At 76.8% G+C, this 51,192-nt stretch carries 48 protein-coding genes and 1 pseudogene (1 of these 49 only partly in view); 21 read left to right on the top strand and 28 right to left on the bottom strand.

Annotated elements, in window-relative coordinates; translation table 11 throughout:
* A partial coding sequence (locus WA616_RS22995; protein WP_336033519.1) for a nucleotide sugar dehydrogenase occupies positions 1-693 on the bottom strand: 693 nt, incomplete at its 3' end.
* A gap of 79 nt (positions 694-772) precedes the next feature.
* Complete coding sequence (locus WA616_RS22990) at positions 773-2,308, bottom strand: sugar transferase (RefSeq protein ID WP_336033517.1); 1,536 nt, start codon at positions 2,306-2,308, stop codon at positions 773-775.
* Positions 2,309-2,781: 473 nt separating this feature from the next.
* Between WA616_RS22990 and WA616_RS22985 the strand changes: the two genes are divergently transcribed.
* The 3 genes from WA616_RS22985 to WA616_RS22975 are packed head-to-tail and all read left to right on the top strand — an operon-like array spanning position 2,782 to position 5,867.
* Positions 2,782-3,675, top strand: a complete 894-nt coding sequence (locus WA616_RS22985; protein WP_336033515.1) for an alpha/beta hydrolase — start codon at positions 2,782-2,784, stop codon at positions 3,673-3,675.
* The gene (locus WA616_RS22980) at positions 3,672-4,415 is read left to right on the top strand and encodes a hypothetical protein (RefSeq protein WP_336033514.1); all 744 of its coding nucleotides are present in this window, start codon (positions 3,672-3,674) and stop codon (positions 4,413-4,415) included. The genes WA616_RS22985 and WA616_RS22980 overlap by 4 nt, the downstream gene beginning before the upstream one ends.
* Before the next feature lie 6 nt (positions 4,416-4,421).
* Positions 4,422-5,867, top strand: a complete 1,446-nt coding sequence (locus WA616_RS22975) for a hypothetical protein (protein ID WP_336033512.1) — start codon at positions 4,422-4,424, stop codon at positions 5,865-5,867.
* Between the two features lie 42 nt (positions 5,868-5,909).
* On the opposite strand, the gene WA616_RS22970 is transcribed toward WA616_RS22975, so the two are convergent.
* The 8 genes from WA616_RS22970 to WA616_RS22935 form a co-directional block, all read right to left on the bottom strand.
* Complete coding sequence (locus WA616_RS22970) at positions 5,910-6,854, bottom strand: nitroreductase family protein (RefSeq protein WP_336033510.1); 945 nt, start codon at positions 6,852-6,854, stop codon at positions 5,910-5,912.
* A 46-nt stretch (positions 6,855-6,900) separates the two neighbouring features.
* On the bottom strand, positions 6,901-7,863 hold the full coding sequence (locus WA616_RS22965) for a glycosyltransferase (RefSeq protein WP_336033509.1): 963 nt from the start codon (positions 7,861-7,863) through the stop codon (positions 6,901-6,903).
* Between the two features lie 25 nt (positions 7,864-7,888).
* Positions 7,889-9,079 carry an acyltransferase gene (locus WA616_RS22960; RefSeq protein ID WP_336033507.1) on the bottom strand — a complete coding sequence of 397 codons (1,191 nt, stop codon included), beginning with the start codon at positions 9,077-9,079 and terminating at the stop codon, positions 7,889-7,891.
* Positions 9,080-9,196: 117 nt separating this feature from the next.
* A complete protein-coding gene (locus WA616_RS22955) occupies positions 9,197-9,751 on the bottom strand; it encodes an acyltransferase (RefSeq protein WP_336033505.1) in 555 nt (184 codons plus the stop codon).
* Complete coding sequence (locus tag WA616_RS22950; RefSeq protein WP_336033503.1) at positions 9,751-11,004, bottom strand: polysaccharide pyruvyl transferase family protein; 1,254 nt, start codon at positions 11,002-11,004, stop codon at positions 9,751-9,753. Before WA616_RS22950 ends, WA616_RS22955 begins: the two co-directional genes overlap by 1 nt.
* Positions 11,001-12,563, bottom strand: a complete 1,563-nt coding sequence (locus WA616_RS22945) for a lipopolysaccharide biosynthesis protein (RefSeq protein ID WP_336033501.1) — start codon at positions 12,561-12,563, stop codon at positions 11,001-11,003. The genes WA616_RS22950 and WA616_RS22945 overlap by 4 nt, the downstream gene beginning before the upstream one ends.
* On the bottom strand, positions 12,560-13,606 hold the full coding sequence (locus WA616_RS22940; protein ID WP_336033500.1) for a glycosyltransferase: 1,047 nt from the start codon (positions 13,604-13,606) through the stop codon (positions 12,560-12,562). The genes WA616_RS22945 and WA616_RS22940 overlap by 4 nt, the downstream gene beginning before the upstream one ends.
* Positions 13,603-14,490: a hypothetical protein gene (locus WA616_RS22935; protein WP_336033498.1), complete on the bottom strand. Its 888-nt coding sequence runs from the start codon at positions 14,488-14,490 to the stop codon at positions 13,603-13,605. Before WA616_RS22935 ends, WA616_RS22940 begins: the two co-directional genes overlap by 4 nt.
* 297 nt (positions 14,491-14,787) lie before the next feature.
* On the opposite strand from WA616_RS22935, the gene WA616_RS22930 reads away from it, so the two are divergent.
* The 6 genes from WA616_RS22930 to WA616_RS22905 all read left to right on the top strand — a co-directional run bounded on the left by WA616_RS22930 (position 14,788) and on the right by WA616_RS22905 (position 19,952).
* Positions 14,788-15,942, top strand: a complete 1,155-nt coding sequence (locus WA616_RS22930; protein WP_336033496.1) for a hypothetical protein — start codon at positions 14,788-14,790, stop codon at positions 15,940-15,942.
* Positions 15,939-16,508, top strand: a complete 570-nt coding sequence (locus WA616_RS22925) for a CHAP domain-containing protein (protein WP_336033495.1) — start codon at positions 15,939-15,941, stop codon at positions 16,506-16,508. Before WA616_RS22930 ends, WA616_RS22925 begins: the two co-directional genes overlap by 4 nt.
* A complete protein-coding gene (locus WA616_RS22920) occupies positions 16,505-17,479 on the top strand; it encodes a glycosyltransferase family 2 protein (protein ID WP_336033493.1) in 975 nt (324 codons plus the stop codon). The genes WA616_RS22925 and WA616_RS22920 overlap by 4 nt, the downstream gene beginning before the upstream one ends.
* Before the next feature lie 122 nt (positions 17,480-17,601).
* The gene (locus WA616_RS22915; RefSeq protein WP_336033491.1) at positions 17,602-18,726 is read left to right on the top strand and encodes a polysaccharide pyruvyl transferase family protein; all 1,125 of its coding nucleotides are present in this window, start codon (positions 17,602-17,604) and stop codon (positions 18,724-18,726) included.
* Positions 18,723-19,760 carry a glycosyltransferase gene (locus WA616_RS22910; protein WP_336033489.1) on the top strand — a complete coding sequence of 346 codons (1,038 nt, stop codon included), beginning with the start codon at positions 18,723-18,725 and terminating at the stop codon, positions 19,758-19,760. Before WA616_RS22915 ends, WA616_RS22910 begins: the two co-directional genes overlap by 4 nt.
* A 57-nt stretch (positions 19,761-19,817) precedes the next feature.
* On the top strand, positions 19,818-19,952 hold the full coding sequence (locus WA616_RS22905) for a hypothetical protein (RefSeq protein ID WP_336033487.1): 135 nt from the start codon (positions 19,818-19,820) through the stop codon (positions 19,950-19,952).
* A gap of 196 nt (positions 19,953-20,148) precedes the next feature.
* Here WA616_RS22905 and WA616_RS22900 read toward each other — a convergent pair whose 3' ends face one another.
* Positions 20,149-20,799 (bottom strand): TVP38/TMEM64 family protein, encoded by a 651-nt coding sequence (locus WA616_RS22900; protein ID WP_336033486.1) that lies wholly within the window; start codon positions 20,797-20,799, stop codon positions 20,149-20,151.
* Between the two features lie 68 nt (positions 20,800-20,867).
* Between WA616_RS22900 and WA616_RS22895 the strand changes: the two genes are divergently transcribed.
* Positions 20,868-22,076: a glycoside hydrolase family 3 N-terminal domain-containing protein gene (locus WA616_RS22895; protein WP_336033484.1), complete on the top strand. Its 1,209-nt coding sequence runs from the start codon at positions 20,868-20,870 to the stop codon at positions 22,074-22,076.
* On the opposite strand, the gene WA616_RS22890 is transcribed toward WA616_RS22895, so the two are convergent.
* Positions 22,042-22,287, bottom strand: coding sequence for a hypothetical protein (locus WA616_RS22890; protein WP_336033482.1), 246 nt, complete (start codon positions 22,285-22,287; stop codon positions 22,042-22,044). The two genes, WA616_RS22895 and WA616_RS22890, sit on opposite strands and share 35 nt — an antisense overlap.
* Before the next feature lie 125 nt (positions 22,288-22,412).
* On the opposite strand from WA616_RS22890, the gene WA616_RS22885 reads away from it, so the two are divergent.
* Positions 22,413-23,216, top strand: coding sequence for a hypothetical protein (locus tag WA616_RS22885; RefSeq protein ID WP_336033480.1), 804 nt, complete (start codon positions 22,413-22,415; stop codon positions 23,214-23,216).
* A gap of 75 nt (positions 23,217-23,291) precedes the next feature.
* Positions 23,292-23,813 carry a hypothetical protein gene (locus WA616_RS22880; protein WP_336033478.1) on the top strand — a complete coding sequence of 174 codons (522 nt, stop codon included), beginning with the start codon at positions 23,292-23,294 and terminating at the stop codon, positions 23,811-23,813.
* A 47-nt stretch (positions 23,814-23,860) separates the two neighbouring features.
* Here the strand turns inward: WA616_RS22880 and WA616_RS22875 are convergent, their stop codons facing one another.
* A complete protein-coding gene (locus WA616_RS22875) occupies positions 23,861-23,998 on the bottom strand; it encodes a hypothetical protein (protein WP_336033476.1) in 138 nt (45 codons plus the stop codon).
* A gap of 136 nt (positions 23,999-24,134) precedes the next feature.
* Entirely contained in the window at positions 24,135-24,311 is a 177-nt protein-coding gene (locus WA616_RS22870; protein ID WP_336033474.1) for a hypothetical protein, read from the bottom strand.
* Between the two features lie 220 nt (positions 24,312-24,531).
* Here WA616_RS22870 and WA616_RS22865 point away from each other — a divergent pair, with 220 nt between their 5' ends.
* Both WA616_RS22865 and WA616_RS22860 read left to right on the top strand, forming a co-directional pair.
* Complete coding sequence (locus tag WA616_RS22865; protein WP_336033472.1) at positions 24,532-26,670, top strand: SpoIIE family protein phosphatase; 2,139 nt, start codon at positions 24,532-24,534, stop codon at positions 26,668-26,670.
* A gap of 31 nt (positions 26,671-26,701) precedes the next feature.
* On the top strand, positions 26,702-27,535 hold the full coding sequence (locus WA616_RS22860; RefSeq protein WP_336033471.1) for an SDR family oxidoreductase: 834 nt from the start codon (positions 26,702-26,704) through the stop codon (positions 27,533-27,535).
* Positions 27,536-27,550: 15 nt separating this feature from the next.
* Here the strand turns inward: WA616_RS22860 and nrfD are convergent, their stop codons facing one another.
* The 6 genes and pseudogenes from nrfD to WA616_RS22830 all read right to left on the bottom strand — a co-directional run bounded on the left by nrfD (position 27,551) and on the right by WA616_RS22830 (position 35,039).
* The gene (nrfD, locus tag WA616_RS22855; RefSeq protein WP_336033469.1) at positions 27,551-28,603 is read right to left on the bottom strand and encodes an NrfD/PsrC family molybdoenzyme membrane anchor subunit; all 1,053 of its coding nucleotides are present in this window, start codon (positions 28,601-28,603) and stop codon (positions 27,551-27,553) included.
* The gene (locus WA616_RS22850) at positions 28,600-29,664 is read right to left on the bottom strand and encodes a 4Fe-4S dicluster domain-containing protein (protein WP_336033468.1); all 1,065 of its coding nucleotides are present in this window, start codon (positions 29,662-29,664) and stop codon (positions 28,600-28,602) included. The genes nrfD and WA616_RS22850 overlap by 4 nt, the downstream gene beginning before the upstream one ends.
* Positions 29,661-32,951: pseudogene (fdh, locus tag WA616_RS22845) on the bottom strand (formate dehydrogenase). Before fdh ends, WA616_RS22850 begins: the two are co-directional and overlap by 4 nt.
* 169 nt (positions 32,952-33,120) lie before the next feature.
* Positions 33,121-33,510, bottom strand: coding sequence for an MmcQ/YjbR family DNA-binding protein (locus WA616_RS22840; protein ID WP_336033466.1), 390 nt, complete (start codon positions 33,508-33,510; stop codon positions 33,121-33,123).
* A 26-nt stretch (positions 33,511-33,536) separates the two neighbouring features.
* Entirely contained in the window at positions 33,537-34,697 is a 1,161-nt protein-coding gene (locus WA616_RS22835; protein ID WP_336033464.1) for a hypothetical protein, read from the bottom strand.
* 78 nt (positions 34,698-34,775) lie between these two features.
* A complete protein-coding gene (locus WA616_RS22830) occupies positions 34,776-35,039 on the bottom strand; it encodes a hypothetical protein (protein WP_336033463.1) in 264 nt (87 codons plus the stop codon).
* Positions 35,040-35,143: 104 nt separating this feature from the next.
* Between WA616_RS22830 and WA616_RS22825 the strand changes: the two genes are divergently transcribed.
* The 4 genes from WA616_RS22825 (at position 35,144) to WA616_RS22810 (ending at position 39,839) form a co-directional block, all read left to right on the top strand.
* Positions 35,144-35,953, top strand: a complete 810-nt coding sequence (locus tag WA616_RS22825; RefSeq protein WP_336033461.1) for an MBL fold metallo-hydrolase — start codon at positions 35,144-35,146, stop codon at positions 35,951-35,953.
* On the top strand, positions 35,950-36,624 hold the full coding sequence (locus tag WA616_RS22820; RefSeq protein WP_336033459.1) for a DedA family protein: 675 nt from the start codon (positions 35,950-35,952) through the stop codon (positions 36,622-36,624). Before WA616_RS22825 ends, WA616_RS22820 begins: the two co-directional genes overlap by 4 nt.
* Before the next feature lie 32 nt (positions 36,625-36,656).
* Positions 36,657-38,783, top strand: coding sequence for a phage holin family protein (locus tag WA616_RS22815; protein ID WP_336033457.1), 2,127 nt, complete (start codon positions 36,657-36,659; stop codon positions 38,781-38,783).
* An 87-nt stretch (positions 38,784-38,870) separates the two neighbouring features.
* A complete protein-coding gene (locus tag WA616_RS22810) occupies positions 38,871-39,839 on the top strand; it encodes a glucosyl-3-phosphoglycerate synthase (protein WP_336033456.1) in 969 nt (322 codons plus the stop codon).
* On the opposite strand, the gene WA616_RS22805 is transcribed toward WA616_RS22810, so the two are convergent.
* Together WA616_RS22805 and WA616_RS22800 are read right to left on the bottom strand one after the other, a co-directional pair.
* Positions 39,796-42,777 (bottom strand): acetoacetate--CoA ligase, encoded by a 2,982-nt coding sequence (locus WA616_RS22805; protein WP_336033455.1) that lies wholly within the window; start codon positions 42,775-42,777, stop codon positions 39,796-39,798. The genes WA616_RS22810 and WA616_RS22805 overlap by 44 nt on opposite strands.
* Positions 42,774-43,460 (bottom strand): 4'-phosphopantetheinyl transferase family protein, encoded by a 687-nt coding sequence (locus tag WA616_RS22800; RefSeq protein ID WP_336033454.1) that lies wholly within the window; start codon positions 43,458-43,460, stop codon positions 42,774-42,776. Before WA616_RS22800 ends, WA616_RS22805 begins: the two co-directional genes overlap by 4 nt.
* 263 nt (positions 43,461-43,723) lie before the next feature.
* Between WA616_RS22800 and WA616_RS22795 the strand changes: the two genes are divergently transcribed.
* Both WA616_RS22795 and WA616_RS22790 read left to right on the top strand, forming a co-directional pair.
* Positions 43,724-44,686, top strand: a complete 963-nt coding sequence (locus WA616_RS22795; RefSeq protein ID WP_336033452.1) for a glucosyl-3-phosphoglycerate synthase — start codon at positions 43,724-43,726, stop codon at positions 44,684-44,686.
* 8 nt (positions 44,687-44,694) lie between these two features.
* The gene (locus tag WA616_RS22790) at positions 44,695-45,867 is read left to right on the top strand and encodes a glycosyltransferase (RefSeq protein WP_336033450.1); all 1,173 of its coding nucleotides are present in this window, start codon (positions 44,695-44,697) and stop codon (positions 45,865-45,867) included.
* A 69-nt stretch (positions 45,868-45,936) separates the two neighbouring features.
* Here WA616_RS22790 and WA616_RS22785 read toward each other — a convergent pair whose 3' ends face one another.
* Complete coding sequence (locus WA616_RS22785; protein ID WP_336033448.1) at positions 45,937-46,884, bottom strand: Gfo/Idh/MocA family protein; 948 nt, start codon at positions 46,882-46,884, stop codon at positions 45,937-45,939.
* Between the two features lie 29 nt (positions 46,885-46,913).
* Positions 46,914-48,029, bottom strand: coding sequence for an NDMA-dependent alcohol dehydrogenase (locus tag WA616_RS22780; protein WP_336033447.1), 1,116 nt, complete (start codon positions 48,027-48,029; stop codon positions 46,914-46,916).
* A gap of 255 nt (positions 48,030-48,284) precedes the next feature.
* On the opposite strand from WA616_RS22780, the gene WA616_RS22775 reads away from it, so the two are divergent.
* The gene (locus WA616_RS22775; protein WP_336033446.1) at positions 48,285-48,986 is read left to right on the top strand and encodes a TetR/AcrR family transcriptional regulator; all 702 of its coding nucleotides are present in this window, start codon (positions 48,285-48,287) and stop codon (positions 48,984-48,986) included.
* A gap of 10 nt (positions 48,987-48,996) precedes the next feature.
* Here WA616_RS22775 and WA616_RS22770 read toward each other — a convergent pair whose 3' ends face one another.
* The 4 genes from WA616_RS22770 to WA616_RS22755 form a co-directional block, all read right to left on the bottom strand.
* Positions 48,997-49,611, bottom strand: a complete 615-nt coding sequence (locus tag WA616_RS22770) for a TetR-like C-terminal domain-containing protein (RefSeq protein WP_336033444.1) — start codon at positions 49,609-49,611, stop codon at positions 48,997-48,999.
* 133 nt (positions 49,612-49,744) lie between these two features.
* A complete protein-coding gene (locus WA616_RS22765; RefSeq protein ID WP_336033442.1) occupies positions 49,745-50,077 on the bottom strand; it encodes a hypothetical protein in 333 nt (110 codons plus the stop codon).
* Between the two features lie 28 nt (positions 50,078-50,105).
* Positions 50,106-50,996: a 1,4-dihydroxy-2-naphthoyl-CoA synthase gene (locus WA616_RS22760; RefSeq protein ID WP_336033441.1), complete on the bottom strand. Its 891-nt coding sequence runs from the start codon at positions 50,994-50,996 to the stop codon at positions 50,106-50,108.
* A gap of 53 nt (positions 50,997-51,049) precedes the next feature.
* On the bottom strand, positions 51,050-51,192 hold the end of the coding sequence (locus WA616_RS22755) for a hypothetical protein (RefSeq protein ID WP_336033440.1). 607 nt of this gene lie beyond the right edge of the window; the window shows 143 of its 750 coding nt (coding positions 608-750); its start codon lies off the right edge, out of view; the stop codon is at positions 51,050-51,052.

Genomic DNA, 51,192 nt, shown 5'->3' with positions numbered 1-51,192 from the left:
CGCCTCGCACAGCTCGGCCATCGCGTTGATGAACGAGATCTTCGTGGCCAGGAACGAGTTCGCCGCCGTCTTCACCATCTCCGCGGTCGCGTAGTCGGTGGTCACCTTCGGCGTGCCCCGGGCCACGATCGGCGCGTACACCTCGTCCAGCAGCCGCTCCGCGACCACGCCGTCGCCGTCGGCCGGCAGCCCGTACACCAGCCGGTCCGGGTGCAGCGTGTCGCGCACCGCGAAACCCTCCCGGAGGAACTCCGGGTTCCACGCCACGATCGACCCGGGCACCTTGCCCTCGAACAGCTCGGCCAGGCCGGCCGCGGTGCCCACGGGCACCGTCGACTTGCCCACCACCAGCTCGCCGGGCTCGACCACTTGCAGCAGCGACTCCGCCGCGGCCTGCACGTAGCGCAGGTCGGCCGCGTACTCACCGCGCCGCTGCGGGGTCCCGACGCAGACGAAGTGCACCTGCGCCCCGGCCGCCTCGCCCACGTCGGTGGTGAAGCGCAGCCGGCCCGACGCCAGGCCGTGCTCCAGCAGTGCCGGGAAGTCCGGCTCGTGGAAGGGCGCCCGCCCCTCCGACAGCGCGGCCACCTTGCGCTCGTCGACGTCGACCCCGACCACCTCGTGCCCGAGCTCCACCATCGCGGCGGCGTGCACCGCGCCCAGGTACCCGCAGCCGACCACCGAGATCCTCATGCCGCTCTCCTCTCGACGCGGGCGGCGGAGCCGCACCGCGGTGGGACCGGGCCGGCACGTCGCCAGGCCCGGGACGTGCTCAGTACGCGCCGGGCCCGCGCAGGACGGCGCCGAGGGTCTTCCAGAGGATCATCAGGTCGAAGGCGAGCGACCAGTTCTCCACGTAGCGGACGTCCATCCGGACCGAGTCGTCCCACGACAGGTCCGACCGGCCGCTCACCTGCCACAGCCCCGTCAGGCCCGGCTTGACGAGGAACCGGCGGTGCATGTCGACGCCGTAGCGCTCCACCTCGCCGGGCAGCGGGGGACGCGGGCCGACCAGCGACATGCTGCCGCCGAGGACGTTGAACAGCTGGGGCAGCTCGTCGAGCGAGTAGCGGCGCAGCAGCCGGCCGACCGGGGTGACGCGCGGGTCGTCCCGGCGCTTGAACAGCACGCCGTTGCCGTCGCTGGCGCCCTGCAGGACCGCCGTCTGCCGGTCGGCGCCGTCGACCATGCTGCGGAACTTCAGCATCGGGAAGGTCCGACCGTCACGGCCGACCCGCTCCTGCCGGAACAGCACCGGACCGGGGCTCGTCGTGCGCACGGCGACGGCGACGGCGAGCAGCACGGGCGCGGTGAGCAGGACCAGCAGGGCCGCGGCCGTCCGGTCGACGACGACCTTGGTGACCCGGCGGGCGCCGCGCAGCTCCGGGCGCTCGACGTGCATGAGCGGCAGCCCGCAGACCGGCCGGATCCGCACCCGCGGGCCTGCGACCTCGGTGATGGCCGGGGCGAGGAGCAGCTCGGCCCGGGTGCCCTCGAGCTCCCAGCCCAGCCGCCGCAGGCCCGGGCCGTCGATCTCGGGGCTGGGGAGGACGGCGACCGTGTCGATCTCGTAGCGCTCGACCACCGCGGCGACGTCGGCCAGGCCGCCGAGCACCGGCAGCCCGCCGAACGTGCCGTCGCCGGCGTCCGGGCCCCCGGGCAGGCAGCACCCGACGACGCGGTAGCCGTGGTACCCGTCGCGGGTCATCTGCTCGGTCAGCGCGGCCACGCCGCTGCGGTGCCCGACGACCAGGGTCGTGGACTGGTGGGCGCCGTGCTCGCGGCGGCGGTGCAGCCACTGCCGGTGCGCATGGCGGCTGACCAGCGTCAGCGCGGTGGCCAGCGGCAGCGCGACGACGACGAGGCCGCGCGCGAGCTCCAGGGCGAACGCCCAGGAGACGACGCCCACGCCGGCGAGGACCAGCGCCGCGGCGAAGAAGACCCGGCGGAACTCCTCGGGCCCCTCCCACAGGAAGCGCTTCTCGTAGGCCCGCGCGACGTACATGACGACGACCCAGGTGACCGGCAGCGTGAGCGCGAGCCACGCGGAGGCGGGCGCCACGGCGGGGGCGGTGGGGTCGGCGGGCGGGAAGCGCACCAGGTACCCGACGACGGCGGCCACCGACGCGCACGCCGCGTCGAGGACCACCGCCCGGCGGACGTAGGCGCGGCGCCAGGCCCGGCGGGCGGCCGTGCCCTCGCCGCGCAGGCGGGCCTCCTCGCCGGGGCGCCGGCCCGAGGGCAGCCGGCGCCAGGACCCGCGGGAGCGCAACCGCGGGCGCTGCTCCGGGATGTCGATCGACGTCACGAACACTGCTCCCGTTCCACGACCGGCCGGGGCGCGCCGCGACGCGGACGTGCCCGGGGATGCCGGTGGGGGTGCCCGAACTCCGGTGTCCGTGTCGGCGCCAGGAACGTAGCGAGCCGCCGTCCGCGGGCGCGGGACGATCGTGTGAACGCTGGTCGACAGCGATGTAGACCATGACACAGCGTCACCGATCGGGACGCCAGCGTGAGGACACGAGGCACATCCGCGCTGGTGGGACGGGTCTAAGCGCGGCGGCGGGCGAGGTGAGGTCTGCCACAGCTCACCGGCTGTAGCGCAGAGCACAGCCGTCGGGCCGCCACATTTCACGCGGCCGTCATCCACCGGACCCCGTGCTGCACCAGGGTGTGCCGAGCCGGACCGATGCTGCGCCGGCCTGCACACCCGGGGTCGGGGTGCCGCGCAGCTCCCGCCGCGCGGCCCCGGCCGGCGCGAGCGAGCGGACGGAGGCGGGGATGAGGCACACCGGACGGACGTGCGCCGCCGTCGTCGCCGTGCTCGTCGCGTCCCTGGCGGGCTGCTCGGACGCCGGGGCGCCGGCCGGGCGCCTCGAGCCGGCCGCGACCGGGACCACGGTGGAGGAGGGCATCCCCTACTCCACCGGCCCAGCCGGCGACCTGCTGCTCGACGCCTGCCTGCCGGCCGCCCCGGAGGGCCCGGTGCCGGTGGTCGTCGTCGTGCACGGGGGCGGGTTCACCAGCGGCGACCGGGAGACCGGCGGCAGCCGCGGCATCTGCGAGCTGGCGGCGTCGATGGGTGCGGCCGGCTTCTCGATCGACTACCGGCTCGCCCCGGCCGCCACCTGGCCCGCCCCGGTCGACGACGTCGGCGCGGCGGTGCGCTGGCTGCGCGAGCCGGCCCAGGTCGAGCGCTTCGGCCTCGACCCGGCGCGGGTGGCCCTCGTGGGCAGCTCGGCCGGGGCCGTGCTCGCGCAGAGCCTGGCCACCCGGGGCAGCGGCCCACCGGACACCGGTGAGCGGGTCGCCGCCGTCGTCTCCTTGTCGGGCGTCTCGGTGATGACGCCCGAGGCACTCGGGGCGGGGACGCCCAGCACGCAGGCCGTGCAGCTGGTCCTCACCTACCTGGGCTGCACCTCGGTGACCGCCTGCCCGCAGGGGCAGGCCGCCTCCCCGGTCACCGCCGTCGACCCCACCGACCCGCCCATGCTGCTCGTCAACGGCACCGACGAGCTGGTGCCCGACGAGCAGGCCCGGGCGATGGCCGGGGCCCTCGAGGCCGCCGACGTGCCCGTCGACCTGGTGCTGGTCGACGGCTCCGACCACGGCACCGCGCTGCTGGACGCCGACGTCCGCCGGCGGGTGCTCACCTTCCTGGAGGAACACCTGTGACCGCTGCGCCCGACGCCCCCGCGGCCCCCGTCGAGTCGCCCGTCCCGCGGATGCCCGCGGACGGCCTGCCGCCCGGCGCCCCGCTGCCGGTCCCCCCGCCGTACCGGCCGCGGCACGGCGCCACGGACACGCGGGCGACGACGCTGCGCGGCGTCGTGCGGGTCGTCCGGCGCAACCTGCTGGTCCTGCTCGCCTGCCTGGTCGCCGGCGCGGCCGCCGGCTGGGGGGTCGCCGCGGCCACCCCGGTCACCTACGAGACCGAGACCAAGGTGGTGTTCACCGCCCTCGTCGACCCGGCGGCCGCGGTGCCGGTGACCCAGGCCGCCACGCTGGTCGCCGACCAGGTGCCCACCTACGCGGCGCTGGCCACCACGCCGAGCGTGCTCGACCCCGCCATCGCGGCCTCCGGCGCTGACGTCGCCTCGACCGAGCTGGTCGAGGACGTCACCGCCGAGGTGGTGCCGCAGACGACCATCGTGGCGATCACCGTCACCGCCGACTCCGCGCGGGGCGCCGCCGAGCTCGCGAACGCGATCTCGGCCAGCCTCATCGAGCAGGTGCAGGGACAGTCGCCCGACGGCAGCCCGGTGTCGGCGACCGGCTCGGTCGTCCAGGCGCCGGAGATCCCCACCTCGCCGGCGTCGCCGCTCCTGCTGCTCGACCTCGTCGTGGGGCTGGCCGCCGGGCTGCTAGTCGGCTTCCTCGTCGTGGTCACCCGCCAGGCCTGGGCCGCGGGCTGAAGGGCCGTGCTCCTCGAGACCCCGCCCGCTCCGCCGCGCGGCGCACCCCCGCACCGCCGGCGCGGCCTCGGCTGGGCGCTGGGCGGGGCCGCGGCGACGACGGCCGTGGTGGCCACCGGGGTGCTGTCCCCGCTGCTGCCCCTGGCGCTGCTCGCCGCGGTCGCCCTGCTCCTGGTCGCGGCCTTCCGGCCGAAGACGCTCGTGGTCCTCGTGCTGGTGGCCGTGGTGCTGTCCACGCCGATCGAGAACGTGCTGGGCCTCGGCAGCGCCACGGACGAGGCGGGCATCGCGCTCGCCGCGGTCGCGCTGTGCACCCGGCGGCTGGTCACCGAGGGCAGGCTGGTGTGGCTCCCGGGAGCCGGCTGGTTCGCCGGGTACCTCGTCCTCGGGCTGGTGAGCGCCGCGGCCGCGGGCGTCCCGGCCGGCACCGCGGTCCCCGCGGCCTTCATCGCCGTCAAGGGCGTCGTCCTGGCCCTGGCCCTGGCCCAGGTGCGGTGGACCCGCGACGACCTCGTCGTGCTGGTGCGGCTGGGCCTGGTCGCCACGGTGCTGGTGGCGGTGTCCGGCCTGCTCAACGTGCTGGCCCCGTACGCGTGGGCGCAGCTGACCACCGGCCGGCCGCCGATCACCTTCGTCGGGCCGATCCCGGCGGTGAACGGCCTGTTCCAGCACCCGGCCGCCTTCAGCCGCTTCGCGGGCGTGCTGGCCGTGGGCGCGCTGGTGTACGGGCTGGTGGTGCGCCGCTCGACGGCGAACACCGTGGTGGTGCTCCTGACCGGCGGGCTGTCGTTCCTGACGCTGCAGGTGAAGTCGATCGTCGGCCTGCTGGCCACGCTGGCGGTCCTCGGCGTGCGCCACCTGCGCCCGGCCGGCGTCGCCGCCACCGTCTGCCTGGCGCCGCTGGCGCTGCTGTTCGTGGTGCCGCCGCTGGTGGCGCTGGTCGGCGGGGACCTCGCGCTCTACGCCGGGCAGGACTCGGCCCGGTCGCTGCTGCTGGCCGGCGGCGTCACGGTGGCCTGGCGGTACTTCCCCCTCGGCGCCGGGTTCGGCCGCTACGGCAGCGCGACGGCGGCCGAGGAGTACAGCCCGCTCTACCACGCCCTCGGCTTCGCCGACCGCTACGGCCTGGGCCCCGGCCCGGAGTCGGGGCAGTTCCTCAACGACACCCAGTGGCCGGCGATCTGGGGCGAGGCCGGGTGGTTCGGCGCCGCGTGCTTCGCGCTCGGGCTGGCCTGCATGGCGGCGTCCCTGCTGCGCCGCGTGTCGCCGGGTGAGGACCCACTGGTGCGCTGGCTGCGGATCGCCGGGCTGGGCTGGCTGGTGCTGCTGCTCGTCGAGTCGGTCGCGGCGCCGGTCTTCGTCTCCACGCCGTCGTTCCCGTTCGTCTTCGCCGCGGCCGGGGTGGCCGCGTCGTTCCGCAGCGCCGCCCGCGACCGGGCCCGCGCGGCCTGACGCCGTCCCCGCCGCCGGTGCGCACGGCGGGGACGGCGCCGGTCAACGGGCCGTCGTGCCCTGCTGCAGCACGTCGTCGACGCGGCGGCGCGGGGAGCGGGCCACCCGCAGGCCCGCGCGCGGGAGGCCCGCGGCGACCATGGTGACGACGTCGACGTGGTCGGGGATCCCGGTCAGCGCGCGGAGCTCGCGGGTGCGCCGGTGGCCGACCGACCAGTTGAGCATGCAGGTGGCCACGCCGAGGCCGTGCAGGGCCCAGACCAGGCTCATCGCGTACAGCCCGCCGTCGACCCAGCGCTGGTTGCGCTCGGCGGAGCCGGCGAACAGCCGCGTGTCGACGCCGATCACCAGCAGGCACGGGATCGACTCGCGGAACCCGGCGCTGCCGTTCTGGAGGGCCGCCACCCGCTCGACCGCGAGCCGGTCGTGGAAGGCCCACACCGCCCACGCCTGGCGGTTGCACACCGATGGCGAGTGCAGCGCCAGCTCGGCGGCCCGCCGCACGAGCGCCGGGTCGAGCGGGTCGGGGGCGAAGTCGCGCACGCTCGTCCGCGAGCGGAACAGGGCGCCCACCTCGTCCGGGTCGAGCCCGGCGGACGCGGGCGGCCGGCGGGTCGGGCCGTCGTCGGCGAGCTGCGCCTCGGCGTGCCACAGAGCGAGCGCGTCGAGGGCGGAGCGGCCGTGCGCCAGGACGGCCGGGTCGTGCCCGGGGAGCGCCGCGTAGCGCGGCAGGTCGCGCCGGAGCCGGGCCGCGACCGCGGCGCCGAACCCGGCCCGCGGCGTGCGCAGCGACAGTCCCTTCTCGATGCGGTGGTAGTCCTTGGTGATCTGCGCCTCGAGCTGGCGCGTCCCGGCCGGGAGGCCGCTGCGCCGGTCGACCGCCGCGGCGTAGGCGGCGTGCCGGCGTCCGTCCTCCCAGGTCTCGCGGGCGATCGACCACGTGTCCTTGAGCCGTCCCAGCCGCTGCCGGGCAGGCGTGAGCCCCATCCGTTCCCCCTCGGTGCGTCCCCCGTGCCCTCCCCCGCCGCGCGTGTCAGGCGGCGAGGCTGACCTCCGAGGTCACCGCCTGCACGACGGTGTCCCTCCGCAGCTCCTCGAGCTCGACCGGACAGCCGACGCCGGCCTGCCGCAGGAGCGCGACCAGCTGCCGCTGGTGGTCGTCGACGTGCTCGCCCCGGTGCCGCCGCCGGGGGACGACGACCGGCGAGATGCCGTGCTCGAGCAGGCCCAGCACCGTCCCGACGCCGGCATGGGTGACCACGCAGTCGGCGTCGAGGGCGGCCCGCTCGAACTGCTCGGCCGACATCTCGCGGTGCACCGTGCCGGGCAGGTCGCGGGAGACGCGGGTGTCGCCGAGCTGCCAGACGGTGTCCGGGCCGGCCAGGCCGAGGTCGACGATGCGGTCGACCAGCGCCGGGAAGCCGTAGCCGCGGATGGTGCCGAGGGTGACGAACAGCCGCGGCGCCCCGGGGCAGGGTGTGGCGCGGGCGGCACTGCGGTAGGTCGACAGGACACTCGGGTGCAGTCCCCACCGGCCGCGCGCCCAGGACGGGTGCTGGGTGCGGATCTCGCCCAGGCGCAGGCCGGCGATCACCCGGCCGCTCACCGACGGGCCCTCCATCCGGGACACGCTCTCGACGTAGAGCGTCGGGACGCCGGCGCTGCGGGCGGCCGGCAGCGCCGCGAGGGCGAGGGCCGCACCGGTGCTCACGGCCGCCGCGAAGCCCTGACCGGCCAGCCGCGGGCGGATGGCGGCGAACGCGGTGCACACCGAGCGGAGGTCGCGCGGGCGGATGTAGGGGACGTGCAGCACGTCGCGCCCGGCGAGCAGCGACTCGCTCTGCGGCGTGCGGAAGGTGATCCACAGCGAGTCGTCGGAGGCGCCGAGGCCGGGTGCCAGGCGGACCAGCTGGGCCAGGTGTCCCCCGGTGGAGGCGGCCAGGACCAGCCGGCGGGGCGTCTCGGGGCGGAGGGCGGGCAGGACGGATCGTCGCACGGCGGGCTCCTCGGTGCAGGGGACGTCAGGGAGCGGGCAGCGGCCGGGTGGTGTCCCCGCCGCTGCGCAGGGGCGGCCCGCCCGGCGCGCGGGGCGCGGGCGGGACGACCGGAGGGGACGCGGGCGGCTGCGGCAGCGGTGCCGCCGGCGGGGGCAGGAGGGGTGCCTCCCCCGCCGCGGGGGAGGGACGGCGCCGGCCGCCCCGGAGGAACGCCGGGGGCTGCCACAGCCAGCGCACCCGCCCGGTGAGCCGGGCCAGGAGGAACGAGCCGGACAGCGCGACGACGAACAGGGCCACCTGGACGGCGACGTCGACGGCGCGGGGCCAGTCGGGACGCAGCAGCTCGACCAGCGCCACCGCCGGCACGATCACGAACAGGTGGAGCAGGTAGATCTTCAGGCTGTGCACGCCGACGGTGGCCAGCCAGCGCATCGGCCGGCTGCCCGCGGCCCGGCGGCACAGGAACAGCCCGAGCAGCACCGCCGCCAGCTGCCCGGCGAGCACCACCAGCGGCACCCAGCGCAGGCCGAGCACGGTGGCCGCGGTGGCCGCGACGAACACCGCCGCGGCGCCGAGGACGTGCGGCCAGCGGGCGCGGGTGACCAGGTCGCGGATCCGGGGCGCGGCCACCGCGCCGAGGACGAAGAAGAAGAACAGCGCCCCGACCCGGTTCCAGCCGAGGTTGGTCGTGTCCAGCAGGCCGGTGGTGAACGCCGTCGACACCGCCGCGCTGCCGGTCAGCTGGACCCACGCCGGCAGCCGGGCGACCAGCCAGCGGGCGAGGGTGAACAGGAACAGCGCGTAGAGGAACCAGTAGCTGCTGCTCGGCCAGAACAGCACCAGGGGCAGCGCGCGCGGGTCGGTCGCGGGGATCTCGCCGAGCTCGCCGTTGAGGCCGGGGACGACCGCGTAGAACAGCGTCCGGACCACCGACCACAGCAGGTACAGGTAGAGCAGGGACAGCAGGCGCCGGCGCCACAGGTCCCCGAATTGGTACTGGGCCTGCCGCCCGGCGAAGAGGCCGGCGATGAGGAAGAACGCCGGCATCGGGAACAGCTCGAACGCGGCCTTGGCCCGGCCGAGGACGGCGTCGACGCCGGCCGACTGCAGGTAGAGCGTGGCGTGGAAGGCGACGACCATCACCATGGCCAGGCCCTTGGCCGAGTCGGTCCACGCCACCCGGGAGGAGGCCGCCGGTCGCGCTGGTGCGCTCATCGAGGACCTCCGTCACTCGGGTCGGTGGTGCACCGTTCGGGTCCCACCGCGCCGTGTGACGGGAGGGACGCTAGTGACGCCACGGCCCCCGGGCGGGTCGTCCCGGTGAAGCTCTCGTTAAGGACTCGCAGGTACCGGCGCGGCGCTGTGACCTGCGCCTCCGGCCGGCGCCGGGACCTCCTCGAGGCGCCGCACGAGGCGGGCGGGGACCCCGGCGTAGACGCAGTCGGGCTCGGTGTCGGCGGCCACCAGCGCGCCCGCCGCGACGACGCAGCCGGCGCCGACCCGGACGCCGCCGAGCACGGTGACGCCGGCCCCGAGCCACGCGCCGTCGCCGATCGCGATGGGCGCCGCGGTCACCGCCGCGGCACGCTGCCGCGAGGGGCCGAGGTCGTGCGTGCTCGGCAGCAGGCTGACGCCGGGGCCCAGGTGCACCCGCTCCCCCACCGTGACGGCGGCGTTGGCGCCGACGGTCAGCCCGACGTTGACGAAGCAGCCACGCCCGAGGACCAGGTGCGACACCCCGCCGACGAAGCGGATCCACGGCAGGACGCGGGCGCTGCCGTCGGTGCGCACGCCGAGCAGCCGCAGCAGCCGCGTGCGCACCCGTGGCGGCCACACCGGGCTGGCCGCCACGGTGCTGGCCAGGACGCCCCGCGCGCGGCCGGCCACTACGCGGCCCGCCCGGCCGGCACGGGCGCCGCGAGGCCCTCGACGTTGCGGCGCGCGAGGGCGACGACGCCGGGCAGGGCGGCGCGGACGGCCGCCCGGGCCGGCGACCCCGCGGGCAGCACCCGGTCGAGCACCCCGACGACGGCGTCGCCCATGCCGGGGCCCGGCTCCACGCACAGCTCGGGGACGCCGACCAGCCGCATCAGGCCCTCGACCTTGCCCTGGGTGGCGAGGGTGACCGCCGGGACGCCGTGCAGCAGGGACATCACCGCGAGGTGCATCCGGCCGGTCACGGTCACCGTCGCGCGCGCGGTCAGCCCGCGGACCTGCGCCGGGGTGAGCAGGTCGGGCACCACGGGGGCGCCCACCCGCTCGGCGACGGCGGTGCACGCGGCGACGTCGTCGGTGCCGGGGCGCGCGACGTGCGGGACGAGCAGCACGTGCAGCCCGCGCTCGCGCAACGCCTCCACGACGGTGGCGTACTCCGCGGTCTGGTCCAGGCGCCCGCCGATCAGCCCGCTGACGTTGACCAGGGCCACGGGGGCGGTCACGCCGGCGAGGAGCCGGTCGGCGGCGGAGGGGTCGGTGGTGCGGGCGGCGAACACGACGTCGGCGGTCTCCTCGACCGGGCCGATGCCGTCGCGGCGGGCCCGCTCGGCGGAGACGGGGTCGCGCAGCAGCAGGCGCACCCCGGCGGCGCCGGCGTCGGCCAGCGAGCGCCGGGCGGCGGTGCGCGCCCGGTCGCTCCAGCTGAACCCGACCACCCGGGTGTCCACGCCGAGCCGCGACGCCGTGGCGGCCAGGGAGGAGCGCCGGACCGAGGCCGGGAGGGAGTAGCGGCCGTCCATGACGTCGGCGCCGATCACGGACAGGTGCGCGGCGCCCGCCAGCGCGCGGCCCAGGGCGGCGACGTCCTCCCGGTGCGCCGGCCCGGTGCCGTAGACCAGCTCGGGGAGCGCGAGCGGGGTGACGCGTGCGGCCAGCTCCGCCGGCAGCCCGGGGGCGCCGGCGCCGGTGAGGACGAGGGTGGCCGGGCCGTCGGTGTTCTCGAGCAGCGCCTCGGTGAGCGCCTGGTCGCCGATGTTGCCGCTGCCCGGGGCGGCGAGCACGAGGTGGGTGAGGGGCCGGCGCGGTGCCGCGCGGAAGGCCCGGGCGAGCACGGCGGCGTCGACCCGCGACGGCACCGTGGAGGTGACGACGGCGCGGGTGCGCAGCCGGCGGGCGCGGGCGAGGACGGGGACGACGGGGCTCACGGGACGGCCTCCACTCGGGGGACGGGGGTCACGCCGGGCCCGGACGAGGGCTCGGACGAGGGCACGGACGACGGCTCGGGAGCGGGCGCCGGGGCCGGGGTGCGGCGGCCGCGGAGGTGGCGGCGCAGGCCCGCCGCGCGGCGCAGGTCGCGGCGCAGCGCCGGCCAGGCCGCGCCGAGCAGGGCGGCGGCGACCGCGGCGCCGGCCAGCCCGGCGGCCAGCCGCGCCGGGGCGGCACCGGCCGGCAGCGGCAGGGCCGCCGCCCAGGCCCCTCCGGCGGCGACCAGGGACAGCGCGCCGGCCTCGAGGCCGTTGCGTGCCATGGCCGCGGCCGGTCCGGTCCGCCGGATCCACAGCAGCGCCACCGGCCAGGTCAGCGCGGTGCCGATCGCGTAGCCGGCGGCCACGCCCTGCACGCCCCAGGCGGAGCCGGCGAGCACGAGCGCGATGGTGACCGGCTTGACGGTGAGCGCGTAGCGCAGCTGGGAGCGGGTCAGCCCGCGTGCGAGGAACACCCAGCCGACGGCGTAGGTGGCGGCCTGGCAGAAACCGGCGACCAGCAGCAGCCGGAACAGCGGGACGACCTCGCCCCAGGTCGGGCCCAGGACCACGGCGACGGCGGCCGGAGCCTGCGCGAAGAGCACCGCGAAGGAGAGCCCGACCAGCGTCAGGAGCACGAACTGGCCGGTGACCAGGAAGTCGCGGAAGCGGCGATCGTCGTCGCGCAGGCGGGACAGCACCGGCAGCGCCACCCGGGTGGCGGGCGCCTGCACCTGGAGCAGCGGCATGCTGACCAGCGAGAACGCGCGGTTGTAGAGACCCGCGGGCACCGCGCCGAAGCGGGCGCCGATGACCAGGGTGTCGGCGTTGGTGGCCAGGTGGTTGACCACCTGCGTGCCGAGCAGCGGCAGCCCGTAGCCGACGAACGACCGGATCGAGGCCGTGCGGTCCGGCCACCCCGGCACCCAGCGGGCGGTGGCCACCAGCGCCACCTGGGTGACCAGGCCCTGGGTGAGCTGCTGGGCGACCAGCGACCAGTAGCCGGCGCCGAGGGCGGCGAGCGCGATGCCCGCGGCGACACCGGCCACCTGGCCGCCGGTCTCGCAGGCGGTCAGCGTGCCGAAGCGCAGCGCCCGCTGGTGGGAGGCGCGGTACTGGGTGGAGACGCCGTTGAGGACGAACGTCGCCGACAGCGCCAGCGCGAGGCCGGTCAGCCGGTCGTCGCCGAAGACCACCGGCAGCAGCGGGGACAGCCCGCACAGCAGCGCCGCGAGCGAGGCGCCGAGCGCGGTGTTGAGCCAGAACAGGTTGTCGCGCTGGCCGCGGCCGAGCACCGGTGCCTGCACCGCCGCCGACGACAGCCCGAGGTCGCGGAACAGCTCGCCGAAGGTGACGACGACGGCGACGATCGCCACAAGGCCGTAGTCCTCGGGCGAGAGCAGGCGCGCCAGGACGGCGATCCCGGCCAGCTGGACGAGCAGCCGCAGGCCCTGGCCGGTGAGGGTGGCGACGGCGCCGCGGGACGCCGACCGGGCCAGTCCCGCGGAGGTCCCGGTCACCGCCCCCGGCACAGGGCCCGGGCGCGCAGGTAGGCCGCGTGGTGCCGGCGGCCGACCTCCGCCCAGTCCCGCTGGTCGAGCCGCGGGCGCTCCGCGGGCGGGGTCGCGGTCTCGGCCAGCGCGCCGGCGAGCACCTCCGCCGTCAGCTCGCCCTCGTACTGCAGCACCCAGCCGGGGCCGGCCTCCTCGGCGAGGACCGCGTTGGTCGGCGAGGCGGGGACCAGGACCGGCCGGTCGAGGGAGAGCGCGGCCAGCAGCGAGCCGGAGTTGTGCATGCCGCCGCGGTAGGGCAGCACCACGAGCTGCGCGCGGCGGATCTCCCCGACCAGCTCGGCGTCGTCGACGAAGCGCAGCGTGCTGCTCACACGGGGGTCGCGCGCCTGCGCCTCCCGCACCACCTGCGCCTGGCCGGCGTGCGGGTTGCCCACCACACGCAGCCGCAGGTCCGCGCCGGGGGTCGCGGCGAAGGCGCGCAGCAGCGTGTCGACGCCCTTGTAGGGCCGGATGATGCCGAAGTAGAGGACGCGGCCGGGTTCCGCGGCGGGCTGCGGGTGCGCCGCGAAGGGCCGGCGGTAGTGGCCGTGCAGGATCGTCTCCTGGGCTCGGCCGGTGGTCACCGGGCTCGCGGCGTTGAGCCGGACGGTCAGGTCGACGCGGCGGGCGAAGCGGCGCAGCGACCGCTGCTCGGAGGCGTCGCCGGGCTCGTGCGGGCTGAGGTTGTGCGCCGTCCACACCAGCGGCGTGCGGGTCAGCCGCAGCCGCAGGAGCAGCAGGTCGAGCATCCGGCGGCGGACCCCGCGCAGCCACGGACGCCGGCTGTCGCGGATGAGCAGCTCGGGCCAGTGCACGTGCAGGACGTCGTAGCGGCCGAGCAGCGCGGTCCGCCAGCCGAACCAGCGCGGCCGCAGCCCGGGGACGGCGGCGCCGGCCATGTGGTCGGCGTACTTGGTGGTGCCGTCGGGCCGGCGCAGCGAGTGCAGCACGACGAGCTCGGCCGGCACCTCGCCGGCCGGCGTCCCGGTCCGCCGGGCGGTCGCGGTCACAGCCAGCTCTGGAAGGTCGCGACCATGTCGGTGTGCGTCCAGCCGGGGACCACGTGCCCCTCGTCGTGGTACTGCACGCGGACGTCGGCGGCCACGGGCCGGGCGAGGTCGGCCAGGGCCACGCCGTGCTGCGCCGGCGGGACGAGCGGGTCGAGCAGCGAGACGACCGTCTTGACCCGCTTGCGGGCCCAGCTCGACTGCGGCAGCCGCGCGGGGTTGGTGGCCGCGACGAGTGCGGGGTCGTCGCCGTAGGGCGGGCCGATCCGTCCCGGGTCGCGCGCGTAGAGGTCCTCCATGTCGTAGGCGGCGTTGGCGAGGTAGATGCCGCGCTGCGCCGGGACCATCCCGGTGGCGTAGGCGTAGGTCATCAACGGCCCGCCGCCGGAGTTCGCCCGGGCGAAGGAGACGGTCGGCCTGAGCGCGTTGCGGACGTAGGTGGCCCAGGTGGCCTGGTGCGCCAGCGCCGCCTGCGTCGTCCAGAGGCTGCCGCCGTAGTCGGGGCAGATGCACACCGCGCCCTTGTCGACGGCGAGCATGCCGGGATAGGCATAGGCGCCGTCCATGGCCGTGTGGTCGCTGCCGTTGGAGTGGTAGAACCAGATCATCACCAGCTGCGCCGCCTTGGGCGGCGTCGCCCACGGCACGTAGAGCCGCGCCCGGTCGCCGTTGTAGACGACGTCGATGCACTCGTAGTTCTTCTTCCCGACCCGTGACACCCGGGTGTCGGTGCGCGACACCTCGTAGGGCAGCTTCGGGATCGGCGTGTACACCGGTGCCGCGGCGGCGGTGCCCGTGCCGGCGGCCACGGCGGCCAGTCCCGCGGCGGCGCCGAGCAGCACCGAGCGGCGGCTGATCCCGCGGGCAGGGGGGTCCAGAGCGCTCAACGGCGTCCTCTCGGCGGGGACCCGCGGGGAGAGGACGCCATCGGCCTGCACGGGTCGGTCGGCGGGGACGCTAGGCAGCCGCGTCGCCGTCCCGCAAGCACCGGGAGCCACACGGAACACAGTCCTGCCGCGATCGTCACGTGCCGTTCACGTGGCCCTGTGACCTGCGCCCCTGCCTTTGACAGCGGGCCGCGCCCGGCCCCACGATCGCGCTCGCAGACCCCGGTGGCCCGCTGACGCGCTCCGGACCGGCCCCTCCCCCGCCGTCCCCCCGCGATGCCGCCTGCCGGAGGACCCATGCCCTCGCTGACCGTCGTCGCCCCCGCCACGGGCAGCCGCGTGCGCGGCACCGTCGACGTGCGGGTGCGGCTGCGCGGCGGCGGGCGGGTGTCCGACGTGCAGGTGGTGATCGGGCCGCCGGCCTACGGCACGCGGCAGGCGTCCCCACTGGGCGGCGACACCTGGGGCTGGCGGTGGGACACCACCCGCAAGCTGGCCGACCCGGCCGTGCCCGCGCCCTGTGACGCGCTGTTCTGGATCAGCGCGGTCGCCGTCGTCGACGGGGTGGAGGTGACCGCGCCCCACGTGCCGGTGGTGACGGCCAACGCGCCGGCGGCGACCTCCCGTCGCGCCGCCGGCGGCTGGCGGCCGGAGCTGGCCTGGGCGGCCGACTACGGCGGCGACCTCGCCCGCTGGCGGCGCAGCAACTCCGCCGTGATCGGCGCGGCCTACGCCACCCTCGCCGACGACCCGGTGCTCGGCAGCGCCCGCCGGGCCGTGCGGGTCTCGGTGCCCGACTCGGCCCGGGACGACGCCGACCAGCCGAACCGGACGACGGTGCGCTTCCAGTCCTCGAGCCGGCGGGTGATCACCGAGGGCGACGAGTTCTGCGTCGGCTTCGCGTTCCTGCCGCCGGCCGACTTCCCGAGCGTGCACCCGCGCGGTGACGTCACCAACCCCAGGGGCGAGGAGGCCACCGGCTACCTCGCGCTGTTCCAGGTCTACGGCCCGCCCTACGGGGCGGGCTCCCCCTTCGTGCTGCACGCCGAGCGCCGGGCCCTGGACGACCCGGTCGACGAGTTCGCGGTGCGCGGCAACGAGCTCAACCCGGGCGACCCGGTGCCGCTGCTGTCGCTGCCCTACCGGCGCGGGCGCTGGACCGACGTCGTGTTCCGCATCCGCGCGTCGTCGTCGATCGAGCAGGGATGGGTGGAGACCTACGTGAACCAGGGCGAGTCGACGGCGGTGCGGCCGCTGCCGCTGGCCACCGGGCAGCTGCGGGTGCCGCGGGTGCTGCTGCGGCCGGACTCCGACACCTTCCGGACCGACGTGCAGCTGTACCGCGTCGCCGGCCGCTTCGACCGGGTGACGATGTGGCACACCGGCCACCGGGTCGCCCGCACGGTGGCCGAGGCCGATCCCCGCTCCTACCGGAACGGGCCGCGGCCGTGACGCCGGCGAGCCGCCGGGTGTTCCTCCGGCGCGGCGCGGTGCTGCTCGGCGTCGGCGGGCTGGCGCTGGTGGCGGGGTCGGAGGTGCTGTCCGAGCGTCCTGCCGCCCCGGTGGGGGTCCGGCTCGACACCGCGGCCGGTGGCACGCCGGGCACGCTCGCGGCGGTGCTGGCCGAGGCCTCCTCGACGGCCGGGCGGCGGCTGCTGGGCAGCCCGTGGGAGACGTGGGCCGGCGCGGTGACGACGGGGTGGAGCGGCCTGTACGTGAGCTGGCTGCTCCGGCACCTGGGCGGCACGCCGACGACCGACGTCGCCGCCGTCCGGAACGCGCTGGCCGCCCGGGGGCGCACCGGCACGGCGCCGGCGGTCGGGGCCGTCGTCTTCTACTCCCCCGGCTCCACCGCGCCGCCGACCCGCGCCGGCCTGGTGACCTCGGTGACGCGCGGCGTCGCCCAGACCGTTGAGGGCGACCACCCCGTGACCGTCCCCCTGTCCGAGCGGTTCGTGCGCCGGCTGTCGCGGCCCGGGCACGGCACCGTCTCCTACGGCTATCCGGAGTACATGTGAGCCGCCCGCTGGTCAGCGTCGTGCTACCCGTGCACGACGACGCCGCGCACCTGCCCGCGGCGGTCGAGCGGGTACTCGGCCAGCGCGGCGTCGACCTGGAGCTGGTGGTCGTCGACGACGGGTCGAGCGACGCCTCCGGCGCCCTCGCCGAGGAGGCGGCCGCCGCCGACCCGCGGGTCCGGGCCCTGCGGATGCCGGTGAACGGCGGCGTCGCGCGGGCGCGGCGGCGCGGCGTCGAGGCCGCCCGCGGCGAGTGGGTGTGGTTCGTCGACAGCGACGACGGCTGGCCCGACGACGCGGCGGCGCGGCTGCTGTCGGCGGCCACGGGCGACGTCGACGTCGTCGTGGGCGGGGCGGCGGTGACCTTCGCGTCCGGCCGTGCGCCGGTGCTGCGGCCGGCGCCGGAGGGGCCGCCGGTCCCGGGGCGCGAGGCGTTCGGCCGGCTGCTGACCGGGCCGGTGACCGGCCACCTGTGGAACAAGCTGTTCCGCCGGGAGCTGCTGACCGGCATCGAGTTCACGCCGGCGCGGGTGCAGTCCGACCTCGCGATGACCGCGCAGGCGCTGGCCGCCGCGCGCACGGTGGCCTGGCTGCCGGAGGTCGTCTACGAGTACCGGATGCGCAGCGGGTCGGTGATCACCAGCCGCTCCCGGCGCGCGGAGTCGCTGGAGCTCATCGCGGCGGCGGTCGAGGGCGCGGCGCGCTCGCTCGGGCCGCCGGTCGCCGACGGCGACGAGTACCGCTACTTCGTCACCCGCTACCTCACGCTGTCCGGGCTCAAGGACGCCGTGCAGGCCGCCTACGAGCCCGAGGACCGCGACCGGCTGGTCCGCACGCTGCGCGGGCGGCTCGGCCCGCGGGAGCTGGCGCTGCTGGCGCGGCGCCGCGACGCCCGCCGGCTGGCGCTGGCGGTGGCCGCGCGGACCTCGCTGCCGGTCTACCGCCGGCTGCTCGCCGCCGCTGACCGGTAGTCCGCCCGACCGAGACGCAGCGGCCACAGACGCTTCACCCGCAGGTCACACGGGTGGGCCAGGCTGACCGGGACAGCGCCGTCGCCCCCGAGCAGCCCAGTCCCCCTCCCGGAGGTCGGCGGATGTCCCAGGTCTTCGCGGTCGGCCGCGGTCAGTACGACAACATCGGCGACATCGTGCTGCGCCGGCAGTTGCTCGACTGGGTGCGGCCGGCCGGCGAGCTGCACGTCTACGTGGGTGAGTCGCCCGCCGGCTACGACGACGGGCTCAGGCTGGCGCCCACGGACCGGGTGTACCGCTCCTTCCGCGCCTGGTACCGCGCCGCCCTCGACGCCGCGCTGGCCGGCGAGGGCCGCTACGTCTTCAAGCCGGGCGAGATCCAGCTGACGCTGCCCGGGATGAAGGAGCACCTGTCGGTGCTGCCGCTGCTGGCCACGCTGCGGGCGCGCGGCGGGCGGGCGGTGCGCGCCGGCGTCGGCACCCGCAACTACGCGCCGCTGCCGCGGGCGCTCATGCGCCCCTCGATCGCGCTGTCGGACCTGACCCTGTGGCGCGACGTCTCGACCGGCGCCTACATGGGCTCCGGCGGGGTCATGCCCGACCTGGCGTTCGGGGAGGGCGCGCCCGACGAGGAGGTGGCCGGCTTCGCCGCGCCGGCGCCGGACCGCGACGTGCTGGTGGTGTCGATGCGGTCCGACGGCGTGACCCGGCCGTGGCCGAGCGACGCATGGGTCGAGGGCGTGCGCCGGCACGCGGCGGCGCACGGGCTCACGCCGTGGGCCGTCACGCAGGTGCGCGACGACGAGGCCTGCACCCGGCGCCTGGCCGAGCAGCTCGGGGGCGAGGCGCTGACCTGGGCGCCCGAGACGCCGCACGACGTGCAGGAGGACCGGCTGCGGGCGCTCTACCGGCGGACGTCGATCGTGGTGTCCGACCGGCTGCACGTGGTCATCGCCGCGTACACCGAGGGCGCGCTGCCCGCCGGGGCGACGACGCGTCCCTCGGACAAGGTGGCGCGGCACCTGCGCACGATCGGGATCAACGACGTCACGCTCGACGCCGGGGACACCACGGCCGACGACGTCTCCCGGCGCCTGGACGAGATCTCCCGGCGGCGGCCCGAGCTCACCGCGCGGCTGCTCGAGGCGCGGGCCACGCTGCGCCGGCACCGCGACCAGGTGCGGCGGGTGCTGGGCATGCCGACGTCGGCCGCGGTGTACGACCTCGAGGAGAGGCTGGCCGGGTGAGGCCGACCGTGTTCCACCTGGGCCGGGTGGGCGAGGTGGCCGGGGGCATGACGCAGGTGCTCAACGGCTACCTGGCCTGGCCGTTCCCGCGGGTCGACGTCGCGGTGGTGACCACCCGCGGTGAGCCCGGCGACCTGCGCGCTGGGCTGCGGGCGGCGTCCGGCGCGGCGGCGCGGATCCGGCGCATGGACCCGGCGACGTCGGTCGTCGTCGGGCACCTGTCCTACGGCGGGTCGTTCGTGCGCGAGGGGCTGCTGCTGCGGCTGGCCGCCGCGCGCGGGATCGGCACGGTGGCGCACCTGCACGGGAGCTCGTTCGCCCGCTTCGCCGGCCGGTACCCGCGGCTGACCGGGTGGGTGCTGCGCGCGGCCGACCGGGTGGTGTCGCTGTCGGAGGAGACCACCGACGTCGTGGCGCGGTTCGTGCCGCGGTCGCGGGTGTCGCTCGTGCCGAACGCGATCCCGCCCGGGGACCCGGGGCCGAAGGAGGACCTGGTCGTCTTCGGCGGGGCGGTGTCGCAGCGCAAGGGCGTCGACGTGCTGCTGGCGGCGTGGGAGCGGGTGGCGCCGGCCGGCTGGGAGCTGGTGGTGGCCGGGCCCGTGCGCGACCCGGAGGTGGTGCGCGAGGACGTGCCGGGGGTCCGCTTCGCCGGGGCGCTGGCGCACGCCGAGCTCATGGCACTGCTGGACCGGTCGCGGGTGGCGGTGCTGCCCTCCCGGGCCGAGGCGATGCCGGTGTTCCTGCTCGAGGCGATGGCGCGGGACAACTGCGTGGTGTCCACCGACGTCGGCGGCATCCCGGCGGTGCTCGGCGGCGGGCGCGGCGTCGTCGTCCCGGCCGGGGACGCCGACGCGCTGGCCGGGGCCCTCCGCTCGGTGCTCACCGACCCCGGCCTGCGGGCGCGGCTGGCCGCAGCCGGGCGCGCGGCGTTCGACGAGCACTTCAGCGCGGACGCGGTCTTCGGGCAGGTGGAGGACCTGTGGCTGTCCGTGCTGCCCGCCGGGTCGATCGGCGTCGACCACGCGTCCCGCTGACCCCAGACACCTCAGGCGTCCGTCGTCGTCGGCGCCTCCGCCCGTGAGGATCGGGGCGTGTCCTTCCTCCTCGGCTCGACCTGGCTGGCGCTGCACGTGTTCATGGCCGAGCACGGCTCCCTGCTGATGGCGGCCGCGGCGTGCGGGATCGCGCCGTCCGGCGCTCTGCTGCGCCGTCGAGTCGCCGCCTGAGCCCAGCGCCGGCGGACGACGGAACAGGGCCACGTCCCCGCCCCGCCTCCACGATGCTCGCCTGTGTCGTGGGCGGCATGTGGCACCCGGGCGCAGCGAGCAGTGCACGTCGCGCATCCGCTCAGCGGAGCGGTGGCTCCATGCCCACCCAGCACGGACGTCCTCCGGCCACCGCACCGGGGCATGAAGACCGGCGTCAGCCGGTGCGCGAGCGGGTCCGGCGCCACCACAGGACACCGCCGGCCACGAGCAGGAGCACCACGGCACCCTCGACCACCAGGCCGCCGGGCGAGGTCACCCACTCCGGCAGTCCGCCCACCGAGGCGCCCACCGCCACCTGCAGCGCCGACCCGGGCACGATGCCGAGCACCGTCGCCGCGGTGTACGGCGCCAGCCGCATGGCGGTCAGCCCGGCCGCGTAGCTGACCGGCATGAACGGGATCGGCGAGATCCGCACCAGCAGCATCGGCCCGAAGCCGTGCCCCACCAGCCGCCGGTCCACCTCCGCCAGGCGGCGCCCGGCCAGCTTCGTCACCGCGTCACGGCCGAGCCACCGGGCGAGCCCGAACGCGCCGAGTCCACCGAGCGCACCGCCCACCACGGCCGCCGCGAAGCCGCCCCAGAAACCCAGGACGACGCCGAGCAGCAGCGACAGCGCCGTCCGCGGCACCGGCGCGAGCAGCGCAACGCCGACGCCCGACGTCAGGAGCACCAGCCCGGCGAGGCCCGAGCGGTCCACCCAGCCGCGCACCGTCCCGACGTCGGGCAGGTCCACGGTGAGCGCCACCACCCCCGCCGCCGCGAGGAGGGCGACGAGCACGCCGGCCCGCACCCACGTCCCCCGCACGGTCCCATCGTTCCCCACGGCCGCGAGGCAGACTGGGGCGACCGCCCGCCCGCGCCCGGAGGAGAGCGATGCGCCCGCCCGCCCGGACCCGCCCGGCGCTCGCCTGCGCACTGCTCGCCCTCGCCCTGACCGCCTGCTCGGGGTCGGGGGATCCGCAGCAGGAGCCGGCGGCCGAGAGCTCTGTCACCAGCAGCAGCGCCCCCGCCACGACGAGCGCCGAGCCCTCCCCGCCCCCCGCCGACCCGGTGGAGGAGCAGGTCGACGCCGCCCTCGCCGCCCTCGACCGCCGCGGGCAGGTGGCGCAGCTGTTCGTCATCGGGGTCCGGCTCGAGGACTTCTCCCCCGGCGACGCCCTGGTCGCCGACGGCGTCGGCGGCGTCTTCCTCGCCGGGCGCTCCCAGGCCCCGGCCGAGGACATCGCCGCCGTCACCGGCCGGTGGGTCGACTCCGCGCCCGGGCCGCGCCCGTGGACCGCCGCCGACCAGGAGGGCGGGGCGGTGCAGAGCCTGCAGGGGCCCGGCTTCGAGCGGCTGCCGGCCGCGGTCGACCAGGGACAGCTGCCGCCCGACCAGCTCGCGGCGCTCGCCGACGGCCTCGGCGCCGACCTGGCCTCGGCCGGCATCACCCTCGACCTCGCGCCCGTGGCCGACGTCGTCCCCGCCGGCACGGAGGCGGACAACGACCCGATCGGCGCGTTCGGCCGGCAGTACGGGAGCACGCCGGCCGACGTCGTCCCGGACGTGCAGGCCGTCGTCGACGGGCTGGCCGCCCACGGCGTCACCGCGACGATCAAGCACTTCCCCGGCCTCGGGCTGGTCGACGAGAACACCGACGAGGTCCCCGGCGTCACCGACGACGTCACCACCGCCGCCAGCGAGCAGGTGGCCGCGTTCGGCGAGCTCGCCCGCTCCGACGCCGACCCGTTCGTCATGGTGTCGTCGGCGACCTACCCGCGGCTGGACCCGGCCGCGCCGGCGACGTTCTCGCGGCAGGTCATCACCACGCTGCTGCGCGGCTTCCTGCGCTTCGACGGCGTGGTGATAAGCGACGACGTCGGCGCGGCCGTCGCGTTCCAGGACGTGCCGCCCGGCGACCGCGCGGTGCGCTTCCTGGAGGCCGGCGGCACGCTGGTGCTCACCGTCGACCCGGCGGTCTACCCCGAGATGCTCGACGCCGTCCTGGCCCGCGCCGAGGCGGACCCGGCCTTCAGCGAGGTCGTCGACGCCGCCGTGCGCACCGCGCTCACCGCGAAAGCGGAGTCCGGTCTCCTCGGTTGACCGGGCGCCGGTCCGGGCGGGCCAGCACCAGCAGCATGAGCATCGCGACCAGCCAGCCGGCGCCGATGAACAGGTCGCCCAGGTGCAGCCCGTGCGTCACCGACAGCCGGACCAGGACCGGCCCGTCGTTGATGTAGTTGCCGGTGACCAGCAGGAAGGCGAACCCGGACAGGACCGCCCCCGTGACGGCGGCACACGTCCAGCGGAGCATCCGCGCCACGGTAGTCGCGGAGCGGACGTCGTGCCGGAACTGCGCCGCCGTCGTACCCGGTGGAGTGGCACGCTGGCCGGTGGACGGCCCGTGCCGGGCGGCCGGACGACGGGACGGGGGCGCGCGTGACGGGTGAGCAGTACGGGCCACCGCCCCGGCCGGCGACCGCCGTCGCCGCCGCCGTCCTCGCCCTCGCGCAGGCCGCGGTGCTCCTGCTGCTCGTCCTCGTGGTCGTCGTCGACGTCGCGGGCCTCGGGCGCGGCGCCGACGTCGGCCTGCCCGCCCTGTTCGCCATCGCCGCCTGCACGCTGGCGGGCCTCGACCTGCTCGGCGGCCTGCTCCTCCTCCGCGGTGCCGGCCGGGCCCTCCTGCTGGTCACCGCCGCGGTCGAGGCGGGCGTCTCCGGTCTCGCGTCCGTCGTCGCGCTCGCCGGCCTGGTCCGCGCCGGCGCCTCCTCCTCCGGCGACGCCCTGGTGCTGCTCGCCGCCGTCGCCCTGCTCGCCCTGCCCGTCGTCCGGCTCGTGCTGGTCAGCCGGGCCGAGGTCCGCGCCTGGGCGCGGACGGGCCGGGACCCGGTCCGCACCGGGACGGTCGCCGCGCTGCTCGGGCCGGTCGCCGCCCTGGCCGCGACGGCGACCGTCGTCCTCGCGGTCACCGGCACGGACGCCGTCTTCACCGACGGCGTGGGGGGCACGTACTCCGGCAGCGGCGAGCCGGTGGCCCCGCCCGCGCCCGGCGGTCAGGACTTCGACGGGCAGTTCGCCGACACCGCCGGTGACTGCTACGGCGGCGAGATGGCGGCCTGCGACGACCTCTACGCGCAGACCCCGGTCGGCGATCCCTACGAGACCTACGGCTCCACCTGCGGCGGCCGCCTCGACGACGAGACGTACGGCGGCTGCGTCCGGGTGTTCGGGCCGACCGACTGACCCGCTCTCACCCCTCGGGGTGGGACGGCGGGTGCCCGGCTGTCGGGACGGGTACCGGCGGCCGTTCTGACCGCCATGACCATCGCGCACGACCCGATCGCCCTCAACACGTTCGCCCCGCTGGTGGACGGCCTGCCCGCCCTCGAGCTCGGCTCCGCCGGGCTGCTCCCCGGCCCGGCCGGCGTCCGCGCCGAGCTCGAGCGCCGCGTCGCCCGGGCGGCGCACCGGCCGCGCGCGCTGGTGGTCCTCGGCCTGCTCCGCCGCGACGACACCTGGCCCACGTCGCCGGGCGTCCTCGACGCGACGACCGCGCTCGTGGCGCGCACCCTGCGCGGCGACGACTGGCTCGGCCGGTCCGGTCCCGCGGAGTTCGCCGTCCTGCTCGACGGCTCGGCCGACGACGCCGACGCGGTGGCCGCCCGCCTCACGGCCGGCGTCGCCGCGCTGGGGTCCTCCGGCCTGGGCGCGGGCGCCGGCATCGCGGTGCTCGAGGACGGCGTCGCCGCCGGGGAGGTGCTGCGCCGCGCCACGCTCAGCCTGAGCACCGCCCGCTCGGCCGGCGCCGGCACCGTCGTCCGCTACCGCGGCGTGCGCTGACTCCTGGGCGGCGGTCCGCGACGGCGCGGACCGGCCCGGCAGGCGCGTCAGCGGGGCCCGTCGACCTCCTCGGCCGACGGCCCGCCGGGCTCGTCGTCGGTGGCCTCGTGCCGGTCCGCGTTCCGGATGGCCGCGCCCAGGACGAGCGCCGCCACCACCGCGAGCACGACCCAGGCCACGAGCACCCACGCCCACCACGGCACTGCTGTTCCCCCAGCCGGACTCCGACCCCCGTGGTGACGTCCTGACACCTGCACACCGCCGACCGCGAGCGGCCCGCTGACCGCCCACCCCAGCGTCCCCCTCGCGGACGGCCGCCGGTCACCCGGCGCGCCGCTGCTCCGCGGGCGGGTCCTCCTCGTCCGGCGGGGCCTCCTCGCCCGCCGGACCGGCACGGCGGCCGGACCGGTCAGCCGCCCCGAGCGCAGGCCCGAGGACCACGCCCAGCACGACGGCCACGGCGAGCCACCCGACGAGCACCCACGTCCACCACGGCACCGCTCCCCCCGGACGGAGGGCGACTCCCCCTGATCACCCTCCGGCCTTCGGAGACTACCGAGAGTGAGTGGACGTCGCACGGCGGACGGCCACGGTGTGACCTCCGACGGGATGGATTGCCCGCAACCGACCGTTCCGGTACACCTGTGACTCGACCTCCTCGAGCACCCGGGGTGTGGTCACGCGGGACCCGGTACGGGCCGGGCCCAGGAGAGGTGCCGTGAAGGACGCAGGACAGCCGGGGCCGGTCGACGCCCCGACCGGGGCGGCACAGCACCCTGCCCAGCAGCACGTCGACGAGATTGCGGCCGCCCTCCGCAACGAGCTGGCGATGGACGCCGCCGGCATCGGCACCTGGGACTGGGACCCGGTCACCGGCACCCTCGACTGGGACGACCGACTGGTCGAGCTCTTCGGCTACAGCGACACCGGCTTCGACCGGAACCTGGCGAGCTTCGCCGCCCGCGTCCACCCCGAGGACCGCGACGACGTCCTCGCCGCGCTGCAGCACGCCCTCGACACCGGCAGCGACTTCGCCTCCGTGTACCGCATCGTGCTGCCCGGCGGCGTCCTCCGCTGGATCTCCGCCCGCGGCCGCACCCTCACCGACACGCGGGGGCGGTCCACCCGGCTGCTGGGTGCCGCCTCCGACGTCACGGAGCAGCGCGGCACCGAGCTGGCGGTCACCCGCGTCCTCGAGGCGATGCCGGCCGGCTTCTACTCCCTCACCCCGGACTGGCGCTTCGCGCAGGTCAACGCCGAGGGCGAGCGGCTGCTCGGCGTCAGCCGGGAGCGGCTCCTCGGCACGGTCATCTGGGAGACCTTCCCGGCCACGGTGGGCTCGGAGTTCGAGACCGGCTACCGGCGCGCGGCCGAGACCGGCGAGCCGGTCTCCTTCGACGCCTACTACCCCCCGCCGCTCGACGGCTGGTACGGGGTCCGCGCCTGGCCCACCTCCGAGGGCCTGTCGGTGTACTTCCTCGACGTCACCGAGCGGCTGCGCGTCCAGGAGCAGCTGCGCCGCAGCGCCGAGCGGGTGGCGACCGTCGCCCGCATCAGCACCGAGCTGGCCGACTCCCTCGACGCCGAGGTCGCCACCGGGCAGGTGCCGCGGTTGGTGGTCCCCGCCCTCGCCGACGCCTGCATCGTCAGCGTCCTCGACCAGCACGGCCGCCCCCAGGGTGTCAGCTCCTGGCACGCCGACCCCGCCGCCCGCGAGCTGCTCCAGGACTACGCCGCCGCCCGGGCCGCCGCGCTCGCCGCGATCCCCGCCGTCACCCGCACCCTCGCCACCGGTGAGGTCCTGCAGCTGACCGGCGCGCAGGCGCTGGCCACCACCCCGCCCGGCCGGCCCCACGACCTCCTCGCGGCGATCGCCCCCAGCGCCGCCGTGGCCCTCCCCCTGCGCGGCCGCGGGCACACCCTCGGCCTTCTCTCCCTGCTCTACACCGACGGGCGCGCGCCGACGGCAGAGGAGGTCGCCACCCTGCGCGACGTCGCCGACCGGGTGGGGATGGCCCTCGACAACGCCCGCCTGTACCGGACGCAGCGGCGCCTCGCGCTGGAGCTGCAGCACTCGATGCTCACCGCGCCGCCGGAGCCCGACCACGCCGAGATCGTCGTGCGGTACCACCCCGCCGCCGAGGCCGCGGCGGTCGGCGGCGACTGGTACGACGCCTTCCTCACCGCCGAGGGCGCGACGACGCTGGTCATCGGCGACGTCGCCGGCCACGACACCGCCGCGGCCGCCACGATGGGCCAGCTGCGCAGCCTGCTGCGCGGGGTGGCCCTCGGCACCGGCGCCGGCCCCGCCGCCGTCCTCGGCGAGCTCGACCGCGCCATGGACCTGCTGCGGCTGGGCACCCTCGTGACCGCCGCCGTCGCGCGCCTCGAGCAGACGCCGGAGGAGATCGCGCGCGGCGTCACCCGCCTGCGCTGGGCCAACGCCGGCCACCCGCCGCCGCTGGTGCTGCACGCCGACGGCCGGGTGAGCGTGCTGGCCCCCGAGCCGGCCGACCTGCTGCTCGGTGTCGATCCCACCCGGCAGCGGCGCGAGTCGGTCGTCGAGCTCCGCCGCGGCGACACGGTGCTGCTCTACACCGACGGACTCGTCGAGCGCCGCGACGGCGACCTCGACTCCGGCACCGCCCGGCTCGCCGAGACGCTGACCGCGCTCGCCGGCCGGCCGCTGCAGGAGACGTGCGACCTGCTCGTCGAGCACATGGTCGACGGCCGTCCCGACGACGACGTCGCGCTCGTCGCCGTGCGCCTGCACCCGCAGGACGGCCCGCGCCCGGCCGCCGCCGGACCGGTCGACGTGCCCGCCGCCGTCCCGCCGGACCCGGCGACACCCGCCTGAGCCCGTCCCGGCCCGCTCTATGGTCGGGCGGGTGATCGTCGTGACCGCCGCGGGCGGGGCCACCGGGACCGCCGTCGTCCGGGCGCTGCGGGACCGCGGCGAGCAGGTGCGCGCCGTCGTCGCGTCCCCGCGGCCCCGGCCGGAACTGGAGGCGCTGGGCGCCGAGGTCGTCGCCGCCGACCTCACCGGCGACCCCTCCGCCGCGCTCGACGGCGCCGACGCGCTGTACCTGATCTGGCCGAACTTCGACCCGGCCGAGGCCGACGGCGCCCCGGCGGTGCTGCGCGCGGCGGCCCGGTCGGGCGTGCGGAGGCTGGTCTACCACTCGGTGCTGCGCCCGCAGGCGCGGTCGATGCCCCACCACGCCGCCAAGGACCGGGTGGAGGAGGCGCTCGACGCCGTCGTCGCCGGGACCGGCGCCCGCTGGCGGGTGCTGCAGCCGTGCGCCTACGCCGACAACCTCGACGACGCCGTCGCCGCGGCCGCGCGGTCGGGCGAGTTGCGCAGCGTCTGGGGCCTCGAGCGCGCCCAGTCGCTGGTCGACCTGCGCGACGTCGCCGAGGCCGCCGCCGTGCTGCTCACCGGGGACGGCCTGGACAGCGGCACCTTCGAGGCGGCCGGTCCCGAGGAGCTCAGCGCGCCGGACCTGGCCCGGCTGGCCGGCGCGCACCTCGGCCGCGAGGTCACCGCCGTCGACGCCGACCCGCCGGCCGACGACGGCAGCTACGCCCGCCGCTGCCTGCGGGCGATGTTCGCCGAGTACCGCGCGCACGGGTTCACCGGCAGCCCGCGGGTGCTCACCGCGCTGCTCGGCCGCCCGCCGCGCACCTTCGCCGACCACCTGAGGGGCCGTCAGCGCCGCTGAGGCCCACCCAGGCCGTCACCGGGTGATCGTCGAGGCGTGCCCGTCCAGCTTCGCGGCCTCCTTGGCGGCGAGCCGCTCGCGCTGCGGCACCACGGTGTACTTCGGGTCCTTGGCGCTCACTAGCCCGGCCTCGAACACGCCGAACCGGGTGAGCAGCGAGCCGGCCGCCAGCAGCGCCCCGGCCACCACCGCCCCGGCCCGCCGGCGCCCGGCGACGACGGTCAGCGCCGCACCGGCCGCGGTGCACGCCTTGGCCGCGCGCAGCAGCGTCCCGGGCCGGCCCTCGAGGTAGGGCTCGCTGACGATCCCGTGGTCGTGCTCCACCCGGTGCATGACCGCGAGCTCGATCGCCGCGCCCGCCACCGCGGTGCGCCGCGACGGCGCCGCCTCGGCCACCGGGGTGAAGACCATCGTCACGCCGCCGCCCGCCGCCATCGCCGAGCCGCCGAAGACGTACGGCAGCTGGTCGTGCGCCGCGTGCCACGAGGGCACCGCGGTGTTGGCCAGCAGCACGCCGGTGTAGGTGGCCAGCGGCCCGCCGAACAGCGCCGACACGACGCCGCCGAAGCGCTTGAGCCGCGGGAACCAGCCGAGCAGCTCCACGGCCGCCGTCGCCGCGGCCGCCCCGCTGAACGGCGCGAGGATGTAGGAGCCCACCGACAGCGGCGAGGTCGGCTTGAAGACCCGCAGCATGTGCAGGAACCGCTCGGGCCGGCCGAGGTCGTGGATGAGGAAGACCACCGAGGCCAGCGCCCCGCCGCCGGCGGTGTAGCGGCTGACCCGGGTCAGCGTCGGCCGGCCGGTGACGTCGGCGACCGCCGCCAGGATCGACGACGACCCCGCCATCCCGCCGAGGAACAGGTAGAGCGGGACGTCGGGCGACTTCCACACCGGCGGCTTGACGATCGGGCGGCCGTAGTAGGAGGTGAAGGTGGCGTCGTCGACCATGGCGACCTCGCCACCGCCGCCGCGCCGCCCGCCCCTGCGCCGCCGCTTGCCGCGGGCCTCCGCGGCCGGGCCGTCGGCCCGCCGCCAGCCGGCGCCCGGTGCGGTCAGCCCCTCGGTCACGGCCGCCGCCCGAGGAACGACGAGATCACGACGCCGGCGATCATCGCCGCGCCGGCCGCCGCGGCCCGCCACATCGAGGGCAGGTCGCGGGTGGTCACCACCGGGTCCGGCGGCAGCCCGTAGACCTCCGGCTCGTCGAGCAGCAGGAAGAACGCCCCCGCGCCGCCGACGCCGTCGTCCTCGTCCCGGCCGTAGAGCCGCGCCGTCTCCACGCCCTGCGACTTGAGCGTGGCCAGCCGCGCGTCGGCGCGGGCCTGCAGCTCGTCGAGGTTGCCGAACTGGATGGACTGCGTGGGGCAGGCCGTGGCGCAGGCCGGCTGCAGCCCGTCGGTGAGCCGGTCGTAGCACATCGTGCACTTGAAGACCCGGCCGTCGTCCTTGCGCTGGTCGATGACGCCGTACGGGCACGCGGGCACGCAGTAGCCGCAGCCGTTGCAGATGTCGCCCTGGACGACGACGGTGCCGAACTCGGTGCGGAACAGCGCCCCGGTGGGGCACACGTCCAGGCAGCCGGCGTGCGTGCAGTGCTTGCAGACGTCGGAGCTCATCAGCCACCGGATCTGCTTGTCGGTGCCGCTCTGCCCGGTCTGCGGGTCGAACTCGCTCAGTGCCTCGGCGTTGAGCACGCTCGACTGCTGCGCCGCGACGAGGCTGCCGTCGTTCTCGCCCTCGGCCACCGACGGGCCGCTGCCCCGCCGGTCGTCGCCGGGGCGGCCGAAGGTCGGCATGGGCAGGTCGACGGCGCGCGACTGCTCGATGAAGGCCACGTGCCGCCAGGAGTTGGCACCCAGCTGGCCGGTGTTGTCGTAGGACATCCCGGACAGCCCGATGACGTCGCGCACGCCGTGCGAGTCGTCCATCGGCAGGGTGTTCCACTCCTTGCACGCCACCTCGCAGGCCTTGCAGCCGATGCACACCGAGGTGTCGGTGAAGAAGCCCACCCGCGCCGGGTGGTCGGTCTCGTAGCCGGACTGCCCGGTCACGTCCGGGACCGGCCCGAAGAGCCGGTTCTCGGGGTCGTTGCCCGTGAAGGCCGCGCTCGCCGAGCTGATCGTCGTCACTGCTGCGACCCCTCCCCCGCCTCGGCGGCCACCGGCTCGCGGCCGTTGACGCCCACGCGGCCGGACTCGACCCCGGCGCGGCGCCGGTAGCCCTCCACGAACTCGAGCAGCTCGGGCCCACGCGGGCGCCGTCCCGGCCGGATGTCGGCGGTGCTGACCTTGTCCTCCTGGATGTGCGTGTTCGGGTCGAGCACGATCCCGAGCAGGTCGTTGGCCGAGTCCCCGGTCGAGATGCCGCTGTAGGACCAGTGGTAGGGCATCCCGATCTGGTGCACGACCTGGCCGCTGCGCAGCCGGATCGGCCGCATCCGCTCGGTGACCAGCACCTTCGCCTCGATCGCCGTCCGGGTGCTCACCAGCGTCGCGAACTCGCCGTTGACCAGGCCCCGCAGCGCGGCCAGCTCCGGGCTGACCTCGACGAAGAACTCCGGCTGGAGCTCCGAGAGGTAGGGCAGCGTGCGGCTCATCCCGCCGGCCGTGTGGTGCTCGGTGAGCCGGTAGGTGGTCACCTGGAACGGGAAGACCGGGCTCAGCGACGGGTTCTCCCGGTTCCACGGGCCGTTGATGTGCTCGATCGTCGGGTTCGCCTGCTGCTTGTACAGGGCGTTCTCGACGACGGACTCCGCCGGCTCGTAGTGCGTCGGCAGCGGACCGTCGACGACGCCCGCCGGCGCGTACAGCCAGGCCTTCCCGTCCCCCTGCATGATGAACGGGTCGGAGCCGCCGATCGCGTCCTGCGCCCGGGCCCCCTCCGGCGGCACGTAGTCCGGCCGCTTGGTCGCCTCGAAGTCCGGGTTGTCGACGCCGGTCCAGCGGCCGGCCTCCTCGTCCCACCACACGTACTTCTTGCGCTCGCTCCACGGCTTCCCGTCGGGGTCGGCCGAGGCGCGGTTGTAGAGGACCCGCCGGTTGTACGGCCACGCCCAGCCCCACTCGGAGGCGACCTGGCCCTGCTCGCGGCCGGGCCTGCGCCGCGCGGACTGGTTGACCTCGTCGGCGTAGACGCCGGAGTAGATCCAGCAGCCGCACGACGTCGACCCGTCGTCCTTGAGCTCCAGGTAGCCGGAGACGGCGCGGCCGTCGGGGCCGACGCCGTTGATCTCCCGCAGCACGTCCTCGGCGCTGGGCTCGGCGTCCGGCCCGTGCGTTGGGTAGTCCCACGTGAGGTCCAGCAGCGGGCGGTCGCGCGGGTCGGTGGAGCCCGCGAGCCGCTCGCGCAGGATGCGGCCGAGGTGGAAGTAGAACCACAGGTCGCTCTTGGCGTCGCCCGGCGGCTCGACGGCCTTGTGCCGCCACTGCAGCAGCCGCTGGGTCTGGGTGAAGGTCCCCTCCTTCTCCGCGTGCGACGCCGCGGGCATGAAGAAGACCTCGGTGGCGATCGTCTCGGGCGCGAGCTCGCCGGTCTCGATCTCCGGCGACTCGTTCCAGAAGGTGGCCGACTCGATCATCTGCAGGTCGCGGACGACCAGCCAGTCGAGGTTGGCCAGCCCGAAGCGGTTCATCCGGCCGTTGGGGTGCCCGACCGTGGGGTTCTCGCCGACGAGGAAGTAGCCGGAGATCTTCCCCTCGATCATGTCCTTGATCTGGCGGTAGGAGCTGTGGTCGCCGTCGATGCGCGGCATGTAGTCGAACGCGAAGTCGTTCTCCGCCGTCGCGGCGTCGCCCCACCAGGCCTTGAGCAGGCTGACGATGTAGGCCCGCTTGTTGCCCCAGAACCCGGCCTTGCCGGCGGCGTCGGCGCAGTAGTCGTCGAGCGACTCGTGCTGCATCGCGTGCGGCATCGGCAGGTAGCCGGGCAGCAGGTTGTACAGCGTCGGGACGTCGGTCGAGCCCTGGATGCTGGCGTGCCCGCGCAGCGCCAGGATGCCGCCGCCGGGACGGCCGATGTTGCCCAGCAGCGTCTGCAGGATCGAGCAGGTGCGGATGTACTGCGCGCCGACGCTGTGCTGCGTCCAGCCCACCGAGTACACCCACGCCGTCGTCCGGTCGCGGCCGCTGTTCTCGGTGACCCAGCGGGCCACCTGCAGGAACACCTCCGGCTCGACGCCGCAGACCTCGGCCACCATCTCCGGGGTGTAGCGGGCGAAGTGCCGCTTGAGGACCTGGAAGACCGTCCGCGGGTGCTGCAGCGTCTCGTCGCGCTTCGGCTTGGCGGCGATCGGCGGGCCGCCGCTGCCGGCGGCCTGCGCCTTGTCGGTCTTGCGGATCTCGGGGTGGTCCTCGAGCTCGTCCTGCTCGGCGGCACCGGCCGGGTCGTCAGAGCCCGAGTGCGGCGGCTCCTCCGGCTCGTACTGCCAGCTGGACTCGTCGTAGGTGTTGTTCTCCGGGTCGAAGCCGGAGAACAGGCCGCCGAGGTCCTCGGCGTCGGCGAAGTCCTCGCTCACCAGCGCCGCGGCGTTGGTGTAGGCGACGACGTACTCCTTGAAGTACAGGTCGTTCTCGAGGACGTAGTTGATCAACCCGCCGAGGAAGGCGATGTCGGTGCCCATGCGCAGCGGCACGTGCAGGTCGGCGATCGCGCTGGTGCGGGTGAACCGCGGGTCGACGTGGATGATCTTCGCGCCGCGCGCCTTGGCCTCGCTCACCCACTGGAAACCCACCGGGTGGCACTCGGCCATGTTGGAACCCTCGATGACGATGCAGTCGGAGTTCGCGAGGTCTTCCTGGGAGTTCGTGGCACCGCCACGTCCGAACGAGGCACCCAGACCGGGCACCGTGGCGGAGTGCTATATGCGCGCCTGGTTCTCGATCTGTATGGCGCCCATGGCGCTGTACAGCTTCTTCATGAGGTAGTTCTCCTCGTTGTCGAGGGTCGCCCCTCCGAGGCTCGCCAACCCCATGGTGCGGTTCACGCGCTTGCCGTCGTTCTCGTCCTGCCAGCCCTTGCGCCGGGCCTCGAGGACGCGGTCGGCGATCATGTGCATCGCCGTGTCGAGGTCGAGGTCCTCCCACTCGGTGCCGTACGGCCGGCGGTAGCGGACCTTGGTCACCCGGGTCGGGCTGGTCACCAGGGACTTGCTCGCGCTGCCCTTGGGGCACAGGCGTCCGCGGCTGATCGGCGAGTCGGGGTCGCCCTCGATCTGGACGATCTGCTCGTCCTTCACGTAGATCCGCTGCCCGCAGCCCACCGCGCAGTAGGGGCACACGCTCTGGACGACGCGGTCGGCGGTGGCCGTGCGGCTCACCACACCCTCCGTCGCCTTGCTGCGCGCCGCGGCGCCGCGTCCGAGGGGGTCGGGACCGGTCAGCTGCCGGAACACCGGCCACGCGTCGAGCCAGGTCTTCACCCGGTTGACTGTGCCACCGCGACGGCGATCCGGCGCGCGGAACGCCGCGGTACCGATCGGACCGGTACCGCGGCGTCCGTGCATCTCCGCGGAGATGCACGGTGCATCTCCGCGGAGGTGCACCGTGCACGTCCGCGGAGGTGCACGGATCGGGTCCGCGGGCGGGCGCTCAGGCGCCGCCGGCGAGGTGCTCGCGCGCCAGCCGCCGCGGCGCCCTGGCCAGCCACGCGTCGGTGACCAGCTCGGCGAGCTCGCCGGCGTCGACGGCCTCGAGCCGGACGAGGACGGCGGCGTACCCGTCGAAGTGCGGCGTCGTCAGGTAGACGGCGGGGTCGCCGGCGACCAGCGCGCGCTTGACGCCCTCGTCGGCCACGGCGGCGCCGAGCAGCGGCCCGTCCGGGGCGCCGGGGCCGAGGTGCTCGAGGTCGGCGCGGCGCAGCGGCCGCTCCCACACGAAGGTGCGGCCGCGCACCTTCCACGCCGGCGAGCCCCAGGACGTGCCCTCGGCGGTCTCCGGCAGCGCGAGGGCCAGGCGCCGCACGTCCGCCCAGGTGGCCACCCGCGGGAGGCTAGCGGCGGCCGGCGTCAGCCGGGGGCGCCGGCGTACCCGGGTGAGACGTAGCCGAGCCCGACCGTGCCGGCCGGGACGAAGTCGCCCTCCGGCGGGCTGCCCTCGTGCACGCCACCGGTCAGGGTGGGGTTGCCGGGCCAGGTGGCGAAGCCGTCGGTGACCGTGGCCGGGCAGGTGAGCCCGTCCGTGCGGGGCCAGATGCTGCGGCCGAACTGGCGGCCCGCGCGCGGCTCGATCCAGACGTCGTCGAACACGAGCGGGTGGCCGTCGGTGCAGTCGGTCCACAGGAAGTGGCCGCCGCCCTCGACGGGCGTGACCTCGGAGCTGCCGACGTCGGCCCGGCGGACGGTGCCCGCTCCGATCTCGCCGAGGTTCTCCGAGATGTGCAGCCCCTGGTAGTTGCTGGTGCCGGTGAGCCGGTCGATGCGGAACTCGCGCAGGCCGCCCCACGGCTGGAAGACGTCGGCGTGGTTGCCGCTCTCGGTCCCGCGCACCCCCTCGATGCGCACGTTCTGCACCTGGAGCACCGCCTCCGGGGCGTTGGCGGCGATCCCGTCGGACTGCGAGCCCTCGACGTCGCCGTCGACCAGCAGGCCCTCGAGGTGCACCGTGCCCGTGCAGTCCCGGACGTAGACGGCGCGCTGGTCCTGCCCGTCCGCCGTGGCCGAGGGCAGCACCGTGATCTGCCCGCCGATCAGCACGGCGTTGCGGCAGTCGGTGACGGTGACCGGTCCGACGGCGGAGTCGGCCGGCAGCACGATCCGGACGTCGCCGCCGCGGGCGTCCACCACCGTCATCGCGTCGGTGGCCGTGACCTCCCGCACCGGGTAGTCCTCCCAGCCGGCGGGCGGCGCCCAGCTCAGCCGCGCCTCCGCGGGGGCGGGGCCCGCGGGCGCGGTGGTCGCGCCGGGGACGGTCGTGGTCGGGCCGGCCGTCGCCGTGGCACCGGTGGTCGCCGCCGGCGCCGGGGTGCTCGTCGCGACGGGGGTGGTCGGCGCGGCGGGGGTCGTCGGCCCGGGAGCGGTCGTCGGCGCGGGAGCGCTCGGCGCGGGCACCGTCGACGGCGGCGGGGGCCCCGCGGCGGTCGTCGGCGACGCCGGTCCTGCGGGGCGGCAGCCGGTCAGGAGGCAGGCGAGGACGGCCAGCGCCACCACGCAGCGCGATCGAGCAGGCACGCGCGGCAAGGTAGCCCCGGGGCGGGACGGGCGGTGGACGCCGCGCCGGACCGTCCCGTCACGGCCTCCGGACCGCCCTCAGGGCGCGGACGCGGCCGTCCGGGGAGCGCGCGGCGGGAGCGCGCGGCCGCAGGCAGCCAGGTGCTCGCGCAACCGGCCGGCCTCCTGCCTGCGCTGCTCGGCGCGGCGCCGCAGCACCGCCACCTGCCGGGGATCGGTCGTGCGCTGCGCCCGCAGGTCGAGGACCGCCGCCGTCTCGAGGAGCAGGGCCATGCGGCGCAGCTCCTCGGACAGCTCGGCAGCCGGTCCGGTCGACCCCGGGTCGCGCCCCGCTGAGGTCATGGCAGGCATGGTGGGCCGCCTCCGCGCCGGGCGCACCTCGAGCGGACGGATCCGTCCGAGGGAAAGCGCTCGGGGACGTCGGTGCCGGGGTCGATACTGGCCGGGTGGGGAACCCCGGACTGCACTGGCTGGGCCACTCGACGGTCCGCGTCGAGCTGGCCGGCAGCACGGTGCTCACCGACCCTGTCCTCACCGCCACCGTCGGGCCGCTGCGCCGCGTCGTCCCCCCGCCGCCGGAGCCGGCCTGGGCCGGCACCGACCTGGTGCTGGTCAGCCACCTGCACGCCGACCACCTGCACCTGCCGTCCCTGCGCCTGCTGGGCGACGACGCCCGCGTCGTCGTGCCGCGCGGCGCCGGGCCGTGGCTGCGCTCGCGCGGCCTGCGCTGGGTCGACGAGCTGGCGCCGGGCGAGTCGCTGACCCACGGCGGGCTGCGGGTCACCGCCGTCCCGGCCGCGCACAGCGGCCACCGGTGGGGCCCGCGGCTCACCCACGGCCCGGACACCGCCGCCGTCGGCCACCTGGTCGAGGGCGACGGGCGGACGGTCTACGCCCTGGGCGACACCGACCTGTTCGACGGCATGGCCCGCATCGGCGAGCGCGGGGTCGACGTCGCGCTCGTGCCGGTCTGGGGCTGGGGTCCCACCCTGGGCCCCGGCCACCTCGACCCGAGGCGCGCGGCCGAGGCGGTGGCGCGGGTGCGCCCGCGGTTCGCCGTCCCGGTGCACTGGGGCACGCTCACCGTGCCCGGCGGTACCACGGTGCCGGGGCTCGCCCGGCGCTACCGGCGACTGCTCACCGAGCCGCCGCGGGAGTTCGCCGCCGCCGTCGCCGGGCGCGCGCTGCCCACCACGGTCGTCGTTCCCGAACCGGGCGAGCCGGTCGTCCTGCCCACCCCGGCAGGGGCGCCGTGAGCGCCACCGGGACGCTGGCGTCGAGCTGGACCGACGGGTCCTCGCTCGGCTACCCCGTCGTGTTCGGCGGCGTGCTGCTCGGCTCGATCGTGCCGGTCGTGCCCACCGGCGCCGTCGTCGGCGCGGCGGCCGCCCTGGCGGTGAGCACCGGCCGGCTCGACCTCGCGCTGGTGCTCGTGCTGTCCACCCTCGGCGCGTGGATCGGCGACGTCGTCACCTTCGCCGTCTGCCGGTTCGGCGGGCCCGCGGCGGTGCGCTTCGTGGCCCGGGGCCAGCACGCCGACCGGATCGAGGAGGTCCGCGCGCAGTTCCGGGCGCACGGCTGGCAGATCGTGCTGGTCGGCCGGCTGCTGCCCGCCGGGCGCATCCCCGTCCTGCTCGCCGCCGGCGCCCTGGCCTACCCGTGGCGGCGGCTGCTCCCCGCCTCCCTGCTCGCCGCGACGCTGTGGGCGGTCGCCTACGCACTGCTCGGCGTCGTCAGCGGCGGTGTCTTCGACAACCCGCTGGTGGCCACCCTGGTCGCCACGCTGCTCGTGCTCCTCGTGGGCGCACTGCTCAACCTCGTCGCCGCCGCCCGCCGGCGCCGGGCCGCGCCCGAGCGGCCCGGCGACGACCCCGCGCAGGAGCCCGCCGGACAGGCCAGCGCGTCCCCGTGCGGCCCGGCCTCGTGAGCGCCGGGTCCCCGGGACGCGCCGGGGGGCGCGTGCTCGGTTCCGGCCGGGCCACCGCGCGCGTGCTGCTCACCTGGGCGCTCAGCACGCTGGCGCTCGTCGTCCTCGACCGGTGGCTCGCCGGCTTCGCCATGCGGAACTGGTGGCAGCCGCCGCTGGCCGCGCTGCTGCTCGGCCTGCTGTCCGGCGTCGTGTGGCCGCTGGTCATGCGGGTGGCGCTGCCCCTGGCGCTGTTCACCCTGGGCCTCGGCAGCTTCCTGCTGCTCGGCGCCGTGGTGCTCGCCGCCTCCTTCGCCGTCCCCGGCGTCACCGTCGCCGACCTGCGCACGGCCGTGCTGGTCGTGGTGGCGATGGCCGGGGTGACGGCGGTGGTCACCAGCGCGCTGGCCGTCGACGAGGACGAGCTGTTCTTCCGCCGCGCCCGCCGCCGGGCCGCGCGCACCCCGGCCGCCGCCCCGCAGCCGCCCGGGGTGCTGTTCCTGCAGATCGACGGCCTCGGGTTCGACACCGCGCGCCGCGCCGTCCGCGACGGGTCGATGCCCACCCTCGCCGCCTGGCTGCGCTCGGGCAGCCACGCGCTCACCTCCTGGCACACCGACTGGAGCTCCCAGACCGGCGCCGCGGTGTGCGGCATCCTGCACGGCTCCAACCACGACGTCGTCGGCTTCCGCTACTACGAGAAGGACCGCGACCACGTCGTCCAGGTCTCCCACCCGGCCGACGCCGCCGAGGTGGAGCGCCGGCACTCCGACGGGCGCGGGCTGCTGGCCGGCGGCGGGGCCAGCCGCGGCAACCTGTTCAGCGGCGACGCCCCGCACGTGAGCCTCACGATGAGCTCCCTGCCGCTGGTCACCACCCGGCGCTCGATCCGCCGCCGCGAGCGGGTGGGCGCCGGCTACTACGCCTACTTCGCCAACCCGGTGAACGCCGTCCGCACGCTGGGGGTCTCGCTCGTCGACGTCGCCCGCGAGCTGTCCGCCGCCGCCCGGCAGCGGCGCGCCGACGTCCGGCCGCGGGTCAGCCGCGGCGGCATCTACCCGCTGGCCCGGCCGGGCACCACGGTGATCGCCCGCGACGTCGTCGTGGCGGCGATCCTCGAGGACATGCTGGCCGGGCGGCCGGTGGTCTACGCCGACTTCCTCGGCTACGACGAGGTCGCCCACCACAGCGGCGTCGAGCGCTTCGACACCCTCGAGGTGCTGCGCACCATCGACCAGCAGATCGGCCGGCTGGCCCGGGCCGGCGCGCTCGCGCCGCGCGACTACCACCTGGTGCTGCTGTCCGACCACGGCCAGACGCAGGGCGAGGCGTTCGCGCAGCGGTTCGGCGAGACGATCGAGGCGTTCGTCGGCCGGCACTGCGGCGGCTCCCCCGCGCCCGGGCGCCGAGGCGGCGAGCCGAGGGACAGCCGCCGCCCCGCCGAGGGCTGGCAGGTGGCCTCCGCGCTCGCCGAGGCGGCGTCCGGTCCCGGGCCGATCGCGCGGCGGCTGCGCGAGCGGGTGGAGAGCGCCGGCGCCGGCGAGCACACGCACCGCACGCCGTCGGGCCAGCCCGGGCAGGTGGCCCGCGTGGCGCCGGGCGTGGTGGTCGTCGTCTCCGGCCACACCGCGGGGGTGCACTTCGCCGACCTGCACGGCCGCGTGCCGCTGGAGGAGATCGAGCGGCACTGGCCCGACCTGCTGCCCGCGCTCGTCGACCACGCCGGCGTCGGGTTCGCGCTCGTGCACTCCGAGGAGCACGGGCCGGTCGTCCTCGGCCGCGACGGCCTGCACCGCCTGGCCACCGGGGTGGTCATCGGCGCGGACCCGCTGGGCCCCTACGGCGAGCACGCGCCGGCGCTGGTCGCCCGGGTGTCGGCGTTCCCGCACTGTCCCGACGTGATGGTCAACAGCCGCTACGACCCCGACACCGACGAGGCCTCCCCCTTCGAGCCGCACGTCGGCTCGCACGGCGGCCTCGGCGGCCCGCAGCAGCGCGGCTTCCTCGCCCACCCCCGTGTGCTCTCCCCGCCCGGCGAGATCGTCGGGGCGGAGCACCTGCACCGGGTGCTGCGCGGCTGGCTCACCGAGCTCGGCCACCCCGAGCCCGACGGCGCCGGCGCCGCGGTGGGCCCGCTCAGCCGCACCGCCCTGCAGACGGCCGACGCCGGGCGGATCTGAGTCCCCGTCCCGGAACGGCGGGCTACGTGTTCGTGAACACCGGCTCCGTCCGTGGCGGGGCCGATCCCGTTCCACCACAGTGGGCCGATGCGACCCGACGCCCGCGCCTGGTTCACCGGCCGCACGTCCACGACCCGATCGGTCGACGACGTCGACGTCGTCGGGCTGCTGCGCGCCAAGCGGCGCGGCGGGCACCGGGTGAGCGTGGTCCTCCCCGCCCGGGACGAGGAGGCCACCGTCGGCGGGCTGGTCGCCGACCTGGTCGAGCGCTGGGTCCGCCGCGTGCCGCTGGTCGACGAGGTGCTGGTGGTCGACTCCGACTCGGGCGACCGCACCGCCGAGGTCGCCCGCGCCGCCGGGGCCGACGTCGTGGCCGCCGCCGAGGTGCTGCCGGCGCACGGCAGCCGGCCGGGCAAGGGCGAGGCGCTGTGGAAGTCGCTGGCCGCCACCACCGGCGACCTGCTCGTCTTCCTCGACGCCGACCTGCTCGGCGACGTCTCCCACTACGTCCCCGGCCTGCTCGCCCCGCTGCTCACCGACCCGCAGGTCGGCTACGTGAAGGGCTGCTACACCCGGCCGCTGGAGATCGACGGCCGCAGCACCCCCGCCGGCGGCGGGCGGGTCACCGAGCTCACCGCGCGGCCGCTGCTCAACGCGCTGTGGCCCGAGCTCGCCGGGTTCGTGCAGCCGCTGGGCGGGGAGTACGCCGGCCGCCGCGCGGCCCTGGAGCAGGTGCCGTTCGTCTCCGGCTACGGCGTGGAGGTGGGCCTGCTGGTCGACCTGCTCGGACTGCTCGGCCTCAACGGGCTGGCGCAGGTCGACCTCGGCGTGCGCCGGCACACCTCCCAGGACCAGGAGGCGCTCGGGCGGATGGCCGGCCAGGTGGTGTCGGCGGTGCTCGCCCGCGGCGGGGTGGCCTCGCCGGCCGGCCTGCTCACCCAGTTCCGCAGCGACGGCGCGGGGTTCGTCCCGGTCAGCACGGGCGTCGCGGTCGACGAGCGCCCGCCGATGGTCACCGTCGGCGAGTACCTCGCCGAGCGCGCCGGGGCCGTGTGACCCCGGCTCCTCCGCCGGCTCCCTCGATCGCCGCCGACACCCGCGCCCCCAGGGTCGCCGCGTACCGGCCGGCGAGCAGGTCGTTGTGCGTGCCCGGCACGGCCACCACCCGCAGGTCGGGCAGGTGCCGCCGCCACACCGCCATCTGGTGGGCGAGCACCGGCACGCGCCGGCGGATCCGGAAGTAGGTCACCGGCCCGGCGTGGTCGGGCAGCGGGAACGCCTCGTACAGCGCCGCCGAGTCGCGCAGCACCCGGCGGTCGGCCGGCAGCTGCGTGCTGCGCCGGTCGGCCAGGGCCGTGCGCACGCTCTCGTCGCTGAGGCCGGGGACGACGAGGGCCAGCGCCCCGGCCACCTTGCGCGCCAGCCTCCGCGCGCGGCCGAGCTCGGCGTAGGGCGGGCGGCAGTCGAACAGGCCGAGGAAGTCGACCTCCCGCCCCGCCGCGGTGAGCCGCCGGGCGACCTCGAGGGCCACGACGCCGCCGAAGGAGTAGCCGGCCAACCGCACCGGGCCCGCGGGCGCCCGGGCGGTCACCGACGCGACGTGGCGCGCGGCGAGCTCGTCGACGGAGAACCGCGACCCGTCCGGCCGCGCGAGCGGCCCGACCAGCCCGACGACCTCACCGGGCACCGTCAGCTCGGCGACCAGGGCGTGCCAGCTGTCGAGGTCGCCGTGCGCACCGTGCACCAGGAACAGCGGCGGCGCCGCGGGGTCGCCCTCGCGCAGCGTGCGGGTGTCGGGCTCGGTGCCGTCGCGCCCGGTGAGCAGCGCGGCCAGCGCACCGACGGTGGGCGCCTCGGCGAGGTCGGCGAGCTCCACCGGGCGGCCGAGCTCCTGGCGCAGCCGGCGCAGCAGCGTCATCGACTGCCGGGAGGTGCCGCCGAGGTCGGCGAAGGCGACGCCGCCCGGCACGGGCCTGCCGAGCACCTCCGCGAACACCCGGGCGACGACGGCCTCGACGCCCTCCCCCTCCGGCACCGGCGCGGCGGACTGCCGGGCCCGGGCCGCCGCGCGGATGGCGTCGAGGCAGGCCGGGTTGCGCAGCGACTGCAGGTTGGCCGCCGGCCGCCCGTCGAGGGCGTCGCGGGCGGCGCGCTCCGAGGGCTTGCCGTTGTGCGTGCGCGGCACCTCGGGGACGGCGAGCACGACGGCGGGCACGTGCGCGGGCGAGGCCTCCCGGCGCAGCGTGGCGCGGATCCGCCCGGCCAGCTCCTCGTCGAGCCGCAGCCCCGGCGCGAGGACGACGAGCAGCACCAGCCGGCTGCTCCCCCGCGCCCGCGGATCGCGCTGCTCGAGCGCCATCACGTCGACGACGCCCGGGATGCGCCGCACGACCGCGTAGATCTCCGACGGGCCGATGCGGACGCCGTCGACGTTGAGCACGCCGTCGGAGCGGCCCAGCACCCGGACGGTGCCGTCGGGGTGCACCTCCACCCGGTCGCCGTGGGTCCAGACGCCGGGGTGCCGCGCGAAGTAGGCCCGCTCGTAGCGCTCGCCGCCGGGGTCGTCGAGCACGCCGACCGGCCGCGAGGGGAACGGGTTGCGGCAGACCAGCTCGCCCTCCCGGCCCAGCACCGGCCGGCCGTCGTCGTCGAGCGCGGCGACGTCGAGGCCGAGGCTCAGCGCCTGCGAGCGGCCGCGGACCACCGGCAGCTCCGGGTGGCCGAGGACGAAGCAGCCGACGATGTCGGTGCCGCCGGAGATCGACTGCAGCGGCACCTCGCCGACCGCGTCGCGCACCCAGTCGAACTGCCACTCGTGCAGCACCGCGCCGGTGGACAGCACCGCGCGCAGCCGGGAGAGGTCCGCGGCATCGCGGGGGCGGAAGCCGGCGTCCTGGCACATCTGCAGGTACGCCGGGCTGGTGCCGAGGACGGTGACGCCGTGCCGGGCGGCCAGCGCCCACAGCGTGTCCGGGCCGGTGACCGGGCCGTCGTGGAGGACCACGTGCGCGCCGACGGCGAGCGCCGACAGCTGCCAGTTCCACATCATCCAGGCGGTCGTGGTGTGGAAGGAGAGCGTGTCCGCGGGCGTCAGGTCGCCGTGCAGCCGGTGCTCCTTGACGTGCTCGAGCAGCGCGCCGCCGGCGCCGTGCACCAGCGCCTTGGGCGGCCCGGTGGTGCCCGAGGTGCTCATGACCCACAGCGGGTGGTCGAAGGGCAGCCGCGGCCAGTCCGGCAAGCGCACCGGGTCGGGCAGCGCGGCGACGTCGTCGGCCAGGCGGGCGACGGTCACGCCGGGGCCGAGGTCGGGCGGCGGTGCGTCGTCGAGGAGCAGCACCAGCCGCACCGACGGGAGCTGCGCGGCGAGCTCGGCGAGGGCGTCACCGTGCAGGTCGCGCCGGTCGACGACCAGCGTGCCCGGGCGCAGCTGCCCGAAGCGGCCGAGCAGGGTGGCCACGCCCATGTCGGGCGTGGCGGTGGCCAGCGTCGCGCCGAGCGCGGCGACGGCGAGGGCCGCGACCAGCACCGGCGCGGAGTTGGCGCCCACGGCCGCGACGCGGTCACCGGTCCGGACGCCGCGGGCGGCCAGCGCGGCCGAGGCCCGCTCGACCGCGGCGCGCAGCTCCGCCCGGGTGAGCACCTCCGCCGGGCGGCCGGCGTGCACCGCGGTGAGCGCGGGCGCGCCGTCGTCGACCCCGGGCAGGGGCCGCAGCAGGTTCTCGGCGTAGTTGAGGCGCACGCCGGGGAAGAAGCGCGCGGTGCGGACGTCCGCGCCGGTGCGCACCGGCTCGGCGACGCCCTCCCAGGCGAGGCCCGACCAGTCCAGCAGGGCCCGCCAGAACAGGTCCGGCTCCTCGACCGAGAGACGGTGCAGCTCCGGGGCGGCCGACAGGTCCCGGCCGGTGCGGCGCTCGAGCAGCGCGCGGAAGGCAGCGAGCTGGGGCCGGCGCCCCGCCCCGGCGCGGACCGCGGTGCGGGGGGCAACGGCGGTCACCGGAGGCGCTCCGGCGTCAGCGGGCGCACGCGCGCCCGCGCCGGGTCCCAGCGGCGGTCCAGCGCGGCGGTGGCCACCCAGCCGGCGGGCACGGGCAGCGGCGCGAGCCACCAGGAGCCCAACCGGCCCCGGCCGCCGGCGGGGGTGACGACGGTGCGCGGGTCCCGCCGCAGGCCGGTCCCCTCCGCCTTCAGCACCGCCTCCTTGGCCGTCCAGGCGCGGGTGCGCTCGATGTCCCCACCCGTGCCCTCACCCGCGCGCCCGGCGAGCCGGGCGAGCTCGGGCGCGGCCAGCCACTCGTCGCCCTCGGGCCCGGGGCCGGCGGGCTCCAGGTCGACGCCGAGGCCGGCGCGCGGTGCCACGGCGACGAGCGCGAGGCCGCCGGCGGCGGAGCAGCTGACGCCCGGGCCGCGGCGGGCGCACCGGACCAGCGGCCGTCCCCCACGGACCTCGAGGGGGACGTCGGCCGGCGCCAGCCCGAGCAGGTCGCCGAGGACGGTGCGCAGCACGGCGCGCACGAGCACCCGGCGACGGCGGACCGCGGCGACCCCCCGGTCGGCGGCCGCGCGCTCGCCGGGGGTGAGCCGCGCGGCCGCGGCGTCCTCGTCCCAGCGATCGTCGGCGAGGTCGACCGACCAGACGTGCAGGGGCGCGGGCAGCGAGGGGCGCAGGGACGTCGGCACCGCTCCTCCTCCCGGTCGCGTCCCGGCCGCAGGTGCCCGGTCGGGATCTCGCCGGACCGACGGTACGTCACGCTGCGTAGCCGTTCCACGGGAACAGCGGGAGAACGCGCAGGTGCGTCGCGGCGTGACGCTGCGCAGCGTGACCGCTCCGGAGACGGACCGCAATGGGCATTGACGACCCACGGACGTCCGGACTCGGGCATCCTGTCGCGACGGGGGTCCCGTGCCGGCGACGGAGCCGGCACCCGACCGTGGGGAGCGGCATGCGCCCTGACGTCTCCCGCTGGCTGCGCCGGCGGACCTTCAGCGCGGCCACGTGGTGCGCCGCCGAGCTCGCCGAGGCCAAGTCGGCCCGGGGCTCCAGCGTCAGCGTCGTGCTGCCGGCGCTCGACGAGGAGCCCACCGTCGGGACGATCGTCGGCAGCATCCGGCGGGCCCTGGTGGAGGAGGCCCGGCTGGTCGACGAGGTGGTCGTCGTCGACAGCGGGTCGGCCGACCGCACCGCCGCGGTCGCCGCCGAGGCCGGGGCCACCGTCGTCGACACCGCGACCGTGCTGCCGGCCCACGGGCGGGTGCCGGGCAAGGGCGAGGCGCTGTGGAAGGGGCTGCACGCCACCAGCGGCGACCTCGTCGTCTTCGTCGACGCAGACCTCGTCGGGTTCGACCCGCAGTTCGTCGTCGGGCTGCTCGGCCCGCTGCTCACCGACCCGGCGATCGGCTACGTCAAGGCGCTCTACGACCGGCCGCTGCACACGCCCGAGGGCATCGTCCCCTCCGGCGGCGGGCGGGTCACCGAGCTGCTCGCCCGGCCGCTGCTCAACGCCTGGTGGCCGGAGCTCGCCGGCTTCGTGCAGCCGCTGTCCGGGGAGTACGCCGGCCGCCGCGAGCTGCTCGAGCGGGTGCCGTTCGTCTCCGGCTACGGCGTCGAGTTCGGCCTGCTCGTGGACCTGGCGGGGCTGGCCGGCGTCGACGCGCTCGCGCAGGTGGACCTCGGCACCCGCCGGCACAGCCACCAGTCCGACGCGGCGCTCGGGCGGATGGCGGGGCAGATCCTGTCCACCGCGATCGCCCGCCGGCCCGGCGCGGGGCGGCCGTCGTCGGAGCTGCTGCAGTTCCTCCGCACCGCCGACGGCGTGGAGGCGGTGAGCTGGGACGTCGGGGTGAGCGAGCGGCCGCCGATGCGCACGGTCCGCGCGGCCGCCGGCGAGCCCGGGCCCCGGTCGTGAGGGTGCTCATGGACGCCGGCCCGTGGCTGCCGGTGCCGCCGCCGGGCTACGGCGGGCTGGAGAACGTCGTCGCCACGCTCACCACCGCGCTGCGCGAGCGCGGGCACACCGTCGTCCTGGCCGCCTCCGGCGACTCCCCGCTCGCGGTCGACGGCCTGGTCAGCGCCTTCCCCGCCGGCCGCTTCGAGCGTCTCGGCCTGCCGTACCCGCAGGTGGTGGGCGACGCGCACGCCCACGCGCTCGCCGTCGCCGAGGCCGTGGCGGCGGAGCCGTTCGACGTCGTGCACACCCACCTCGAGGTGGTCGGCCCCGCGGTGCTCGGCGCGCTCGGCCCGGCCGCCCCGCCCGTGCTGGCCACGCTGCACTGGGACCTGCGCCGCAACGCCGCGTTCTACGAGCGCTTCGACGGCCGCGGCCGGGTGTTCTTCACCGGGGTGTCCGACAGCCAGGTGGCCCGCGGGCCCGACGCGCTGCGGCGCCAGACCCTGGCCGCGGTGCCGCTGGCCGTCCCGGTGGACGGCCAGCCGCCGCTGCCCCGGGAGGACCGCGACGACGCCGTGCTCGTGCTCGCCCGCATCTGCGAGCTCAAGGGCACCGACACCGCGGTGCGCGCGTGCGCCGCCGCCGGGGTGCCGGTGGTGCTGGCCGGCCCGGTGGGACCGTTCGCCGGCCCCGCCGAGCTCGAGGCCGCGCTCGACGCCGCCGCGGCCACGCCCGGCCACCCGGGGCTCGGCCACCCCGACGTCGCGTGGTTCCTGCGGGAGGTCGCGCCGCTGCTCGACGGCGGGCGCGCCAGGTGGGTCGGCAGCGTCGCCGGCGCGGGGAAGGACGCGCTGCTGCGCCGGGCGCGGGCGCTGCTGACGCCGGTGCGGTGGGACGAGCCGGGCGGCACCGCGGTGTGCGAGGCGCTGGCCGCCGGGACGCCGGTGGTCGCCACGCCGCGCGGCTGCCTGCCCTCGCTGGTCGAGGACGGCCGCACCGGGCTGCTCGCCGGCGACGAGGCCGGCCTCGCCGCGGCCCTGCGCCGGGTGGGCACGATCGACCCGGCGGTGTGCGCGGCCGAGGCGCGCCGGCGCTTCGCCCCGGCGGTGATGGCGGCGGCCTACGAGGAGCTCTACGCCGAGGTGGTCGCGCGCGCGGCCGCCGCGGACGCCGACCTGGAGTCCCTGGGGAGCCCCTAGCGCGACCGGCCCCCCTTCCGCGCGCGGAAGGCGGACCAGGGACTCCGCCTTCCGCGCGCGAAAGGCGGATCAGGGGCGGACGGGGGCGCCGGTGCGGGCCGACTCGGCCACCGCGACGGCGACGCGGTGGGTGCGCAGCGCCTCGGCGTAGTCGACCAGCCCGTCGGCGCGCGGCCCGCCGGTGAGCAGGTCGACGAAGGCCCGGTCGACGGCGAGGCGCGCGTCCACCGCGGGCTCCCGACGGTCCGCGCCCTCCGCGGTGGTCACCGTCAGCGCCGTCTCGCTCAGCTCCACCGCGGCGCCGGCGCAGGAGAGCTCGAGGCCGGCGCGGGTCCTGGCCGGCTGCGCGCAGGCGGCGGCGAGCGTGCCCACCGCGCCGGAGGCGAACCGCAGCACCGCCGCGGTGGCGTCGTCGACGTCGCGGCCGGGGTCCGACGACGGCGCGCGCAGCGCCTGCACCTCGGCCACCTCCCCGGCGAGCAGCCGGGCGAGGTCGAGCACGTGGGTGGCCTGCTCGACCACCTGGCCGCCGGAGCGGTCCGCGCGCGACCACCAGGCCGGCGGCGGCACCTTGTCCAGCCACGTGGCCGACACCAGCCGCGGCGGGTGCGCGGCGCAGACCTCCCGGGCGGCGGCCACGGTGTCGAGGTGGCGCCAGTGGTAGCCGGTCGCCGTCGGCACGCCCGCGGCCGCGACGGCGGCGGCCACCTCCTCGGCGACGGCGAGCCCCGCGCCCAGCGGCTTCTCGACGAACAGCGGCAGCCCGGCGCGGACCACCGCGAGCTCGAGCTCGCCGTGCGCGAACGGCGGCACGCACAGCCACACCGCGTCGAGACGCGAGCGCAGCAGCTCGTCCGGCTCGAGCGCCGGCACGCCGAGGTCGCCGGCCAGCGCCCGGGCCGCGGCCGGGACGGCGTCGGCCACCCCGACCAGCTCGACGTCGCCCAGTCCGGTCAGCGTGCGGCCGTGCCGCGCGCCCACGCCACCGGCGCCGACCAGTCCCACCCTCAGGGCCACGCCGGGCACCTGCCCCGGCGCGGCGGGCGTCAACCCCCGTGGACCAGCAGTCCCCGGACCGTCTCGCCGGCCGCCTGGTCGCGGTAGCCCTGGTTCAGCTCGTCGAGGGCGTAGCGGCGGGTGACCAGGCGGTCGAGCTCGAGCCGGCCCTCCTCGGCCAGGCGCGCCAGCATCGGGATGTCGCGGAACGGGTTGCACGAGCCGAACAGCGAGCCCTGCACGCGGTGCTCGAAGACGGTGGTCATCTGCCCGTTGAGGTCCACGTGGCCCTCGCGCGGGTGGTCGGCCAGCGCCGTGAGCACCAGCGTGCCGCCCTTGCCCAGGCACGCCGATGCCCCGGCCATCACCTCGGCCGACATCTTCCCGACGGTCACGACGACGACGTCCGCGCCGGTGCCGCGCGAGAGGTGCCGGGCCAGCTGAGCGGCCTCGCCGGCGTCGGCGACGGTGTGCGTGGCGCCCAGGGTCTGCGCGAACTCCCGCTTCATCGCCACCGGGTCGACGCCGACGACGTGCGCCGCGCCCGCGTGCACCGCGCCCTGGACGGCGTTGACGCCGACCCCGCCGAGGCCGACGACCACGACGACGTCGCCGGGGCGGGTGCCGCCGGAGTAGACCGCCGAGCCCCAGCCGGTGGGCACGCTGCAGGCGAGCAGGGCGGCGGTGTCCAGCGGCAGGTGCGGGTCGATGCGCACGCAGGAGAACTCGCTGAGCACGGTGTGCCGGGCGAACGCGCCGACGATGCAGAAGCCGCCGAGCGGCTCGCCGTCGAGCCGGAAGGGGTAGGTGCCGGTGGGCAGCTGCCCGATGGCGATGGTGGCGCCCGCGTCGCAGATGTTCGAGCGGCCGGTCGCGCAGTACCGGCAGTGCCCGCACGCGGGCAGGAAGCTGGTGACGACGTGGTCGCCGGGCGCCACGCCCGTGACACCCGGGCCGACGGCCAGGACGACGCCGGAGCCCTCGTGACCGCCGACGATCGGGTAGCGCCCGCCCGGGTTGGAGTGGCGCAGGTGCTCGTCGGAGTGGCACAGCCCGGCGTAGGCCATCTCGACCAGGACCTCGCCCGGCCCCGGGTCCACGACCTCGAGGTCGACGATCTCGTACTCGGTGCCCGCCTCGCGCAGCACCGCTCCCCTGGTCCTCACCCGCGTCGGTCCTCCTCGAGCCCGGCGGCGTCCCCGTCGGCGCCGTCCGGCGACCAGCCAACCCCACCGGCCCGGCCGGGCCGACGGCGGGGTGGCACCGGGTGCCAGGCCCGCCGGCCTGCGGGACCGGACGGTCCGGGGCAGGATCGTCCGGATGGCCGAGCACACCCCTGTCACCGCACCGGCATGCCCCGTCCGGCTGATGTCGTTCCGGATGGTGCCGGAGTCGCAACGCTGCGTTGCTAGCCTTGAACCGTGAGTGAGCAGTCCCTGCGTGCGCGGAAGAAGGCGCTGACCCGGGCGCACGTCCTCGCCACGGCCCAGCGACTGTTCGCCGAGCGCGGGTTCGACGCCGTTCCCATCGCCGACGTCGCGGCCGCGGCCGACGTGGCCGTGCAGACGGTGTTCAACCACTTCGCGACCAAGGAGGAGCTCTACTGGTCCGGCCGCGCCCCCTGGGTGACCGGACCGGCCGACGCCGTCCGCGAGCGGCCCGCCGGCGAGACGCCGCTCGGCGCCCTCCGCCGCCACCTGGTCGAGTCGATGGCCGACTTCACCCAGCGGCTCGGCGAGCCCGAGGGCCGCTGCGCCGTCGCCGCCCTCGACCGCTCGCCGGCGCTGCGGGCCGCCGAGCGCGAACTGCACCACGAGGCCGAGCGCCTGCTCGCCGAGGCGCTCGAGGAGGCCCTCACCGAGGAGCCGCCCGCCGGCCTCACCACGCCGCCGCGCCTGGCCGCGCGGCTGGTGGCGGCCACCTGGCTGTCGGTCACCCGGTCGCTGGTCCTCACGCTGCGCGACCCGCTGCCCGAGCCCGCCGACGTGCCCGCTCTCGTCGCGCAGGTGCGGGCGACGACGGGCCGGCTGCTGTCCCGCATGCAGGCCGACCTCGAGGACGCGGCCGCGGCCGGCCCCGGGAGCGCGGCCGGCGCCGTCCCCGGGTCGCTGCGGGCGGTCTGACCCGGCGCCCTCAGCTCGCGACCGGCTCCACGGCGGGCGCCACGATCGGCAGCAGGACGTCGTCGACGACCTGCTCCACGTGCTCGGCCACCAGCGCGCCGTCGCCGGCCACGGTCAGCCGCTGCCACCAGAACGCCTCGAGCACCGAGCGCAGCAGGGCCAGCCGCTCGGCCGGCACCTCCTCGCCCCGCGCCGACCAGCGGTCGCCGAGCGTCTCGACGGCGTCGGTGAGCGGGTGCACGAGGGCCGCGTCGAGCCCGGCGCGCAGGTCCTCGTCGTGCCGGGCGGCGCCGACCAGGCTGGCCACGGCGCGCTCCTCGCGCGACAGGGGCCGGCGCCACGAGGCGACCAGCGCGGCCAGGTCGGCACGGGGCGAGCCCTCGTCCTGCGGCGCGGTCACCAGCGTGAAGCGGCTGACCGCCGACCGGGCGAGCGCGGACATCGACGGCCAGCGCCGGTAGATGCCGGCCTTGCCCGCTCGCGCGCGGGCCGCGACGCGGTCGCTGTTGAGCCGGCCCCAGCCCTCCTCCGCGAGGATGTCGACGGCGACCGCGACCAGCTGCTCGGACAGCTCGGCGCTCAGCGGGCGTCCGGGCGTGCCGCTCACGAGCGGGTCCGTTCGCACGTCATCAGGTTGTGCACCGCCTCATACTGGCCTGTCGGTGGAGTCACCACAACGACCGGGGTGCCGCGTCACCCGACCGGTCCCCCGCAACCCCTCTAGCCGGAACGGCGGGTTGCGCGGGGCGCGCCAGAGGTCAGGCGCCGGCCGCCGACTCGACGTGGACCTGCAGGAACGCGCCGTCGTCGCTGACCCAGCCCCGCCCGCGGGCGGACTCGAGCATGCCGTCCCAGCGCTGCGCCCAGCCGGCGACGTCGGCGTCCGGCTCGGCCGCGGCGCGCAGGGCCGCGGCGTCCAGGACGCCGGTGTCGGCGTCCTGCATCCGGCCCAGGCCCGCGTCGCGCAGCGCCCGGTCGGCCTCCTCGTCGGTGACCTGGCCCAGGGCCAGGTGCAGCCGCGTGAGGTCGTCGGTGTCGACGACCCGCACCTCGGGGCGCTCGTCGGCGCCCCCCACCACCTCGACGATCACGGGTCCTCCGCTCACACGTGCCAGGGGCTCATACATGCCAGGGAAAGCGGGAGAAGTCGGGGTCGCGCTTCTCCAGGAAGGCGTCGCGGCCCTCGACGGCCTCCTCGGCCGCGTAGGCCAGCCGGGTCGTCTCCCCGGCGAACAGCTGCTGGCCGACGAGGCCGTCGTCGATCAGGTTGAACGAGTACTTGAGCATCCGCTGGGCGGTCGGGCTCTTGGCGACGATCCGCCGCCCCCAGTCCAGCGCGGTCCGCTCCAGCTCGGCGTGCGGGACGACGCGGTTGACCATGCCCATGGCGTGCGCGTCGGCCGCCGAGTACTCCTCGCCGAGGAAGAAGACCTCGCGGGCGAACTTCTGCCCGACCTGCCGGGCGAGGTAGGCCGAGCCGAAGCCGCCGTCGAAACTGCCGACGTCGGCGTCGGTCTGCTTGAAGCGGGCGTGCTCGGCACTGGCCAGGGTCAGGTCGCTGACGACGTGCAGGCTGTGCCCGCCACCGGCGGCCCACCCGGGGACGACGCAGACGACGACCTTCGGCATGAACCGGATCAGCCGCTGCGCCTCCAGCACGTGCAGCCGGCCGCTCGACCGGCCGACCTCGTGCTCGTAGCCGTGGCGCCCGCGCACCCGCTGGTCACCGCCGGAGCAGAACGCCCACCCGCCGTCCTTCGGGCTCGGCCCGTTGCCGGTGAGCAGCACGCAGCCGACGTCGGTGGACAGCCGGGCGTGCTCGAGCGCGGTGATCAGCTCGTCGACCGTCTGCGGGCGGAAGGCGTTGCGCACCTCGGGCCGGTCGAACGCGATGCGGACGACGCCGGCGTCGACCGCGCGGTGGTAGGTGAGATCGCCGAAGTCGAACCCGTCGACCGGCTGCCACGCGGCGCTGTCGAAGATCTCCGAGACGTCGTCGCGGGCACTCATGCCCCGAACCTAGCGGCGTCCGGGACGCCGGGCCGCCGGAGGCGGGCCCGCGGTCAGCCGCCGGGCAGCACCCCGGTGACGCCGCCGACGACACCGCCGACCGTGCTGCCGACCGTGCCGGTCACGTCCTGCACGACGCCGCCGACGGTCCCGGGAACGTCCCCGACGAGCTCCCCGACCGGCTCGGTCACCGGCG

The sequence above is a fragment of the Geodermatophilus sp. FMUSA9-8 genome, from assembly GCF_037034165.1.
Taxonomy (GTDB): Bacteria; Actinomycetota; Actinomycetes; order Mycobacteriales; family Geodermatophilaceae; genus Geodermatophilus; species Geodermatophilus nigrescens.
The sequence above is the reverse complement of the archived record's forward strand: the minus strand, read 5'-3'. Positions and strand labels throughout refer to the sequence as shown.

Excerpts from the sequence above, each read along its gene's own strand:
- WA616_RS22985 (WP_336033515.1), top strand. The coding sequence starts at position 2,782 with ATGAGGCACACCGGACGGACGTGCGCCGCCGTCGTCGCCGTGCTCGTC.
- WA616_RS22970 (WP_336033510.1), bottom strand. The coding sequence starts at position 6,854 with ATGGGGCTCACGCCTGCCCGGCAGCGGCTGGGACGGCTCAAGGACACG.
- WA616_RS22960 (WP_336033507.1), bottom strand. The coding sequence starts at position 9,079 with ATGAGCGCACCAGCGCGACCGGCGGCCTCCTCCCGGGTGGCGTGGACC.
- WA616_RS22930 (WP_336033496.1), top strand. The coding sequence starts at position 14,788 with ATGCCCTCGCTGACCGTCGTCGCCCCCGCCACGGGCAGCCGCGTGCGC.
- WA616_RS22915 (WP_336033491.1), top strand. The coding sequence starts at position 17,602 with ATGTCCCAGGTCTTCGCGGTCGGCCGCGGTCAGTACGACAACATCGGC.
- WA616_RS22895 (WP_336033484.1), top strand. The coding sequence starts at position 20,868 with ATGCGCCCGCCCGCCCGGACCCGCCCGGCGCTCGCCTGCGCACTGCTC.
- WA616_RS22890 (WP_336033482.1), bottom strand. The coding sequence starts at position 22,287 with ATGCTCCGCTGGACGTGTGCCGCCGTCACGGGGGCGGTCCTGTCCGGG.
- WA616_RS22880 (WP_336033478.1), top strand. The coding sequence starts at position 23,292 with ATGACCATCGCGCACGACCCGATCGCCCTCAACACGTTCGCCCCGCTG.
- WA616_RS22830 (WP_336033463.1), bottom strand. The coding sequence starts at position 35,039 with ATGACCTCAGCGGGGCGCGACCCGGGGTCGACCGGACCGGCTGCCGAG.
- WA616_RS22810 (WP_336033456.1), top strand. The coding sequence starts at position 38,871 with ATGCGACCCGACGCCCGCGCCTGGTTCACCGGCCGCACGTCCACGACC.
- WA616_RS22795 (WP_336033452.1), top strand. The coding sequence starts at position 43,724 with ATGCGCCCTGACGTCTCCCGCTGGCTGCGCCGGCGGACCTTCAGCGCG.
- WA616_RS22790 (WP_336033450.1), top strand. The coding sequence starts at position 44,695 with ATGGACGCCGGCCCGTGGCTGCCGGTGCCGCCGCCGGGCTACGGCGGG.
- WA616_RS22760 (WP_336033441.1), bottom strand. The coding sequence starts at position 50,996 with ATGAGTGCCCGCGACGACGTCTCGGAGATCTTCGACAGCGCCGCGTGG.